The sequence below is a fragment of the Rhodopseudomonas palustris genome (assembly GCF_034479375.1).
Lineage (GTDB): Bacteria > Pseudomonadota > Alphaproteobacteria > Rhizobiales > Xanthobacteraceae > Rhodopseudomonas > Rhodopseudomonas palustris_M.
Genome location: NZ_CP140155.1, coordinates 285321 through 342991, shown reverse-complemented (window position 1 = coordinate 342991; position 57671 = coordinate 285321). Strand labels below are relative to the sequence as shown.

The following is a 57671-nucleotide window of genomic DNA, read 5'->3' as shown; positions in this document are numbered from 1 at the left end:
TCGAGATACAGCATCGCCGAGGTGGTGCGGGTTTCCAGCAGGCTCATCGCTTCACCAGATTCGGTTCGATCACGCCGTCCTCGCGCGCGGCACTTTCGGCCGCGGCGGCGGTTGCGCTGTCGCGCTGCGCCTTGTCTCTCTCCGCGCCCTCCTCCTTGCGGCTCTCCCACCAGGCATTGAAGGTGCCGATGATGCCCTTCGGCAGCAGCAGCGTCACCAGCACGAACAGCGCGCCGAGCATGAACAGCCAGTACGGCGCCAGCGGCCCGGAGGTGAACACGGTCTTGGCGTAGTTGACCACGATGGCGCCGAGCGCCGCGCCGACCAGCGTGCCGCGGCCGCCGACCGCGACCCAGATCACCGCCTCGATCGAATTGGCGGGGGCGAATTCGCCCGGATTGATGATGCCCACTTGCGGCACATACAGCGCGCCGGCGACGCCGGCCATGCAGGCCGACAGCGTGAACACGAACAGCTTGTAGGATTCGACGCGGTAGCCGAGGAACCGGGTGCGCGATTCCGCGTCGCGGATCGCGATCAGCACCTTGCCGAGCTTCGAGGTCACCACCGCGCGGCAGATCAGGAAGCCGATGCCGAGCGCGAGACAACTCAGCACGAACAGCGCGGCGCGGGTGCCGTCGGCCTGGACGTTGAAGCCGAGAATGTCCTTGAAGTCGGTGAGCCCGTTGTTGCCGCCGAAGCCGAAATCGTTGCGGAAGAAGGCGAGCAGCAGCGCGTAGGTCATCGCCTGCGTGATGATCGACAGATACACGCCGGTGACGCGCGAGCGGAACGCTAGCCAGCCGAAGCAGAACGCGAGCAGGCCCGGCACCACCAGCACCATCAGCGCGGCGAACCAGAACATGTCGAAGCCGTACCAGTACCACGGCAGTTCCTTGTAGTTCAGGAACACCATGAAATCCGGCAGCACCGGATTGGCATAGACGCCGCGGTCGCCGATCTGGCGCATCAGATACATCCCCATCGCGTAGCCGCCGAGCGCGAAGAACGCGCCGTGGCCGAGCGAGAGAATGCCGCAATAGCCCCAGATCAGGTCGATCGAGAGCGCGAGGATGGCGTAGCAGACGTATTTGCCGAACAGCGAGATCAGATAGGTCGGCACGTGCAGCGCCGAGCCTTCCGGCAGCAGCAGGTTCGACAGCGGCAGCAGCACGCCGACCGCGGCGAGCACCAGCAGGAAGATCGTCGCGCTGCGATTGAGCGAGCGGGTGAGGATGTGCGGGGTCATTGGCACCTCCCCCTCACCGCGACGCCGCGCGCGTCCCTCACCCATAAGGGCAAAGCGATCGCATCGGGAGTTTCGAAAGCCATTGCAACGGAGCTGCCTTCACCCTCCCCTGGAGGGGGAGGGTCGGCGGGTAGCGCGCGAAGCGCGGTGCACGCCGGGGTGGGGTGAGCCGCGGGCACGGCGGATGAACTCTTCGCCACCCCACCCCGCTCGCTGCGCGAGCGACCCTCCCCCTCCAGGGGAGGGTGATCCTCGGCCGCGGGCAGTGAGCGCGTGGCAAGTGCCCTCACCCCAGCCCTCTCCCGCCAGCGGGAGAGGGAGTCAGGCTGCGACTCGCGGAAGGGCGACGGCACAGAACTAACCATCCTCATGCCTCCACCGCCCTGCCCTTCAGCGCGAACAGGCCGCGGGGGCGTTTCTGGATGAACAGGATGATCAGCACCAGGATCGCGATCTTGGCCAGCACCGCGCCGGCGACCGGCTCGAGGAATTTGTTGGCGATGCCGAGCGTGAAGGCGCCGACCAGCGTGCCCCACAGATTGCCGACGCCGCCGAACACCACGACCATGAAAGAGTCGATGATGTAGCTCTGGCCGAGATTGGGCGACACATTGTCGATCTGCGACAGCGCCACGCCGGCGATGCCGGCGATGCCGGAGCCGAGGCCGAAGGTCAGCGCGTCGACCCGCGAGGTGGCGATGCCCATCGACGCCGCCATCCGGCGGTTCTGCGTCACCGCGCGCATCTCCAGGCCGAGCGCGGTGTAGCGCAGCATCGCCAGCAGGATCACGAACACGGCGAGCGTGAAGCACAGGATCCACAGCCGGTTGTAGGTGATGGTGATCTGGCCGAGTTCGAACGCGCCGCTCATCCAGCTCGGATTGCCGACCTCGCGGTTGGTCGGGCCGAAGATGGTGCGCACCGCCTGCTGCAGGATCAGCGACAGGCCCCAGGTCGCGAGCAGCGTCTCCAGCGGCCGGCCGTAAAGGAAGCGGATCACGCTGCGCTCGATCAGCACGCCGATCGCCCCCGCAACCAGGAAGGCCAGCGGCACCGCGATCAGCAGCGAATAGTCGAACAGCGCCGGATAGGAGGTGCGGATGGTCTCCTGCACCACGAAGGTGGTGTAGGCGCCGAGCATCACCATCTCGCCATGCGCCATGTTGATGACGCCCATCACCCCGAAGGTGATGGCGAGGCCGATCGCCGCCAGCAGCAGCACCGAGCCGAGCGACAGCCCGTACCAGGCGTTCTGCACCATCGACCACAGCGCCAGATTGCGCTCGATCGCGGCCTTGGCGGATGCGATGCCGCTCGCCACCGCGGCACTCTGCTCGCCCGGCACGCCGGTCAGGAGCGCCATCGCCTCCTGATCGCCGCGCGCCTTGAGGGTGGCGATGGCGTCGAGCTTGTCGACGTCGGAGGCATCGGTCTTGAACAGCAGGATCGACGCGCGGGCCTCGGCGAAGGCCTGCCGGGCGGCGGCGTTCTTCTCCGCCTTCAGCGCCGTCTCGACCGTCGCCAGCATGGTCTCGTCATGGGTCTTGAACACCGACTGCGCCGCCTGAATGCGCTTGCCGAGGTCCGGCGACATCAACGTCAGCCCGGCCATCGCGCCGGAAACGGCGCGGCGAAGCTTGTTGTTGAGGCGGACCGCCTCGGCCTTGTCCGGCAGCGCGGCGACGGCCTCGCCGGTCACCGCATTGCTGATCGCGCCGTCCTCGGCCTTGATGAAGACGGTCTTGGCGTCGGGATCGGCGAACAGCCGGCCGTCCTGCAACGCGACGATGATGGTGGCGGCGCGCGGATTGCCGCTGGCGACCAGTCTGCCGATCGCTTCCTCGGTGTCGGAGAACGAGCCCGCGGCAAACTGCGCGACGGCATCCTCGTAGGGACCGGCCAGCGCCGGCTGGGGCGCGACATGAAGAACAACGAGCGCGACGGCGGCGAATAACAGGCGCGACAGCAAGGGGCGCAGCAAATGAATCAGCGGCACTGAAATGTCCCGGCAAGGATGAAGGTGCGGAGCGTCGGACAGGATCGGGAGCGTCAGAGGTGAGAGGGCGGCGCGCAACCGGCGTCGCCGCCCTCTCTGTTGGTGAGTACGTCAGCGGATGATCGGGTGCCTGATCAAGTGCCTTCTCAGGTGCCTTGGCCGCCGCACTTCTTGGTCACGGTGTTGTAGTTGCCGCATTTCAGCGTCACCCAGTCGCCGATCAGGTCCTTGGAGCCGTCGAGCTCCTTCGACCAGGCGTCGCCGGGCACCAGGCCGGGGGTCTTCCAGACCACGTCGAACTGGCCGTCGCCCTTGATCTCGCCGATGAACACCGGCTTGGTGATGTGGTGGTTCGGCAGCATTTCCGAGGTGCCGCCGGTGAGGTTCGGCGCCTTGGTGCCGGGCAGCGTGTCGATCACCTTGTCGGCGTCGACGGTGCCGGCCTTCTCGACCGCCTTCACCCACATGTTGAAGCCGATCACGGTGGCTTCCATCGGGTCGTTGGTCACGCGCTTCGGGTTCTTGGTGTAGGCCTGCCAGGCCTTGATGAACTTCTCGTTCTCCGGGTCCTTGATCGACTGGAAGTAGTTCCAGGCGGCGAGATGGCCGAGCAGCGGCTTGGTGTCGATGCCCGCGAGCTCTTCTTCGCCGACCGAGAACGCCACCACCGGAATGTCGGTGGCCTTGATGCCCTGGTTGCCGAGCTCCTTGTAGAACGGCACGTTGGCGTCGCCGTTGATGGTCGAAACCACGGCGGTCTTCTTGCCGGCCGAGCCGAACTTCTTGATGTCGGCCACGATGGTCTGCCAGTCCGAATGACCGAACGGCGTGTAGTTGATCATGATGTCTTCCTGCTTGACGCCTTTCGACTTCAAGTAGGCTTCCAGAATCTTATTCGTGGTGCGCGGATAGACGTAGTCGGTGCCGGCCAGCACCCAGCGCTGCACCTTCTCTTCCTTGGCGAGATAGTCGACCGCCGGGATCGCCTGCTGGTTCGGCGCGGCGCCGGTGTAGAACACGTTGCGCTCGCTCTCCTCGCCTTCGTACTGCACCGGATAGAACAGGATCGAATTCAGCTCCTTGAACACCGGCAGCACCGATTTGCGCGACACCGAGGTCCAGCAGCCGAACACCACCGAGACCTTGTCCTTGGTGATCAGCTCGCGGGCCTTCTCGGCGAACAGCGGCCAGTTCGACGCCGGATCGACCACCACCGCTTCGAGCTTCTTGCCGAGCACGCCGCCCTTCTTGTTCTGCTCGTCGATCAGGAACAGCACGGTGTCCTTCAGCGTGGTTTCGCTGATCGCCATGGTGCCGGACAGAGAGTGCAATACGCCGACCTTGATGGTGTCGTCGGCAGCCTTCGCGGGCGCGAAGGTCGACAGGCCGACAGCCAGACCGGCGGCGGCCGCCAGCCAGGTGCGCCGGCTGATCGGCGTCGCCTGATGAAGCTTTGATCCAATACGCATGCGGTATTATCTCCCTGACGCAGAATGGTTGTGCCCCGGCCCCACGGCCGTCTGCAGCCAGAGAATCGCAAGAAGCGTGCCATGCCCCGGGGCGCTGTTAAGAAATTGATAAGACTTCTGAAAAGTGCCTTGGCCGAAAACTGCCCGGATCACATCGCCTATATATTAGGCTGAGAATCTGCCGGCGCATTGGACAATCAGCACATTTGGTGTGCACGCGAATCGGCGTGACTAAATTCTGCTCGGCAACTGCACGGCCCGCCATACGATTCGACCTTGAAAGCGCCGCTTTGATGTTCCATATGTTTTGCAAGACCTTGAGAATCATCAGGTCGCCGCGAGCCGCGTGTTCTGATCCCCGTGTTCTCGATATCGAACCGTTCGATATCGGATATCGGCTTCTGGCTCGTCTTTCAGCCGATTAGAGCCGACGCTCCAAACACGCGAGCGTCCCGGTTTGTGCGCGCACCCGACCAAAGCCGTCGGGCGCTTGCTTTCACCATGGAAAGAACCAATCTTTTGACCTCGTTTCAGGATTTCGGCCTCGCCGATCCCATCTCCCGTGCGCTTCAGGAAGAAAATTACACCGTCCCGACGCCGATCCAGGCGCAGACCATTCCTCTCGCACTCGCCGGCCGCGACGTCGTCGGCATCGCCCAGACCGGCACCGGCAAGACCGCCTCGTTCGCGCTGCCGATTTTGCACCGCATCCTCGCCGACCGCATCAAGCCGCAGCCGAAGAACTGCCGCGTCCTGGTGCTGAGCCCGACCCGCGAACTCTCCGGGCAGATCCTCGACAGCTTCAACGCCTATGGCCGCCACATCCGCCTCAGCGCGACGCTGGCGATCGGCGGCGTGCCGATGGGCCGCCAGGTCCGCTCCCTGATGCAGGGCGTGGAAGTGCTGGTCGCAACCCCGGGCCGCCTGCTCGACCTCGTGCAGAGCAACGCGCTGCGTCTCGGCCAGGTCGAATTCCTGGTGCTCGACGAAGCCGACCGCATGCTCGACATGGGCTTCATCAACGACATCCGGAAGATCGTCGCCAAGCTGCCGATCAAGCGCCAGACGCTGTTCTTCTCGGCCACCATGCCGAAGGACATCGCCGATCTCGCCGAGCAGATGCTGCGCGATCCGGCCCGCGTCGCGGTGACGCCGGTGGCCTCCACGGTCGAGCGCATCAACCAGCGCGTGATCCATCTCGATCATTCCGCCAAGCCGGCGATGCTCGCCACCATCCTGCAGCAGGACGGCGTCAACCAGGCGCTGGTGTTCACGCGCACCAAGCACGGCGCCGACAAGGTGGTGAAGGGCCTGCAGCGCGCCGGCATCGCCGCCGACGCGATCCACGGCAACAAATCGCAGAACTATCGTGAGCGCGTGCTCGCGGCGTTCCGCACCGGCGAACTGCGTACGCTGGTCGCCACCGATATCGCCGCCCGCGGCATCGACGTCGACGGCGTCAGCCACGTCGTCAATTTCGACCTGCCGAACATCCCCGAGACCTACGTGCATCGCATCGGCCGCACCGCGCGCGCCGGCGCCGAGGGCACCGCGATCTCGCTGTGCGCCGGCGGCGAAGAGACGGGCTATCTGCGCGACATCGAGAAGCTGATCCGGATCGCGCTGCCGAAGGAAGACCATCGCACCCCGGGCGCGAAGCCCGCCCCGTCCACCGCGCCGCAGCGCGGCGGACAGCGCAACGGCCAGCAGCGCAGCGGCGGCCAGCGCAACGGCGCGGCGCCGCATGGCGCCCGCGGCGGCGACGCTGCTCCCGGATCGAAGGATCCGCGCCGCCCGCGGCGCGCCAGCGGACCGAACGCCGGACGCCATCCGGACGCTTCCCGGCACGAACCGGCAGCTCGGCCCCAGCACGGCGGCGGACAGGCCGAAGGCCTGCAGGGCGTCGCGTTTTTGCAGCGCAAAAATGATCGCCCCGCGAAGACCACCAATCAACGCCCGCAACGCTGATCAAGACCGATCTGGAGATCACAATGGCTAAAGAAGAGCTGATCCAGTTCGAAGGACTGGTGACCGAAATCCTTCCCGACGCGCGGTATCGTGTCCAACTGGACGCCGGACACGAGATCGTTGCCTACACCGCAGGCAAAATGAAGAAGAACCGCATCAAGACGCTGGCCGGCGACCGGGTCACGATCGAGATGTCGCCCTACGATCTGGAGAAGGGCCGGCTGATCTTCCGCCACAAGGACGAGCGTCCGGGCGGCACCGGCGCGCCGCGCGGCGGCCCGCCGCGTGGTCAGTTCCGGCGCCGCTAGGTCGCGGCCCGCAGCTCCCACGACAGGCGCTTTGCCGGCTCCGGCAAAGCGCATCCACCGACGATGATAAACTGCCGCACCAAAAAATCGCGCATGTCAGGATTGTTTTGAGCGCAGGCTTCGCATAATATCCGTTAATCGATTTTCGGCCGGACGACATTAGCTACTACCGGTATAGCCGGTTCAGACGCTGACGACCCTTCCAAAATTCGATCTCACCAGCCCGCCTGGTCATCAGATGGGCTCCGACTGTCTATATTGAGAAGGGACTACCCCCGTGAGCATGGGAACCGTGAAGTGGTTCAACGCGACCAAGGGCTACGGCTTCATCCAGCCGGACGATGGCGGCAACGACGTGTTCGTACACATCAGCGCCGTCGAGCGCGCGGGCCTCGGCACGCTGCGTGAAGGCCAGAAGATCAGCTACGAAATCGTCGCCGATCGCCGTTCTGGCAAGTCGTCGGCCGACAATCTGCGCGCTGCGAGCTAAGCAGAACGTCCGGACGAGGATACCGAGGCCGCGCCACAGCGCGGCCTTTTCAATTGCAGCGACTTCAATTTGTGTGACGGCCGCACCCCAGTGCGGCCTTTTCAATTTGAGGGCCCGAATTTCAGGAGCCCGAATCTGAGTAGCTTGAATTTCAGTAGCGTCAATTTAAGCGTTTGATCGATTGATTGAATCGAACCAGCCCTCGCCAAATGCACCGATCCTCATCCTGAGGAGCCCGGCGAAGCCGGGCGTCTCGAAGGATGCGGCGACGCAGGGCCGGCGGCGCATGGTTCGAGACGGCGCTTCGCGCCTCCTCACCATGAGGTTGTGCGTGTGGCGGGCCTCTCGGAGCGCCCGTGCTGATTGCACCGGAAACAGAACTGCTCCGGTTCGATTCCGGCCGCTTCGAACGATCAGAACGTCGGGCAGCTCGAAGTGTCGTACAGCACGCAGGTCGATTGCCGCGGCCGCGTGTAGGACTCATCGTCGAGGTCGATCTTCGCGACGAAGTAACCGACGCCCGGCTCGTATTTGTAGGTGACCTCGCTCAGGATCAGATAAGTGTTCGGGACCTTGAGCCCGTTGCGGATGGTGATCGTGTCGCCTTTCTTGCGGCTCGACGCGGTGAGCGTCGCGGTGGCGGTGTTGCCGTCCTGCGCGACAGTCGCGGCCTTGCTCCACTGCACCTTGGCGACGCCGGCATTGTTGACGTAGATCTCGGAGATCGTCGCGGTCACGGTGTTGGTCGGGTACGGCGTCAGCACGCCGTAGCTCGCGGCGAACACATTCTCGAGGTCGCTGTCGGTCACCTTGGTGGCCTGCGACACCAGATCCGACAGCGTCCGCGACACCAGCGTCACCTTGCGGTCGATCGCGATCCCCGCGGATAGTTCGACGGTGGCGAAGAACATCAGCAGCATCAGCGGGACGATGAAGGCGAATTCGGTCGCTGCGAGTCCGCTGCGGTCCTTCGCCAGCCGCACGCTGCAGCGGCGCGCATCGACCCAGAATTTCACCAGCGCTTTCATCGGTCGATCCTAATTGCTGTACGGCTCGTTGCGGAACGCCGCGGTCGCGCTCAACAGCCGCTTGCTGCCGCTGAGATTGGCGCTGTTCCAGCCGAGCCCGGTGACGAACAGAGGCCACTCGTAGAATGCCCGTACCACCACGATGTCGCCGGCTTTGCCGGGATCGTACTGCATGTTGTCGACGAAGGCCTTGGTTTTGGGATCGATCGGCGTTGTGATCTTCACCGTCGAGAAGTCGCTGCCGTAGCTCTGCACGTCGACATGGATGCCGTCGCAGGTGAACAGCGCCTTGAGACGGTTGCAGACCTCGGTCTTGAATTTTCCCTGGGAATAGGACGCCGTCTGCGCCTGGCCGGTGAGGATCAAGCGCGCCGAGTCCTGCACCGCGGTCTCGAGCGACTGGCCCGCGAGGAACACGAAGGCGGTTTCGATGATCGCGAACAGCAGTCCGATGAAGATCGGCGCGACCATGGCGAATTCGATCGCCGCCGATCCACGGCGATTGCGACCGAACCGCCGCGCCCGCGCCATTGCGCGCGAAACCAATAACGACATCATCGACGGACTCTCGGCATCAGACGGATTGGACTGTACCGGAGGCTAGTCGAAACTGATTGTGGAAGTGTTTCGCCGGATCGGAACAAAATCGACCGCACCGTTAGGGCGGGATTAACCACGCGCGCAACGAGCAGCGCGGAACGAAGGCGGCCGGCGCAGTCGTGGCCGGCTGTCGACTCTCTATAGTGTCTCTATAGTGAGAGGCTCTCTATAGTGGGCGATCGCCGGGTCGACCGGGTCGCGCGAACGGCGGTGCGACCCGACTCGTCTGCTCCGCTCGCCTCAGTTGCCCTTGGGGCCCGTCGCTGCGCCGGTCGCCTGGGCGTTGAGATTGCCGGCCTGGTCGATGGTGGATTTGAAGTAGCCCTCGGAATCGCCGAGCGTGATCCGGCGCTGGCACACCGGCGTGCAGCTATAGGACTCGCGATCGACCCCGCGATACACCGTCACCACCTTGTCGGGACCCTCGACCTGGATCAGACGATCGGCGATCACCGTCCCCTTGCGGTCCATCGCGATCACATTGGTGGCGCCATAGCCTTTGCCGGTGACGACGACCATGCCGCCGGGCTGCATCGCGACGTCGGCGATGAGCGGATTGCCGACCACCAGCGTCGAGATGTTCTGCGGGAGCCTGATCAGCTTGGCCTGATCGACATTGACGGAAACGGTCTCTTCTGTGCCCGCCGACACGGCGGACAACGGCATCAGGCCGCATATGAAAGAAGACACCACGAGCGCTGCGCGCATCCGGCGCGAGGAGCTGGTCGACATACTGTACTCCGGGACATCAACAAGCCGGCTAAAGCAGATACGCAGCGGGCCGGCGCCCGACATGGCGAAGGTGCCGTTAATTGATGAACGAACCGCAAACGCGATGCATCGAATTCGCGACACTCTGTCCGAATACGACGCAACGGCTGCGCGAATGCAATCAGGATGGGTAGTCCGTTGCCGCATTCGATCGACTTTTCACCAGTTTAATCCGGCATTTACCGTACCCGAGAAGTGGCCGTAAAACGCATGTTTCTGCAATCGAATTAACTGCGCTGCAATTTCCAGATCCTAGGTTGACGTCATGGTCGCGGTGCTGAGAACGCCGGAAAGACCAAAGTTAGTTCGACAGCCACGTTGTACATGGAGCTCCACGATGAAGACCATTCTCGCTCGTTTCGTTAAGGACGAATCCGGCGCCACCGCGATCGAATACGGCCTGATCGCCGCCGGCATCGCGCTGGCCATCATCGCCGTGATCAACGGCATGGGCACCAAGCTGAACACCGCCTTCACGAGCATCAACACCGCGCTCAAGTAAGCGGCCGCCGGCCACTTCAAGAAAGGCTCCGGTGCGCCGGAGCCTTTTTTGTTTCCCGATTTTTCCGCCGGTCTCCGGCGATCGAGTTCGCGTGACATGAATCGGTTCGATCCGGCCGCAGCCGACCAGGCCCGCCCCGCGATCCGCGACATCGCGGCCCGACAGACGGTGTGCGCGGCGCTCGCGCTCGGCATCCTCGCGATCGCGGTGCGGATCGCCGCGGTCTGGTGAGCCGCGCCGCCGTTTTCCGATCGTTCACTTCTGCGCGCTAGGCTGACCCGCGCGTTTCGCGGCGGTTGCGGCCGCCTTTGCCCCGGCCTTTCGGCGAGACCCGATCATGATCGCTGACCTTCTCCGCCTGTTGCTGTTCCCCGCGCTGATGGCGTTCGCTGCGGCCAGCGACCTGTTCACGATGACGATCTCCAATCGCGTCTCGCTGCTGCTGGTGGCGGGCTTCCTCGTGCTCGCGCCGATGTCGGGCATGAGCCTCGCTGCGTTCGGCCTGCATCTCGGCGCCGGCATGACCGTGCTGGCGGTCGCGTTCGGATGCTTCGCGATGGGCTGGATCGGCGGCGGCGACGCCAAGGTCGCGGCGGCGGCGGCGCTGTGGTTCGGCTTCGGCCATCTGATGGATTTTCTGCTCTACGCCTCGCTGTTCGGCGGCGCGCTGACGCTGCTGCTGCTGAGCTTCCGGCAGTGGCCGCTACCCTATCCGCTCGCCGGCCAGAGCTGGCTGCTGCGACTCCACGCCAAGGAGACCGGCATCCCCTACGGCATCGCGCTCGCGATCGGCGCCCTCGCGGTGTATCCGCAGACCGACTGGATCCGGGCGGTGGATCTCACCCGGTTCGCGCTGCCCTGACGACGCAGGAAGTTCTCGTTAACGCGATTTAGATACGCCTCATTAACCATGCCTTGACGATTAGCTGGTCAACTCCCGGTACTGCGGCGTGGTCCGTCGCCGAGTTACCCCGGGAAGTAAAGCGTATGAATACCGCGCGCATCGTCGTTCTTGTCATCGCTGTCGGCGCCGGCGCCGTCGCCGCCTATCTGGCGAGCGGCATCGGCGGACAGGAGACCGCCGGCCCGGCCGCGCCCGTCGCGCAACTGGCGACGGTCGACGTACTTGTCGCCAAGTCCGACATTCCGCTCGGCCAGCCGGTCGGGCCCGCGGACGTGCAGTGGCAGACCTGGCCGGCCGCCACCGCCAGCTCCAATTTCATCCTCCGCAGCGAGCGCCCCGACGCCAGCACGCAGCTCGCCGGCTCGATCGCGCGCTCGCCCTTCATCGCCGGCGAACCGATCCGCGAACAGAAGCTGGTGAAAGCCAACGGCTCCGGATTCATGGCCGCGATCCTGCCGACCGGGATGCGCGCGATCTCGACGGAAATCTCGCCGGAGACCGGCGCCGGCGGCTTCATCCTGCCGAACGATCGGGTCGACGTCATCCTGTCGAAGCGCGACCAGAATCCCGATCGGGGCCAGAGCGGCGACGTCGTCAACTCCGAGATCATCCTCAGCAACGTGCGGATTCTCGCGATCGACCAGACCGTCGAGGAAAAGAACGGCCAGAAGGTCGTGGTCGGCAAGACCGCGACGCTCGAACTGAAGCCCGATCAGGCGGAATTCCTGGCGCGCGCGCGGCAGAGCGGCACGCTGTCGCTGGCGCTGCGCAGCCTCGCCGACGCCAACGCCCCGGCCCGGACCGAAGAGATCGGCGGCAAGCGGGACAGCATCAACGTCGTGCGGTTCGGCGTCTCCACGCCGACGACGACGCCGAAGTGATCAGGGGACGGATATGAGCTGCGGCACCAATCACCGATTCATCCGGACGCTGAAAGGCACGGCGATGGCGTTCACCGCCGTCGTCGCGCTGACGCTGCTGCCGACCTGGACGCCGGTGAAGGCCAGCGACTATCGGGCGACCGCGGCGCAGACGGGCGGCGGGATGAACGCACAGCCGCTCGCGCTCGGCATCGGCAAATCGGTGGTGATCGACCTGCCGCGCGACATCAAGGACGTTCTGGTCGCCGATCCGAAGATCGCCAACGCCGTGGTGCGGTCGGCGCAGCGCGCCTACATCATCGGCGCCGCCGTCGGCCAGACCAACATCGTGTTCTTCGACTCGACCGGCCAGCAGATCGCCGCCTACGACATCGCGGTGACCCGCGATCTCAACGGCATCCGCACCGCGCTGCGGCAGTCGATCCCGAACGGCGACATCCATGTCGAGGGTCTCGGCGACGGCGTGATTCTCATGGGCTCGGTGGCGACGCCGATCGAGTCGCAACAGGCGGCCGATCTCGCCGCGCGGCTGGCCGGCGACGCCAGCAAGGTGGTCAACAACATCGCGATCCGCGGCCGCGACCAGGTGATGCTGAAGATCACCGTGGCCGAAGTGCAGCGCGACGTCATCAAGCAACTCGGCGTCGATCTGACCGCCAATTTGAGCTACGGCACCTCGGTGGTGAAATTCACCAACACCAACCCGTTCACCCAGTCCGGCGCCGCGCTGGTTTCGGGCAACGCGCTGACGACGTCGTTCGGCAACGGGCCGTCGATCACGGCGACGCTGAAGGCGATGGAGAGCGCCGGCGTGGTGCGGACGCTGGCCGAGCCGAACCTGACCGCGATTTCCGGCGAACCGGCGAGCTTCCTCGCCGGCGGCGAATTTCCGGTGCCGAGCGGCGTGACCTGTACCAACAGCCTCTGCACGCCCTCGGTGACCTTCAAGAAGTTCGGCGTGCTGCTCAACTTCACACCCGTGGTGCTGACCGAAGGCCGGATCAGCCTGAAAGTCGCGACCGAGGTCTCCGAGGTCTCGAGCGACAATTCGATCACCATCAGCGGCCTGTCGGTGCCCTCGATCAAGACCCGCCGGGTCGACAGCACGGTGGAAATTCCCTCCGGCGGCTCGCTGGCGATGGCCGGCCTGATCCAGGAACAGACCAAGCAGGCGATCAACGGCCTGCCCGGCATGACCCAACTGCCGATCCTCGGCACGCTGTTCCGCAGCCGCGACTACATCAACCGCCAGACCGAACTGATGGTTCTGGTGACGCCCTATGTGGTGCGCGCGGTGGCGCCGAAGGATCTGTCGCGGCCCGACGACGGCTTCGCCGACGCCTCCGATCCGCAGTCGGATCTGCTCGGCAGCATCAACAGGATCTACGGCGTCCCCGGCCGCACCGGCCAGAGCCGGACCTACCGGGGCCGGTTCGGCTTCATCACCGACTGAGCGGGACGAGGACAGGACGATGACATCCAGGACACCCGCCCGTGCCATTCGCGGCCTCACCTGTGGGGCCGCTCTGATCGCCGTATCGCTGTCGATGGGCGCATGCACCCACACCAGCGCCAACGACGAGGTCACCGCGAGCATTCCCAACGACTACCGGCAGCGCCACCCGATCGCGATCCAGGAAGCGGATCGCAGCGTCGTGGTGTTCGTCGGCAACGGCCGCGGCGGCCTGACCGCGACGCAGCGCGCCGACGTCGTCGCGTTCGGCCGCGACTGGCTGCGCGAAGGCACCGGCTCGATCATCGCCGAAGTGCCCTCCGGCACGCCGAACGCCCGCGCCGCGGGCGAGACGATGCGCGAGATCCAGTCGCTGCTGGTCGCCGGCGGCGTGCCGGCGCGCGGCGTCGTCGTGAAGCCCTACCACCCCGCCGATCAGCGCGCCTTCGCGGCGATCCGCATGCTCTATCCGAAGGTCGCCGCGGTCGCCGGCCCGTGCGGGCTGTGGCCCGAGGACATCGGCCCGTCGATCAAGAACAAGGGCTATCTGGACAACAAGCCGTACTGGAATTTCGGCTGCGCCAACCAGCGCAACCTCGCCGCCATGGTGGATAATCCGTCGGATCTGGTGCAGCCGCGGCCGGAGACGCCGGCCTACACGGCGCGCCGCGGCGTCACCTTCGAGACCTACCGGACCACCAAGCCCGAAGCCACCGCGAAGGCCCAAGTGAGCAACGTCGGACCATGATCAGCTACGGACGCCAGAACCAGGACGAGCCCGCGGACGGCGCGCCGACGGGCGCCGCGACGCCGGACGAGCACATCGCGCCGGCGCCGCGCGTATCGGTCCAGGCCTTCTGCGAGTCGGTCGACACCGCCGCGGCGGTGCAGGCCGCCGGCGAAGACCGCCGCCTCGCCAAAGCGCATCTCAAGATCCAGATGGGCGGCATGGCCGCGGCGATCGAGGCCTATCGCTCGGCGCCGACGCCCAACGTCATCATCCTGGAGACCGACCCGCGCAGCGACGTGCTCGCCGGCCTCGATCAGCTCGCCACCGTGTGCGATCCCGGCACCCGCGTCATCGTGATCGGCAAGGTCAATGACGTCACGCTGTATCGCGAACTGGTCCGCCGCGGCGTCAGCGACTACGCCATCACGCCGCTGGAGCCGATCGACGTCGTGCGTTCGATCTGCAACCTGTTCTCCGCGCCGGAAGCCAAGGCGGTCGGCCGCATCATCGCGGTGGTCGGCGCCAAGGGCGGCGTCGGCGCCTCGACCATCGCGCACAACGTCGCCTGGGCGATCGCGCGCGACCTGGCGCTGGATGCCGTGGTCGCGGATCTCGATCTGGCGTTCGGCACCGCCGGCCTCGACTACAACCAGGACCCGCCGCAGGGCATCGCCGAGGCGGTGTTCTCGCCGGACCGCGTCGACACCGCCTTCGTCGACCGCCTGCTGTCGAAATGCACCGACCATCTCAGCCTGCTGGCCGCGCCGGCGACGCTGGACCGGGTCTACGATTTCGGCACCGAAGCGTTCGACACGATCTTCGATACGCTGCGCTCGACGATGCCCTGCATCGTGCTCGACGTGCCGCATCAATGGACCGGCTGGACCAAGCGGGCGCTGATCAACGCCGACGACATCCTGATCGTCGCGACGCCGGACCTCGCCAATCTGCGCAACACCAAGAACCTCTACGACCTGCTGAAGGCGTCGCGCCCGAACGACCGGCCGCCGCTGTACTGCCTCAACCAGGTCGGCGTGCCGAAGCGGCCGGAGATCAATTCCGGCGAATTCGCCAAGGCGATCGAAAGCTCGCCGATCGTCAGCATCCCGTTCGACCCGCAGATGTTCGGCGCCGCCGCCAACAACGGCCAGATGATCGCCGAGATCGCGGCGAGCCACAAGACCACGGATATGTTCCTGCAGATCGCCCAGCGGCTGACCGGACGCGGCGAAGCCAAGAAGCCGAAGGGCGGATTCCTGTCGCCGATCCTGGAGAAGCTGCGGGCCAAATAAGTCGCCCATCGGAGTATCGTCGTGTTCGGTAAGCGTAGCGGTGCAGATCAAGAGGTTCGTGCTTCGAAGCCGGTGAGCCCGGCTCCGGAGCCGATGTCGCGCGCGTCCGACGCGCCCGCAGCGATCGCCTCGCCGCCGCTGGCGCCGGCCCGCAGCGCGCCGCCGCCGCAGGTCGAGAGCCGCCGCTCCGACACCTACTACCAGGTCAAGGCGACGATCTTCGGCGCGCTGATCGAGGCGATCGACCTGGCGCAGCTCGCCAAGCTCGACGCCGAATCCGCGCGCGAGGAAATCCGCGACATCGTCAACGAGATCATCGCGATCAAGAACATCGTGATGTCGATCGCCGAGCAGGAAGAGCTGCTCGACGACATCTGCAACGACGTGCTCGGCTACGGTCCGCTGGAGCCGCTGCTGTCGCGCGACGACATCTCCGACATCATGGTCAACGGCGCCGGCACGGTGTTCATCGAAGTCGCCGGGCGGATCCAGCGCACCGGCATCCGATTCCGCGACAACCAGCAGCTCCTGAACATCTGCCAGCGCATCGTCAGCCAGGTCGGCCGGCGCGTCGACGAATCCTCGCCGATCTGCGACGCCCGCCTCGCCGACGGCAGCCGCGTCAACGCCATCGTGCCGCCGCTGGCGATCGACGGCCCCGCGCTCACTATCCGCAAATTCAAGAAGGACAAGCTGACGCTCGACCAGCTCGTCAAATTCGGCGCGATCACGCCGGAGGGCGCGCAGATCCTGCAGATCATCGGCCGCACCCGCTGCAACGTGCTGATCTCCGGCGGCACCGGCTCCGGCAAGACCACGCTGCTGAACTGCCTGACTAACTACATCGACGACGACGAGCGCATCATCACCTGCGAAGACGCCGCCGAACTGCAATTGCAGCAGCCGCACGTGGTGCGCCTCGAAACCAGGCCGCCGAACATCGAGGGCGAAGGCCAGGTGACGATGCGCGAACTGGTGCGCAACTGCCTGCGTATGCGGCCGGAGCGGATCATCGTCGGCGAAGTCCGCGGACCCGAGGCGTTCGACCTGTTGCAGGCGATGAACACCGGCCACGACGGCTCGATGGGCACGCTGCACGCCAACAACCCGCGCGAGGCGCTGTCGCGCTGCGAATCGATGATCACCATGGGCGGTTTCTCGCTGCCGTCGCGCACCATCCGCGAGATGATCTGCGCCTCGATCGACGTCATCATCCAGGCCGCGCGGCTGCGCGACGGCTCGCGCCGGATCACCCACATCACCGAGGTGATGGGGATGGAAGGCGACACCATCATCACCCAGGATCTGTTCATCTACGACATCATCGGCGAGGACGCCAACGGCCACATCGTCGGCCGGCATCGCTCGACCGGGATCGGCCGACCGCGTTTCTGGGAACGCGCGCGCTATTACGGCGAGGAGAAGCGGCTCGCCGCGGCGCTCGACGCCGCCGAAGTCGCAGTCGTCACCTGAGGGGAAGCGATCCATGCAGATGCAATCGCTCGCCCTCGGTTTCCTCGCCGCCGTCTCCGTCGGCGGGCTGGCCTGGGTCTTCATCTATCCGCTGCTGTCCGGCGAGAAGCAGGCCGAGCAACGCCGCACATCGGTCGCGCGCACGACGCCGGCGGTGCGCCAGATCGAGAAATCGCAGCGCTCGCGCCGCGAGCAGGTCGAAGGATCGCTGCGCGAGATCGAGGCGCGCAACCAGAAGCGGAAGAACGTCGCGCTCGGCACCAAACTGACCCAGGCAGGGCTCGACTGGACACCGAACAAGTTCATCGGCGTATCGGCGGGGCTGGCGGCGGTGGTCTTCGCGGTCGCATTCTTCGCGACGCTCGGCCCCAGCGGCGGCAGAGATCCCGCGACCGCGCCGGTGCTGAGCGACCCGCAATCGAAAACCCGCACCATCGATCTCGGCCCCGACCGTTCGATCGTCGTCGATCTCCAGCGCGAGGTCAGGGGCGTGCGGGTCTCGAATTCGGCGGTTGCGAATGCGATCGTGCGCTCGAACCAGCAAATCTTCATCGCGGCCGCCACCGTCGGCCGGACGAGTGTGACGGTGATCGGCGTCGATGGGCAGCCCATCGCCACATACGACGTTTCCGTCGAGCGCGACGGCTATGGCGGGTTGATCGCAGCCGTCGGACTGGCTTTCGCCGCCGGTTTCGGTCTGCCGCGCTGGATGCTGGGCTTCCTCAAGAAGCGCCGCGAACGGAAATTCCTGAACGCGCTGCCGGACGCCGTCGACGTGATCGTGCGCGGCATCAAGGCCGGCCTGCCGCTGTTCGACTCGCTCAAGGTGGTCGCGGCGGATTCGCCGGAGCCGCTGAAGAGCGAGTTCAACGCCATCATCGAGACCCAGGCGATCGGCATGCCGCTCGGCGACGCCTGCGCCCGGCTGTACGACCGGATGCCGGTGCCGGAAGCCAATTTCTTCGGCATCGTGATCTCGATCCAGCAGAAGTCCGGCGGCAATCTGTCTGAAGCGCTCGGCAACCTGTCCAAGGTGCTGCGCGACCGCAAGAAGATGGCCGAGAAGATCCAGGCGATGTCGATGGAGGCCAAGGCCTCGGCGGCGATCATCGGCTCGCTGCCGCCGATCGTGATGCTGCTGGTCTATCTGTCGACGCCGGACTACATCGCGCTGCTGTGGACCCACCCGACCGGCCGGCTGATGCTGGCCGGCTGCGTGCTGTGGATGTCCGCGGGCATCCTGGTGATGAAGAAGATGATCAACTTCGATTTCTGAAGGCGGCCGCGATGATCGAGTTCCTGATCGAGAAGATTCACGACGCCCGCTTCATGACGATGCTGCTGGCGTCGATCGCCGTCAGCGCCACGGTCTACACGCTGGTGATGCCGCTGTTCGTCGGCGAGACGCTGACCAAGCGGATGAAGGCGGTCGGCAGCGAGCGCGAACGCATCCGCCAGCGCGAGCGCGACCGGCTCGCCAAGGCCGAGCGGGTGTCGCTGCGGCAGGCGCCCAAGCAGGTCGTCGCCAAGATCGTCGACGACCTCAATCTCGGCAAATGGGTCGCTCAGGAGAGCGCGCGCGAAAAGCTGGTGATGGCGGGCTATCGCGGCCAGGCGCCCTACATCACCTTCCTGTTCTTCCGCATGGTGATGCCGATCGCGTTCGGCCTCGCGGCGGCGGTCTACGTATTCGTGCTGTCGAACATGGAGCAGTCGACGCCGATCAAGGTCGGCCTCTGCATCGCCGCCGTGTTTCTCGGCATGCAGGCGCCGATGCTGTTCCTGAAGAACGCCATCACCAAGCGCCAGCTCTCGATCCGGCGCGCGTTTCCCGACGCGCTCGACCTGCTGCTGATCTGCATCGAATCCGGCATGTCGATCGAGGCGGCGTTCCGCAAGGTGGCGGTCGAGATCGGCACCCAGTCGATCCCGCTGGCGGAAGAATTCACGCTGACGACGGCGGAGCTTTCCTATCTGCCCGACCGCAAGCAGGCCTATGAAAACCTCGCGACCCGCACCGGGCTGGACGGCGTCAAGTCGGTCTGCCTCGCCCTGCAGCAGTCGGAACGCTACGGCACGCCGCTCAGCCAGAGCCTGCGGGTGATGGCGCAGGAAAATCGCGACATGCGGATGAACGACGCCGAGAAGAAGGCGGCCGCCCTGCCGCCGAAGCTGACGGTGCCGATGATCCTGTTCTTCCTGCCGGTGCTGTTCGTGGTGATCCTCGGGCCGACCGGGATCAGGGTCGCGGCGATGCAGTGAGCGGCCGCGTCGCGCGACGGGCGACGGGCGGCGGGCGGCGGGCGATCGCATATCATTGAACATTCAGCCGCAATGCTCCGCCGCTGCGCCGACAACGAGTCGTCCCCCGCGCAGGCGGGGACGACATGCGGATAGGCACACTGCGAACCGCTTATCGACACCAGCAGGAGCGCATTTCGCCCTGCGGCGCGCGCGACGACATGAGCGCGATGGTCGTGCCGGCGCGGATCGCTGGTGGGCGTGATCAGTCGCCGGACGCCAGCACGCCGCGACCGCGGCCGCGCGGATCGGCCTTGCCGTCCAGCATCTGCTTGAGATAGGCGACGTTGGCGGCGGCTTCCTCGGGCGGCAGATCGGCCTGCACGATGGTTTCGGCTTCGGCGAAGCGGCCCTGCAATCCGACGACGAGCGCCAGATTCTGCCGCACCCGCGCATCGGCCCGGCCGCTGGCATAGGCCTGGCGCAGCGTCGTCTCGGCCTTCGGCAGGTCCTTGGTCAGCACGTAGGACAGGCCGAGATTGGACAGCACCGACGGCTCGCCCGGCGACAGTCTGAGCGCGCTCGCGTAGTAGCGCCGCGCCTCGTCGCTGCGCCCCATCTGGTCGAGCACGGTCCCCTGCACCGACAGAATCCGCCAGTCCGGATTGTCCGCACTGTGGGCGTTCGACAGCGCCTCGAACGCCGCACTCAGATTGCCGTTGTCGGCGAGCGCGCGGCCGTAGCCGGCGAGCACGGCCTTGTTGCCGGGATTGGCGAGCGACGCCTTCTCCAGCACCGCGACCGCCTGGGAGCGCTGGCCGATCGCGCGCAACGCCTGGCCATAGGCCAGCGCGGCGGCGGCATCCTTCGGACGGGATCGATAACGCTCGCCCGCGACCTCGGCGGCGCGGTTGGGATCGGCCGGGGCCTCCGCGCGCGCGCCGAGCGCGCCGGTGATCCCGGACATGCCTGCGGTCTGGCAGCCGGCGAGCGCCGTCGCCATGGCCGTGGTCAAGGCCGCGGATGCGAGAAACCGGGCGAGACAAGACAGCTTGCGCATGGCAACTTTACTCACGAAGCCGACTGGACAATTCGGACACGAGCCCAGCAATAGAGCGTTAACCCTAATGTCCGGTTAATCACGCCAGCCTCGTCCCCTCGCCTCGATTCGAAAGCCCCTGCATGTCCTCGCTGTTCGCCACCGCTCCGGAACCGACCGCCATTCCGATTTCCTTCGTCACCCGATCCGGCTGGGAGGCGCTGGCCGCTACGTTGCCGGAGGCGGCGCAGCGTTTCGCGCGCGCGCATGGCTATCGCGGCAAGCCGGGGCAGTTGCTGGCGCTGCCGACGCCGGAGGGCGACATCGGCCACGTCCTGTTCGGGCTCGACGAGGCGGACGCGCGTGCGCCCGACCCATTCCGCGCCGGACAATTGCCGGGCCTGCTGCCGGCCGGCACCTATCGCTTCGCCAACGCGCCGCACGACACCAGGCTCGCGGTGCTGGCGTTCGCGCTCGGCGCCTACAAATTCGGCCGCTATCGCAACGCAGAGCCGCCGGCCGTCCGGCTGGTGCCGCCCGACGGCATCGACGTCGCCGCGATCGAGCGCGCGGTCGAGGCTGCGACGCTGGCGCGCGACCTGATCAACACGCCGTCGAACGACATGGGGCCGGCGGAGCTCGCCGACGCCGCGCAGGCGCTGGCGCAACGCTTCGGCGCGGATTTCACCTGCGTGGTCGGCGACGATTTGGTGACGCACAACTTCCCGCTGATCCACGCGGTCGGCATGGCGGCGACACGCGCGCCGCGGCTGATCGATTTCACCTGGGGCGATCCTGCGCATCCGAAGGTGACGCTGGTCGGCAAGGGCGTCTGCTTCGACACCGGCGGCCTCGACCTGAAGCCGTCGAGCGCGATGCTGATCATGAAGAAGGACATGGGCGGCGCCGCCAACGTGCTGGCGCTGGCCTCGATGGTCATGGCTGTGAAGCTGAAACTGCGGTTGCGCGTGCTGATCCCGGCGGTCGAGAACGCGGTCGCCGGCAATGCGATGCGGCCGCTCGACATCTTCCCGTCGCGCAAGGGCCCGACGGTCGAGATCGGCAACACCGACGCCGAGGGCCGGCTGGTGCTCGCCGACGCGCTGGCGCTGGCCGACGAGGAGGCGCCCGATCTGCTGATCGATCTCGGCACGCTGACCGGCGCCGCGCGCGTGGCGCTCGGGCCGGATCTGCCGCCCTACTACACGGATGACGAGACGCTGGCGCTCGACCTGGCGCGCTGCGCCAAAGCCGAGAACGATCCGCTGTGGCGGCTGCCGCTGTGGGGGCCGTACGATTCCTGGCTCGACTCCAAGGTCGCCGACATCAACAACGCGCCGTCGGGCGGCTTCGCCGGCTCGATCACCTGCGCACTATTCCTGCAGCGCTTCGTCGAGACGGCGAAGAGCTGGCTGCATGTCGACATCTACGGCTGGACGCCGAAGGCCAAGCCGGCACGGCCCGAAGGCGGCGAATGCCAGGCCGCGCGCGCGATCTTCGCGCTGCTGAGCGAACGCTATGGCTGAGACAACGACCGATCCACGGCTGACGCCGGCGCGGCCGGACCTAGCGGCGAAACATCTCGAAGGCCGGGTGAGCGCGGACCGTTTCGTCGACGGCGAAATCTTCGAGATCAGTTACGGCGTGGCGCCGGTGCGGTGCGAGCCGTTTTCCGGCGCGACGCTGCAGACCGAGGCGCTGAAGGGCGAGCGCGTCACGATCTACGACCGCACCGAAGAAGGCTGGGCCTGGGGCCAACTCATGACCGACAGCTATGTCGGCTGGCTGCCGGACCTTGCTTTGTACCGGCCCGGCGCGGAGCCGACCCACAAGGTGACGGCGCTGCGCACTTTCGCATTCCACGGCCCGTCGATCAAACTGCCGCCGGCGGAGACGCTGCCGCTCGGCGCGCGGCTCGCGGTGGTGCGCGAGGACGCGACCTTCGCGGTGACGCAGGAGGGCTGGTACGTGCCGCGCCGGCATGTCGCGGCGCTCGATGTCGTGGAGACCGATTACGTCGCGGTCGCCGAGCGCTTCGTCGGCACGCCGTATCTGTGGGGCGGCCGCACCAGCCTCGGCATCGACTGCTCCGGCCTGGTGCAGACCGCACTCGCGGCCTGCGGGATCGAAGCGCCGCGCGACAGCGACATGCAGGAGGCGGCGCTCGGCGAGCCGCTGCCGCTGTCGGAGCAGACCAGGCTGCGGCGCGGCGATCTGTTGTTCTGGAAGGGCCACGTCGCGATCGTGCGCGACGAAGACAGCATCGTCCACGCCAATGCGTATGCCATGGCGACCGCGATCGAGCCCGCGCGGGAAGCGATCGCGCGGATCGCGGCGAGCGGCAGCGAACTGAGCGCGATCAGGCGGCTCGGCCGAACAGATCCCGCAGCCGGCTGCGATTGAGCGCCAACCATTGCAGCGCGCTGACCAGCAGCGCGTTGGCGACCTGCCCGCGCTCGAGCGCCGCCAGCGCCTCGTCGATCGAGACCACGAAGGGCTGGGTGTCCTCGTCCTCGTCGGCGACGCCACCGCGCTCCAGCACCGCCGTGGAATCCACCAGCCCGGCGAAATACACGATCTGCTCATCGGTGAAGCCCGGGGTCGCCAGCACGCTGTACAGCTCCAGCAGCCGGTCCGGCGCGACGCCGATTTCCTCGATGCATTCGCGCCGCGCGGCGGCGGCCGGCGCCTCACCGGATTCCACACGCCCTGCGACGATCTCCACCATATTGCCGCGGCCGGTGGCGAAATGGGCGGGCAGCCTGAACTGCCGGATCAGCACCAGCGCGTCGCGCGCGAGATCGATCGGCACCACCGCGGCGACGCGGCTGGCGCGCAGCACGTCGCGCCGTTGCAGCAGCGGCGGTTCGCCGTCGCGCCGCAGCGAGATCTCGTAGCGTTCGTAGCTCATGAAGCCGCGGCCGATCAGCTCGGCCTCGGACACGGTGACATCGGCCTCGCGATCGGCGAGTTCATCGGCAAGGTCGATTTCCGTCATCAGACACCTATGGCGCGGCGGCGCCGCCCGGAGCGGCTTCAAGCCGGAACGCGGCGGCAAACAGCGCACGCGTATAGTCGGTCTTGGGGTGTTTGAACAGCTCCGCCGCAGGGCCTTCCTCGACCACCTTGCCCTGCTTCATGACGATCAGATGACTGGCGAGTGACGCCACCACGCGCAGATCGTGCGAGATGAACATGTAGGTGAGATCGCGCTTGCGCTGCAGCTCGCGCAACAGATCGACCATCTGCGCCTGAAACAACATATCGAGCGCGCTGGTCGGCTCGTCGAGCACGACGAAATTCGGCTCCAGCACCACCGCGCGGGCGATCGAGATGCGCTGGCGCTGGCCGCCGGAGAATTCGTGCGGATAGCGGAAGCGCGTCGCCGGATCGAGGCCGACGTCGGTCAGCGCCTTGACCACGCGCGCTTCGCGCTCGCCCTCCGACAGATGCGGCTGATGCACGCTGAGGCCCTCGGCGATGATATCGCCGACCGCCATGCGCGGGCTGAGCGCGCCGAACGGATCCTGAAACACGATCTGCATGTCGCGGCGGAACGGCAGCATCTCCTTGAATTTCAGGCCCTGGATGTCGCTGCTGAGAAACACGATCGGGCCTTCGGACGAGATCAGCCGCAGCAGCGCCAGACCGAGGGTGGTCTTGCCGGAGCCGGACTCACCGACCACGCCGAGCGTCTCGCCCTTGCGCACTTCGAGCGTGACGCCGTCGACCGCCTTGATGTGACCGACGGTCTTGCGCATCAGGCCGCGCTTGATCGGAAACCAGACCTTGAGATCATCGGTGGAGATCACCACCGGCGCGTCGGGCCGCGGCGGGGCCGGGTCCGGCTTCGGTTCGGCTGCGAGCAGCGCCTTGGTGTAAGCGTGGGTCGGCGCGGTGAATACCTGCTCGACCGGCCCCTGCTCGACGATCTTGCCGTTGTTCATGACGCAGACGACGTCGGCGATGCGCCGCACGATGCCGAGATCGTGGGTGATGAACAACAGGCTCATGCCGAGCCGGGCGCGGATGTCGGCGAGCAGCGCGAGGATCTGCGCCTGCACGGTGACATCGAGCGCGGTGGTCGGCTCGTCGGCGATCAGCAAATCAGGCTCGTTGGCGAGCGCCATCGCGATCATCACCCGCTGACGCTGGCCGCCGGAGAGCTGATGCGGATAGCTGGCGAGCCGGGTCTCCGGCTCGGGGATGCCGACCTGGGTGAGCAACTCCAGCGTGCGCGCCCTTGCCTTGGCGCCGCGCGGGCCGCCGTGCAGTTGCAGGATCTCGCCGATCTGCGCCTCGATCGTGTGCAGCGGATTGAGCGAGGTCATCGGCTCCTGGAAGATGATCGAAATCTCGTTGCCGCGGATGGCGCGGATGTCGTTCTCCGACATGCCGAGCAGCTCGCGGCCCTTGAACCGGATCTGACCGGTCGGATGCGACGCGGTCGGATACGGCAGCAGCTTCAGGATCGACAGCGCGCTGACCGATTTGCCCGACCCGGACTCGCCGACAAGCGCGACGCACTCGCCGCGCCTGATCTGATACGAGATGCGATCGACCGCGATCGTCGTGCCGCTCTGCTGATGGAAGGCGACGGAGAGGTCGTCGACGGCAAGCAAGGGCTGGTTGAGGGCGTCCATCAGGCGAGCTCCTCGATCAGGCGGGAGACATTCTCTCGAGTCGAGTCGAGCATTCGCAAACCTTCCGGCGGCCTCAATCGTCGATCCGCTGAAAGCATGGTACCGCACGAGCTATGAACAGCCGTCATCACATGAATTGCGTCGGCGAGTTTGGCCATTCCGAATGCCTGCCGGTAACTTGCGGTTGCGATCAGAATGCCGCGGGTCACCGTGCAAAGATCAAACAGGTCGCTTTCGACGATGAGATCGATGTAGTCGCGTTGTTGAGTCGGAGTCGCCTTTGCCAAGACTTCCGCGATCGTCAGCTCACTGGTCACAGCGAATCCCGGCCGGCGCTGGAACGCGTTGAACAGACCACGAAGCGGTTCAGAGATCTCCGTCCGCCCCTCGACCGCATAGATGAAAACATTCGAGTCGAGATATACGCGCGAACGATGCGGACCAGCGATCATTCCCACTCGTCTCTCTGCCGCCGCCACTCGGCATCGATTTCTTCTTTGCTCCGAAACGGTGGCCTGCGACGTGCGAAGATTTCGTCCAACGTGGGGCGCTGCTGCGGCGGCTGGTCGTCTTCTTCGATTGTGACGGTAACGACGGGACCAGCCAAACCTTCGCGCAGATCGGCAGGCAACGCCGACACAGGATAATTTTCTTTAACGATTCTGTTCATAGCGCTCACTCCTGGCGAACCCTACCACACCCTCACCTGAACGTCTTGCGCGGGTCGAAGGCGTCACGGACGGCTTCGCCGACGAAGATCAGCAGCGACAGCATGATCGCGACCGCGAAGAAGCCGGTGAAGCCGAGCCACGGCGCCTGGACGTTGGCCTTGCCCTGCGCCAGCAATTCGCCGAGCGAGGGCGAGCCGGGCGGCAGGCCGAAGCCGAGGAAGTCCAAAGCGGTCAGCGTCATCACCGAGGACGAGACGATGAACGGCAGGAACGTCATGGTGGCGACCATCGCGTTCGGCAGCAGATGCCGGACCATGATCTTCGCGTTGGAGACGCCGAGCGCGCGCGCCGCCATGATGTACTCGAAATTGCGGCCGCGCAGAAACTCGGCGCGCACCAGCCCGACCAGCGACACCCAAGAGAACAGCAGCAATATCCCGAGCAGCACGAAGAAGCCGGGCACCAGCACCGAGGACAGGATCAGCAAGAGATACAGCGACGGGATCGCGGTCCAGACCTCGATGAAGCGCTGGAAGCCGAGATCGACCCAGCCGCCGAAATAGCCCTGAATGCCGCCGGCGGCGACGCCGATCACCGAGGAGATGATCGTCAGGCTGAGGCCGAACAGCACCGAGATGCGGAAGCCGTAGATCAGCCTCGCGACGACGTCGCGGCCCTGATCGTCGGTACCGAGCCAGTTGTATTCGAGGTCGCTGCAGCCCCGCACACCCTTCTTCTCGACAACCGTCCTGCATTCCGCCTCGGTCAGCAACCAGGTCGGTTTCGACGGCGCGGGCGTCGGCAGATCGAGATTGTGGGTGTCGTAGGAATAGCGGATCGGCGCCCAGATCACGGTGCCGTTCTTGTCGGCGATCAGCTTCTGCAAGTAGGGATCGCGATAGTCGGCGGCGGTTTCGAAATCGCCGCCGAACGTGGTCTCGGCGTAGCTCACCGCCGCCGGGAAATAATAATGGCCGTCGAACTTGATCAGCAGCGGCCGGTCGTTGGCGATCAGTTCGGCGAACAGCGACACGCCGAACAGCACCAGGAAGATCCAGAACGACCAGTAGCCGCGCCGGTTGGCCTTGAAATTCTGCCAGCGCCGCTTGTTCAGCGGCGAGAAGCTGAGGCGGTGGCGGGCGGGCGGCACCGCTTCGCCGAGCGGCGCCTGCGTGGTGCTTTCGATCGGCTCGCGTGCGATCAGCGTCATCAGACTTCCCGCGCCTCGAAATCGATCCGCGGATCGATCCACATATAGGCCAGGTCGGACACCAGATTCACCACCAGCCCGACCAGCGAAAAAATGAACAGCGTGCCGAACACCACCGGATAGTCGCGGTTCAGCACGCTCTCGAAGCCGAGCAGGCCGAGCCCGTCCAGCGAGAAGATGGTCTCGATCAACAGCGAGCCGGAGAAGAACGCGCCGATGAAGGCGCCGGGGAAGCCGGCGATCACGATCAGCATCGCGTTGCGGAAGATGTGGCCGTACAGCACCTGGGTCTGGCTGCAGCCCTTGGCGCGCGCGGTCATGACGTATTGCTTGCGGATCTCGTCGAGGAACGAGTTCTTGGTCAGCAGCGTCATGGTGGCGAAGGCACCGAGCACCATCGAGATCAGCGGCAGCGTCAGGTGCCAGAAATAATCCAGGATCTTCCAGTACCAGGGAAACTCGCTCCAGCCGTCGGAGGTCAGGCCGCGCAGCGGGAACCAGCTGAAGAACGAGCCGCCGGCGAACAGGATGATCAGCAGGATCGCGAACAGGAAGCCCGGGATCGCAAAGCCGATGATGATCACCGCCGAGGTCCAGGTGTCGAATTTCGAGCCGTCCTTGACCGCCTTGCGGATGCCGAGCGGGATCGAGATCAGATAGGTCAGCAGCGTCATCCAGATGCCCAGCGACATCGAGACCGGCAGCTTCTCCTTGATCAGTTGCAGCACGCTGACGTCGCGGAAGTAACTCTTGCCGAAATCGAACCGGGCGAAATTCCACAGCATGATGGCGAAGCGTTCCGGCGCCGGCTTGTCGAAGCCGAACTGCTTCTCCAGGCTCTTGACGAAATCCGGATCGAGCCCCTGCGCGCCGCGATATTTCGAATTGACCGCGTCCGACGAGGCGCCGGCCTGCGGGCGGCCGCCGAAATCGCCGCCGGACGAGCCGGAGACGCGCGAGGCGGCACCGGTGTCGGCGCCGGAGAGCTGCGCGATCACACGCTCGACCGGGCCGCCGGGGGCGAACTGCACCACGACGAACGACACGAACAGAATGCCGAGCAGCGTCGGAATCATCAGCAGGATGCGGCGGAGAATATAGGCGGACATCTACTTCCCCTCGCCCTTCGGGTCGCTTCGCTCGGCGGCGGGATTGCTTTTCGCCCACCACAGGTCCGGCGCGTTGACGCCGGTGTATTTCGGCAGGTTCGGCGGATGACCGAACACGTCCCAATAGGCCAGCCGGTGCGAGGACGAGTACCATTGCGGCACCCAATAGCGGCCGGCGCGGACCAGCCGGTCGAGCGCGCGCGCGGCGACGACCAGCTTGGCGCGGGTGTCGGCGGCGATCACCTGATCCATCAGCGCGTCGATCGCCGGATCGGCGATGCCGGCGAGATTGTTCGAGCCCTTGGTGGCGGCGGCCTGCGACGAGAAGAAGTTGCGCAGCGCCTCGCCCGGCACGGTCGAGAAGCTGAAACGCTCGATCGCCATGTCGAAATCGAAATCGTCGCGGCGGGCGCGCGACTGCACCGGATCCACCAGCCGCACCGTCGCCTCGATGCCGAGCGTGGCGAGGTTCTTGACGAACGGCATGTGGTGGGCCTGGAACGCCGGCTCGTCGAGCAGAAACTCGACGCGCATCTGTTCGCCACTGGGCATCAGGCGCTTGCGATCCTTGACCAGGAAGCCGGCGTCGGCGAGGAGTTGGCCGCCCCGGCGCAGCAACGCCCGGTCCTGCCCCGAGCCGTCCGACGTCGGCGGCGCGAACGGCGCGCCGAACACTTCGTCCGGCACCTTGCCGCGGAACGGCTCGAGCAGCGCTAGCTCATCCGGCGACGGCGGCCCGACCGCCATCATGTCGGAGTTCTGGAACGGCGACACCGTGCGCTGATAGGCGCCGTACATGATGGTCTTGTTGGTCCATTCGAAGTCGAACGCGCAGCCGATCGCCTCGCGCACCCGCGGGTCCCTGAACTTGTCGCGCCGCGTGTTGATGAACCAGCCCTGCGCGCCGGACGGCGTCTCGTCGGGCAGCGTCTCGCGCTTGACCCGGCCGTCCTGGATCGCCGGGAAATCGTAGCGCGTATTCCAGATCCGCGAGGTGAACTCCTCGCGATACAGATAGCTGCGCCCCGAAAAGCCTTCGAAGGCGACGTCGCGGTCGCGATAGAATTCGTAACGCACGGTGTCGAAATTGTTGGCGCCGATGCTGACCGGCAGCTTCGCGCCCCACCAATCCTTGACGCGGTCGAAACTGATGAAGCGTCCGGATTCGAGTTGCCCGACCTTGTAGGGCCCGCTGCCGAGCGGGATCTCCATCGTCGACTCGTCGAACGCGTGCTTGGCGTAGTAGGCCTCCGAGAAGATCGGCAGGCCGGCGACGAACAGCGGAACGTCGCGGCCGCGCTTCGGCGCGAACGTCACCACCAGCGTCGCATCGTCGGTCGCTTTCGCGGCGATGAAATCGCGCATCTGCTGGGTGATGATCGGGTGGCCCTTGGCCTTGAGGATGTTCAGCGAGAACGCCGCGTCGCGGGCGGTCAGCTTGCTGCCGTCGTGAAAGCGCGCTTCGGGACGCAGCGTGAAGCGATAGGTCAGGCCGTCGGCCGAGATCGCGACCGACGAGGCCGCGAGGCCGTACATTGCGTCAGGCTCGTCGCCGGCCCGCGCCATCAAGGACGCAAAGGTCAGGCCCATGCCCTGCGCGCCGTCGCCCTTCAGAATGTAGGCGTTGAGCGAGTTGAAGGTCAGGAACGACTGGTTGAAGGCGCGGACCGACGGGATGGTCGAGAACAGGCCGCCCTTGGGCGCCTGCGGATTGACGTAGTCGAAATGCGGGAAATCCGCCTTGTACTTCAGGTCGCCGAACGCCGACATGCCGTGGGCGATGGTCTCACCTTCGGCCGCGGCCGCGGGGCGAAGATGCGCCGCCGCCAGCGCGCCGATTCCGAGGACGAGCACATTGCGACGATCGAGCTTCGCCATCAGCGGGCGTTCCCTCAAGAACGTCGGCCGATCTTGGCGGCCTTGGCTTCGTCGTACCACCACAGCGCCGGCAGGCCGGAACGCGCGTATTGCGGCAGCTCGGCACGGCTGAAACGGTCCCAGCGCGCGTAGCGCGAGAAGCCGTAGGTGAACTGCGGCACGACGTAGAAATTCCACAGCAGCACGCGGTCGAGCGCGCGGGTCGCGGCCACCAGCGTCGGCCGGTCCTTGGCGAAGATCACCTTGTCGATCAGCGCGTCGACCGCCGGGTTCTTGATGCCGATGGTGTTGCGCGAGCCCTGCTGGTCGGCCGCCTGCGAGCCCCAAAAGTCGCGCTGCTCGTTGCCGGGCGACAGCGACTGGCCCCACAGATCGGTGATGACGTCGAAATCGAAGGCGCGGATCCGGTTCTGATATTGCGCGTCGTCGACCACGCGGATCGACACGGTGACGCCGAGCCGCTCCAGCGATGGCCTGTAGAACAGCGAGATCCGCTCCGACGAAGGATCCTGCACCAGAATCTCGACCGTGACCGGCTTGCCGGAGCCATCGACCAGCTTGCGATCCTTGAAGTCGAAGCCGGCTTCCTTCACCAGCTTCATCGCCTCGCGCAGATTGGCGCGAACCGCTTCCGGATTGCCGCCGACCGGATTGGTGTAGGCCTGGGTGAACAATTCGGCCGGCACCTTGTCGCGCACGGTGTCGAGGATCGCCAGTTCCTCGCCCTGCGGCAGGCCGCTGGAGGCGAGCTCGGTGCCCTCGAAGTAGCTGTTGATCCGCTTGTACTGGCCGTAGAACAGTTGCTTGTTCATCTCCTCGAAATCGAACGCGTAGTTGAAGGCGCGCCGGATCCGCGCGTCCTTGAACATGTCGCGGCGCAGATTGAGCACGAAGCCCTGCATCCGGCCGGAATCGTTGATCGGGAATTCTTCCTTCACCACGCGCTTGTCGGTGACGGCGGGGAAGTCGTAGGCCGTCGCCCATTGCTTGGCGGAATTTTCGGCGATCCAGTCGGCCTGGTCGGCCTTGAAGGCTTCCAGCGCCACGGTGTTGTCGCGGAAGAACTCGAAGCGCAACTCGTCGAAATTGTACTGGCCGACGCGGACCGGCAGCTTCTCGCCCCAATAGTCCTTGACGCGCTCCAGCACGATCGAGCGGCCGGCGACGAAGTCCTTGATCCGGTACGGGCCGGAGCCGAGCGGCTTCTCCAGCGTGGTGGCGGAGATGTCGCGCTTGCGGCCCTGGTCGTCGGTGCCTTCCCACCAGTGCTTCGGCAGGATCATCAGTTCGCCGACGATGGTCGGCAGTTCGCGGTTGCCGGGCCCGTCGAAGCTGAAGCGGATGTCGCGTTCGCCGGTCTTTTCGGCCTTGGTGACGTGGCGATAATACGAGGCGTAGCGCGGGCTGAATTTCTTCAGCGAGTCGAACGAGAACACCACGTCGTCGGCGGTCACCGGCTTGCCGTCGTGCCAGCGCGCATCGGCGCGCAGCCGGTACACCACCCAGGAGAAATCGTCGGGATGCGCCGCGCTCTCCGCGAGCAGGCCGTATTCGGTGCCGACCTCGTCCTGCGACTGGGTCATCAGCGTCTCGTAGAGATAGCCCACCGCCGGGGCGATGTTGCCCTTCACGCCCGCCACCGCGAGATTGAAATTATCGAACGTGCCGAGCGAGATCTGCCGCGCCGCGCCGCCCTTCGGCGCGTCCGGATTGACGTAATCGAACCGCTTGAACCCGGGCGGATATTTGAGCTCGCCGAACAGCGACAGGCCGTGCCGCCAGGTCAGTCCGGAAGTCAGCTTGTCCGCCGCGTCCTCGGCCATCGCGGGCCCGCCGGCCAGCAGGCCGGAGCCGAGACCGAGTGCCGGGGTGGCGGCCGCCGCTACGCCGGCTTGCAGAAGATGTCGTCGGGTCAAATTCACGGTCTGGAATTCCTGTTGGCGTCGGACTGGCAGTTCGGACCTGATGTCAGGGCATGATCTCAGCACATGATCTCGGGATCTGGTTCTTAAGATTTGGACATCAAGACAGCACTCAAGCCGCAATATGCGGCGAGGATTCGGCCGATTATGCCGGATTTCCGGCAAGATAGCACCCCGCGGCAGGGAGCGTTGCGGCGAAACGTCCCGATCAGGACAGCGTGAAGGCTTGTGGCGCGCACGCGAAAACGGCCGGGAAAGACCCGGCCGTTGGAGATCGTCGATCGCGCTGGGGATGGACCGCTATTTGGCGGCGGTCGGAATCGCCTCGGGCGTGTCGGAATTCTTGTTCAGATAGGCGATCAGATCCGCCCGTTCCTTCTCGTTCGAGATCCCGGCGAAGCTCATCGCGGTGCCCGGGATATAGCCCTTCGGACTGGCGAGGAACTTGTTGAGTTCCTCGAACGTCCATTCGCCGCCCTTGGCCTTCATCGCGGCCGAGAAGTTGAAATTGCGACCTTCGCCAAGCTTCTCGCCGACGATGCCGTAGAGATTGGGGCCGACGCGGTTCGGGCCGTCCTTCTCGAAGGTGTGGCAGGCGGCGCATTTCTTGGCGGCGGAAATGCCCTTCTCGATCGATGCGGTCTGCAGCAAATTTTCGATCGGCTCGGAGGCGACGGGCGCAGCGTCCTTGCTCGGGGCGGGCTCGGCTTCCTTCACCGCAATGGCGTAGCCCTGCTTCTCGACCTTGTCCGGTGCAAAAATCGCCTGCGCGGCGAAATTCGACAGCAGCAGAACGAGACAGGTGGCGAGAACTGCGCCGAGAATTTTGTTGAGCTCGAATGAATCCATGGTGCGCTCGCGTTTCCCGTCAGACCGAGTCTGGATTGTTTATCGTTGGCATTCGCAAATAGACTTTAGTTGTGATGAGATAACGGTTTGCCCCTGCTCTTGCAACCCGTATAAGTGCTTTACACCCCGACGTACCAACAGCCTGATACCGTCCTGATTGAGGCACGGTGGGCCCATTTTCCACCGCACGGGCCCTATCCCGCATCCTGATGACAGCACACCCCACGCTCGTCCTGATCCCCGCGCGGATGGCCGCGACCAGGCTCCCCGGCAAGCCGCTGCTGGACATCGGCGGCGTGCCGATGATCGTGCATGTGCTGCGCCGCGCGCTGGCGGCGAACATCGGCCGGGTCGCGGTCGCGACCGATACGCCGGCGATCGCCGACGCCGTCAGAGCCCATGGCGGCGAGGTAGTGATGACGCGGGCGGACCATCCGTCCGGCTCCGACCGCATCCACGAGGCGCTGCAAAATCTCGACCCCGAGCGCACGATCCAGACGGTGATCAATCTGCAGGGCGACTTCCCGACCATCCGGCCGGAGCAGATCGGCGCCGTGCTGCCGCCGCTCGACGATCCGGCGGTGGATATCGCGACGCTGGCCGCCGAAATTCACACCGAGGAAGAGAGCACCAACCCCAACGTGGTGAAGGTGGTCGGCTCCCCGATCGGCGACGCCCGGCTGCGCGCGCTGTATTTCACCCGCGCCACCGCGCCGTGGGGCGACGGGCCGCGCTACCACCATATCGGGCTCTACGCCTATCGCCGCGCCGCGCTGGAGCGGTTCGTGGCGCTGCCGCCCTCGCCGCTCGAACAGCGCGAGAAACTCGAACAGCTCCGCGCGCTGGAGGCCGGGATGCGGATCGACGTCGGCATCGTCGACAGCGTGCCGCGCGGCGTCGACACCCCGGCCGATCTGGAAACCGCCCGGCGGGTGCTGGCCGGGTGAGCCTGCCCACTGGCGAAAACTGCTGCGGCTGCTAGAACGCGCCGCAACACGCAGGATCCCATGACCAAGACCATGAAAATCGCATTCCAGGGCGAGCCGGGCGCAAATTCCCATATCGCGATCGGCGACGCCTATCCCACCGCCGAGGCGCTGCCCTGCGCCACCTTCGAGGACGCGCTCGCCGCCATCACCTCGGGCGAGGCCGATCTCGGCATGATCCCGATCGAGAATTCGGTCGCCGGCCGCGTCGCCGACATCCACCATCTGCTGCCGCAGTCCGGCCTGTTCATCGTCGGCGAATGGTTTCTGCCGATCCGGCATCAGCTCGTCGCGGTGCCCGGCGCCAAGCTGGAAGACATCAAGACCGTCGAGAGCCACGTCCACGCGCTCGGCCAGTGCCGGCGCATCATCCGCAAATTCGGCATCCGGCCGATCGTCGCCGGCGACACCGCGGGCTCGGCGCGGATCGTCGCCGAGCGCGGCGACAAGAGCAGTGCTGCGATCTCGTCGCGGCTCGCGGCGAAGATCTACGGCCTCGACATCCTCGCCGAGGACATCGAGGACGAGACCCACAACACCACGCGGTTCGTGATGCTGGCGCGTGAGCCGCGCTGGGCGGCGCAGGGCTCGGGCCCGCTGGTGACGACGTTCGTGTTTCGGGTGCGCAATCTGCCGGCCGCTCTGTACAAGGCGATGGGCGGCTTCGCCACCAACGGCGTCAACATGACCAAGCTGGAAAGCTACATGGTCGACGGCAATTTCTTCGCCACGCAGTTCTACGCCGACGTCGACGGCCACCCCGAAGACCGCAACCTCGCCTTCGCGCTCGACGAACTGAAATTCTTCTCGCGCGAATTTCGCATCGTCGGAGTCTATCCGGGGCACCCGTTCCGGGCGACGTTTACGGAGCGGTGAAGTCTAACTGACCTCCGTCGCCGATTCATCCACGCGTGGTCATTCCGGGGCGCTTGCGCAGCAAGCGAACCCGGAATCCCGAGATGATGAACTCCTCTAGATTCCGGGCTCGCGAGCTGACGCTCGCGCCCCGGAATGACGGACTCGAACCGAACTACGCCGCCGCCCTCTGTGCCTCGAACGCTTCCGCCAACAGCGTGTAGCTGCGCTTGCGGGCGTCGTGGTCGTAGGTGGCGGTGATCACCATCAGTTCGTCGGCCTGGCTGGCGCTGATCAGCGGCTGCAGCGCCTGCATCACCGTCGCCGGGCTACCGACGAACAGCCGCGAGCGGTTGCGCGTGATCGAAGCGCGGTCGGCATCGGTCAAGGGATAGGCCTGCGCCTCCTCGACGCTCGGCAGCGGCACGTACTGGCCGCGGTCGCGGCGCAGCCGGTTGATGTCCATCGAGATCGCCAGCCGCTCGGCCTCCTCGTCGGTCTCGGCGATCACCGCCGCCACCGCGAGAATAGCGTGCGGCTTGCTGCGCCAGCGGGTCGGCCGGAAAGCGGCGCGGTAATGCGTCAGCGCCTCGACGGCGTCGTAGGACGCGAAGTGATGCGCGAAGGCGAAGCCCATGCCGACCTGCGCCGACAGCTCCGAGCTGTAATCGCTGGAGCCGAGCAGCCAGACCGGCGGCAGCGGCGCGTCGTTCGGCATGGCGACGACATTGTTGTAGGGATGGCCGGCGGGCCAGCCGCGCGTCTCCCACAGCATCAACTCCTGCAGCCGCTCGAGAAAATCGTCGCCCTCGCGGATGTCGAGCCGGCGGCGCAGCGCGTGCATCGTCGCCTGATCGGTGCCGGGCGCGCGGCCGATGCCGAGATCGATCCGGCCGGGGAACAGCGCCTCCAGCATCTTGAAGCGCTCGGCGACCATCAGCGGCGCGTGGTTGGGCAGCATCACGCCGCCGGAGCCGACGCGGATGCGCTCGGTCACCGCCGCGATCTGCCCGATCATGATTTCCGGCGCCGGACTCGCCACCGACGGCAGATTGTGATGTTCGGCCAGCCAGTAGCGGACATAGCCGAGCTTGTCGGCATGCCGGGCGAGGTCGATCGAGTTGCGCAACGCCGCCGCCGGCGGGGTGCCGGTGGTGACGACGGACAGGTCGAGGATGGAGAGTGGTAACATCCGGCTAAGGTAATGCTCAACCACGAGTGGCGCAAAGGTAAGCGGCTAGGAAATTCGCCGTAAGGAGGATCGGAACCTCTTAGTGGGCAGTCCTGGGACTTTTGCGAGGAGATCTCGTCTGGTTTTTCATCCCGGCGCCGCAACCGTGCTGATATTCCTTGTTTTTCGGGCGAAACCCTACAGAAGCAGCCGGAATCTCGGCCAATCTTGCCCACTTTCAAGGACTTGAATGCCAGATTTTCAGTCTAATTAACATCTGTTGGGCAAATTCCCACCCGATTTCGCCGATGGGTGGGCTGGATCGCCCCGCGGGTTCGGCTTAATTTCGAAAGCGTCGGCCGATGCGGCGGTGCACGCACGACCGGCTACGACGTCGTAACGACTCCGCTTTGCGATGCAGCGGTCGACGTGAGTTTCGACTTTCACTCTGGATGACCCGACATGAGCGACGTGCTGCAGCACATTCCGGCGATCTCGTTCGAGTTCTTTCCGCCGAAGACCGACGAGATGGAACGCAATCTGTGGCAGGCCATCAGCCGGCTGGCGCCGCTGCATCCGCGTTTCGTCTCGGTGACCTACGGCGCCGGCGGCTCGACCCGCGAGCGCACCCATTCGACCATCGCCCGCATCCTGCGCGAAACCAGCCTGACGCCGGCCGCCCACCTCACCTGCGTCGACGCGCCCTGCGCCGATGTCGACGAGGTGGTCGAGCGCTACTACGAGATCGGCGTCCGCCACATCGTCGCGCTGCGCGGCGATCCGTCGAGCGGGCTCGGCGGCGCCTACACGCCGCATCCGCAGGGCTATCGCAGCTCGGCCGATCTGGTCGCGTCGATCAAGCGCAAGCATCCGGACATCGACGTCACGGTGTCGGCCTATCCGGAGAAGCATCCGGAGAGCAGCGGCTTCGACGCCGACCTCGACATGCTGCAGGCGAAGGTCGATGCCGGGGCGACCCGCGCCATCACGCAGTTCTTTTTCGACAACGATCTGTACTTCCGCTACCTCGACCGCGTCCGCGCCCGCGGCATCGACATTCCGATCGTGCCCGGCATCCTGCCGGTGCAGAACTTCAAGCAGGCTTCCAGCTTCGCCACGCGCGCCGGCGCCAGCGTGCCGGACTGGCTGGCGAAGCAGTTCGAAGGTCTCGACGACGATCCCGACACCCGCAAGCTGGTGGCCGCGACGATGGCGGCCGGCCAGGTCCACAAGCTCGCCAAGCACGGCGTCGACACCTTCCATTTCTACACCATGAACCGCGCCGACCTGGTGTTCGCGATCAGCCATCTGCTCGGCCTTCGGCCCAATGCCGCAAGGAAAGCAGCGTGAACTTGCAACTGAACTCTCCGCGCGGATGGCGCGCTCCCTCTCCCCTGTCGAACATCGACGGCGTGCTCGAGACGATTGCCCGAACGATCAGGCCGCATGCGTTCGATCCCCCTCACCCCAGCCCTCTCCCCGACGGGGAGAGGGAGTCGCGCTGAGTACTCCGCAAATGTCGCCCCCCAAAAATCCGACTGCCATTCGTCTTCGCGCACTCGCCGCCGAGCGCATCCTCGTGCTCGACGGCGCGATGGGGACGATGATCCAGCAACTGCAATTCGACGAGGCTGCGTTCCGCGGCGAGCGCTTCAAGGATTTCCATCGCGACCTGCGCGGCAACAACGACCTGTTGATCCTGACCCAACCGCAGGCGATCGAGGATATCCACGCGCAATATCTGCGCGCCGGCGCCGACATCGTCGCCACCAACACCTTCTCCTCCACCTCGATCGCGCAGGCCGATTACGACCTGTCCGAGATCGCCTATGAAATGAGCCGCGACGGCGCCCGCCTCGCCCGCAACGCCGCCGACAAGGTGCAGGCCGAGGACGGCAAGCCGCGCTTCGTCGCCGGCGCCATCGGCCCGACCAACCGCACCGCCTCGATCTCGCCCGACGTCGCCAATCCCGGCTATCGCGCGGTGACGTTCGACGATCTGCGCATCGCCTATGGCGAGCAGATCAACGGCCTCTTGGACGGCGGCGCCGATCTGCTGCTGGTCGAGACCATCTTCGACACGCTCAACGCCAAGGCGGCGCTGTACGCAATCGCCGAGATCGCCGAGGCGCGCGGCATCGACGTGCCGGTGATGATCTCCGGCACGATCACCGACAAGTCCGGACGGCTGCTGTCCGGGCAATTGCCGGAAGCGTTCTGGAATTCGGTGCGGCACGCCGGGCCGATCACGATCGGCTTCAACTGCGCGCTCGGCGCCAAGGATCTGCGCGCGCATATCGCCGATATCGGCCGCGTCGCCGATACGCTGGTCTGCGCCTATCCCAACGCCGGCCTGCCCAATGAATTCGGCCAATACGACGAGAGCCCGGACTACATGGCCTCGCTGGTCGGCGAATTCGCCGAGGCCGGCCTCGTCAACATCGTCGGCGGCTGCTGCGGCACCACGCCGGACCATATCGCGGCGATCGCCAAGGCCGTCGCGCCGCACAAGCCGCGCGTGGTGCCCACGATCGAGCCGCGGCTGCGATTGAGCGGGCTGGAGCCGTTCGAACTCACCGCCGCAATTCCCTTCGTCAATGTCGGCGAGCGCACCAACGTCACGGGCTCGGCGAAATTCCGCAAGCTGATCACCGCCGGCGACTACGCCGCGGCCTTGCAGGTCGCCCGCGACCAGGTCGAGAACGGCGCGCAGATCATCGACGTCAACATGGACGAAGGGCTGCTGGATTCCGAAGCCGCGATGGTGACCTTCCTCAACCTGGTCGCCGCCGAGCCGGACATCGCCAAGGTGCCGGTGATGGTGGATAGTTCGAAGTTCGCCGTGATCGAGGCCGGGCTGAAATGCGTTCAGGGCAAGCCGGTGGTGAACTCGATCTCGCTGAAGGAAGGCGAGGACAAGTTCCTGCACGAGGCCAGGATCGCGCGCCGCCACGGCGCCGCGGTCGTCGTCATGGCGTTCGACGAACAGGGCCAAGCCGACACCTACGCGCGCAAGACCGAGATCTGCAAGCGCGCCTACGACATCCTGGTCGACCGGATCGGCTTCCCGCCGGAAGACATCATCTTCGACCCGAATATCTTCGCGATCGCGACCGGGCTGGAAGAACACAATAATTACGGCGTCGACTTCATCGAGGCGACGCGCTGGATCCGCGCCAACCTGCCGCACGCGCACATCTCCGGCGGCGTCTCGAATCTGTCGTTCTCGTTCCGCGGCAACGAGCCGGTGCGCGAGGCGATGCACTCGGTGTTCCTGTATCACGCGATCCACGCCGGCATGGACATGGGCATCGTCAATGCCGGGCAGATGATCGTCTATGACGACATCGACGCGGAGCTGCGCCAGGTCTGCGAGGACGTCATCCTCAACCGCGATCCCGGCGCCTCCGAGCGGCTGCTGGCGCTGGCCGAAAAGTATCGCGGCCAGGGCAAGGCGGTGAAGGAGCAGGACCTCGCCTGGCGGAGCTGGCCGGTCGAGCAGCGGCTGAGCCACGCGCTGGTGCACGGCATCACCGAATATATCGAGGCCGACACCGAGGAAGCGCGAGCGAAAGCAGAACGCCCGCTGCACGTGATCGAAGGCCCGCTGATGGCCGGCATGAACGTGGTCGGCGACCTGTTCGGCGACGGCAAGATGTTCCTGCCGCAGGTGGTGAAATCCGCTCGCGTGATGAAGCAGGCGGTCGCCTATCTGATGCCTTATATGGAAGCCGAGAAGGCCGCGCAGCTCGCCGCCGGCACCCACACCGGCGAGCGCGCCACCGCCGGCAAGATCGTGCTCGCCACCGTCAAGGGCGACGTCCACGACATCGGCAAGAATATCGTCGGCATCGTGCTCCAGTGCAACAATTTCGAGGTGATCGACCTCGGCGTGATGGTGCCCGCGGCGAAGATCATCGAGACCGCGATCGCCGAGCAGGCCGACATCATCGGCCTGTCCGGCCTGATCACGCCGTCGCTCGACGAGATGAGCTTCCTCGCCTCCGAGATGCAACGCAACGGCCTCGACATGCCGCTCTTGATCGGCGGCGCCACCACCAGCCGCGTGCACACCGCGGTGAAGATCGACCCATCATATCCGGCCGGCAGCGTCGTCCACGTCAACGACGCCAGCCGCGCGGTCGGCGTCGCCTCGTCGCTGCTGTCGCGCGAGCGCGGCCCCGCTTATGCGGCCGAGATCCGCGCCGACTACGCGAGAATCACCGCGGCGCATCTGCGCGCGCAGGCCGACAAGAAGCGCCTGCCGCTCGCCGCCGCCCGCGCCAATGCGACCAAGATCGACTGGTCGGCAGCGCAGCCGGTGAAGCCGTCGTTCCTCGGCGTCCGCAGCTTCAGCAACTATCCGCTCGCCGAACTGGCCGACTATATCGACTGGACGCCGTTCTTCCAGAGCTGGGAGCTCGCCGGGCGCTTCCCCGCGATCCTCGACGACAAGGTGGTCGGCGAAACCGCGCGGTCGCTCTATGCCGACGCGCGCAAAATGCTGGAGCGCATCGTCGCCGAGAACTGGTTCACCGCCAAGGCGGCGATCGGGTTCTGGCCGGCGAATGCGGTCGGCGACGACATCATCCTGTATGCCGACGACAGCCGCGACGCCTCGATCGGCGCGCTGCACACGCTGCGCCAGCAGCTCGTCAAGCGCGAGGGCCGCGCCAATGCGGCGCTGTCGGACTTCATCGCGCCACGCGGCGTGCCGGACTATATCGGCGCCTTCGTCGTCACCGCCGGGATCGGCGAGGATGTGATCGCGGACAAGTTCAAGACCGACAATGACGACTACTCGTCGATCCTGGTCAAGGCGCTGGCCGATCGGCTGGCCGAGGCCTTCGCCGAGCGGATGCACGCCCGAATCCGCCGCGAATTCTGGGGCTACGCGCCGGACGAAACGCTGTCGGTCGACGACCTGATCCTCGAGAAGTATCAGGGCATCCGCCCGGCGCCCGGCTATCCGGCGCAGCCCGATCACACCGAGAAGGCGACGCTGTTCAAGCTGCTCGACGCCGAGGTCAATGCCGGCGTGACGCTGACCGAATCCTACGCGATGTGGCCGGGTTCGTCGGTGTCGGGGCTGTATTTCAGCCATCCGCAGAGCGCCTATTTCGGCGTCGGCAAGATCGAGCGCGACCAGGTCGAGGACTACGCGCTGCGCAAGGGCTGGAGCGTGGCCGAGGCCGAGCGCTGGCTCGCCCCGGTGCTGAACTACATCCCCGAGCCGCAGCCGGCCGGCGCACCGCAAGAGCCGATGCCGCCGCTGGCGCCGTCGGGCGACCTGCTGCCGACCGAGCCGCCCGCCGATGCGGCGTTCGCCGCGAACGACGCCGCCCTCGCCTCGCACCCCGCCGGCTGCAACTGCGCGGTGCACCTGATGTGGCGGAAGAAAGCGGTCGGGGCGAAGTAAGCACCACCTCTCGGTGCACGCCCCAGTCCGTTCACGCGGACGCACCCTGAGGCTCGCCGACCTGCGGACCGACCTGAAGGCTACCTCGGTCGGCATTCACTGCTATCACTGCGGTGATCCGCCCAACGACCGTCATCACCCGCGAAGGCGGGTGATGCAGTATCGCATAGCGTATATGGCAAAAGCGGTGCCGACCTGCGGGCGCACTGGAATCCTGGATCGCCCGCTTTCGCGGGCGATGACGTGAGGAGGTGTGGCGGCGCCGGTGCCACACGTCGATCGGCTGTCACGCAACGGCCGCGTGGGCACGGCGCTACGCGCCTCTGCTCACCCTACGGGTGATCATTCGATGATCGGAACGTGCCCGGCTGCGCTGCGTGGGATGAAGCCGTCGAGCCGAGGATCATCGGCGATCTCGATCTGGCGGCGGAACGCGATGAAGCCGGTGCGTTCGTAGAACGCCAGCGCCTTCGGATGGTCGAAGGTGCAGGTGTGGAGCCAGAGCCGATCGACCGGGCGCGACCACGCCGCTTCCAGCGCACGATTCATCAGCCAGCGACCGGCTCCGCTTCCAATCAGACGAGCGGTCACGCCGAAAAACGCCAGCTCGCATTCGCGCGCGGTGCGGAAATCGAGTTCGAGCAGGCCTTCATCACGGCCGTCGTAGGACAGGGCATGGATTTCGACGAGCGGTGCATGAATGGCGGCGCGGAGTTCATCGTCGGACATCCGCAGCCGCGAGAACCAGAGCCAGTGATGGCCGACGCGATAAAACAGATCGCGAAACCAGTCGACATCGGGGTCGGCGACGCGGCGCAGCGTCCATGGCCCGGCCCGCTCTGCAAGCAAAGACGGGCGCGCCGTCATCTGCAGATGCGTGACGACCGCCGCAATCTTGCCGGCAGGCACATCGGAATAGCCGTCGGGAAGCATCATCTGCGGGCCCACTCCGATCCCTATTCCCCCTCGTCCGTCGCCAGCAACCCCTTCACCGCTCGCGCCCATCCCGCCAGCTTGCGCTCGCGCGTCGCTTGGCTCATGGCGGGGCGGAAGCGGTGATCCAACCGCCAGTTGTCGGCGAATTTCTGCGGCTCGGGATAGACGCCGGCGGACAGGCCGGCGAGATAGGCGGCGCCGAGCGCGGTGGTTTCCTGAATCACCGGGCGGTCGACCGGGGCGTCCAGGAGGTCGGCGAGGCGCTGCATGGTCCAGTCCGAGGCCGCCATGCCGCCGTCGACGCGCAGCACCGGCGGCGCGGCGTCGGCGCCCGACCAGTCGGCGCGCATCGCCGCCCATAGATCATAGGTCTGATAGCAGACGCTCTCCAGCGCGGCGTGCGCCAGTTCGGCCGGGCCGGTGTTGCGCGTCATGCCGAACAGCGCGCCGCGCACCCGCGGATTCCAGTACGGCGCGCCGAGGCCGACGAAGGCCGGCACCAGATACACGCTCTGAAGCGAATCGGATTTGTCGGCGAGCGGGCCGGTCTCGCTGGCGTGCTTAATGATGCCGAGGCCGTCGCGCAGCCATTGCACCGCCGAGCCTGCGACGAAGATCGAGCCTTCGAGCGCATAGGTGCGCTTGCCGCCGAGCTGATAGGCGATGGTGGTGAGCAGCTTGTTGCTGGAGCGCACCGGCACGGCGCCGGTGTTGAGCAGCGCGAAGCAGCCGGTGCCGTAGGTCGATTTGATCATGCCGGGCGAAAAGCAGGCCTGGCCGATGGTGGCGGCCTGCTGGTCGCCGGCGATGCCGCGAATCGCGATGCTGCCGCCGAACAGCTCGTAGACGCTGTCGCCGAAATGCGCCGAGGAATCCCTCACCTCCGGCAGCATCGACCGCGGCACCCGTAACAGCGCCAGCAACTCGTCGTCCCAGTCGCCGGTGTGGATGTTGAACAGCAGCGTGCGCGAAGCGTTGGTGGCGTCGGTGGCGTGGACGCGGCCGCCGGTCAGCCGCCACAGCAAATAGCAGTCGATGGTGCCGAATTTGAGCTCGCCGCGTTCGGCGCGGGCGCGGGCGCCGGGCACATTGTCGAGCAGCCAGCCGACCTTGGTGCCGGAGAAATACGGGTCGACGATGAGCCCGGTCTTATCGGTGATCATCGGCTCGAGGCCGTCGGCCTTGAGCCTCGTGCAGACCTCCGCGGTGCGGCGGTCCTGCCAGACGATGGCGCGGTGGATCGCCTTGCCGGAGGCGGCGTCCCACACCACCACGGTCTCGCGCTGGTTGGTGATGCCGATCGCGGCGATATCGCTGGCCGCGGCGCCGGCCTTCTCCATCGCGGCGCGGCAGGTCGCCAGCGTCGAGGCCCAGATGTCCTCGGGCTCGTGTTCGACCCAGCCGGAGGCCGGGAAATGCTGCGGGAATTCCTGCTGCGCGGAGGCCGCGATCGAAATGTCGTCGCGGAACAGGATCGCGCGCGACGAGGTGGTGCCCTGATCGATGGCCATCACGAAAGGCATGAGCGTTCGTCCCGGATTGTCGAATGTCGGAAGCGTTTGACCGCACCCCACCCGATCGCGCTTGCGGCGTCAATATCGGCACGCCGGCCGGCGCGCTGCCCAGCGAATCTCCTTCATTTGGCCGCCGGACTGTGGTTTGTCGCACTGGTCCGCCCCGATCGAGACACCGCCGCCCGATGGACCCGCTGCTGAAAATCGTGATCGTCGACGAGAATCCGGTGCGCGCCGGGATTCTCACCGAGGGGCTGCGCGAAGCCGGCATGACGCAGATCACCTATCTGGCCGCGACCACCAATCTGCTGGCGCGGATCTACGAGATCGACCCCGACGTCATCCTGATCGACCTGGAGAACCCGAGCCGCGACATGCTGGAGCAGATGTTCCAGGTCTCCAGGATCGTGAAGCGGCCGATCGCGATGTTCGTCGACCAGAGCGACACCGCCTCGATCCAGGCCTCGGTCGACGCCGGCGTCTCGGCCTATATCGTGGACGGGCTGAAGAAGGAGCGGATGAAGCACATCCTCGATCTGTGCATCTCGCGCTTCAACGCCTTCGCCCATCTCGAGACAGAGCTGCATCGCGCCCGCAGCGCGCTGGACGACCGCAAGGTGATCGACCGCGCCAAGGGCATTTTGATGAAGGCCAAGGGCCTGACCGAAGAGCAGGCCTACGTCCTGCTGCGGACCGCGGCCATGAACGAGAAGAAGAAAATCGCCGAGATCGCCCAGTCGGTGGTCACCGCGTCGGAGATGCTGAAATGATGCGTAGCGCCATTGCCACCATCCTCTCCACGCGTCATGGCCGGGCTCGTCCCGCCTGCGCGGCCGAAGCCGCTCCGGCGCGGCGAAGGCCCGGCCATCCACGCCTTTCTCGCGTTTCCGTCAGCAAGGCGTGGATGCCCGGCACAAGGCCGGGCATGACGAGCGGAAAGCTGGAGCGTCCAGCATGAGCGAGCGCCTGCGCATCGGATTCATCCCGCTGGCCGACGCGGCGGCGCTGATCGTCGCCGTCGACAAGGGGTTCTGCGCCGCCGAAGGGCTCGACGTCGAGCTGGTGCGCGAAATCTCCTGGGCCAATGTCCGCGACAAGTTCAACATCGGCCTGTTCGACGCGGCCCATCTGCTGGCGCCGATGGCGGTCGCCTCGAGCCTCGGCATCGGCCACATCAAGGTGCCGGTGATCTCGGGCTTCGGGCTCGGCGTCAACGGCAACGCCATCACCGTGTCGCCGGATCTGCAGGCAGCGATCGCGGCGATGGCCGAGGGCGACGTCGCCGATCCGCTGGTCTCGGCACGGGCGCTGGCGCGCGTCGTCGCCGAGCGCAAGGCGCTGGGGCTGGAGCCGCTGATCTTCGGCATGACCTTCCCGTTCTCCAGCCACAATTACGATTTGCGGTTCTGGATGGCGACCGGCGGGGTTGATCCCGACGAGGACGTGCGCCTCGTGGTACTGCCGCCGCCCTATATGGTCGAAAGCCTCGCCAACAAGCATCTCGACGGCTTCTGCGTCGGCGCGCCGTGGAATTCGGTGGCGATCGATCTCGGCATCGGCCACATCCTGCACTTCGCCTGCGAGCTGTTCCAGCGCGCGGCGGAGAAGATGCTGGCGGTGCGCGCCTCCTGGGCCGAGGGCCATCCCGACACGCTGGCGCGGCTGATCCGGGCGCACGACCGCGCCGCGCAGTTCATCGAGCACGAACCCAATCGCGACGAGGTCTGCTCCATCCTCACCGCGCCGGGCCGCATCGAAGTCACGCCGGAGCTGATCCGCCGCACCCTCGACGGCCGGCTCAAAGTGTCGCCCGACGGCCGCATCCGCGAGACCGACCGCTATCTGCTGGTCGGGCGCGAAGCCGCGGCGCGGCCCGATCCGGTGCAGGGCGCTTGGAACTACGCACAGATGGTGCGCTGGGGCCAGGCGCCGCTGTCGGCCGAACTGCTGGCCGCGGCCAAGGCGGTGTTCCGGCCCGACCTCTACGACGCCGCCGTCGGCACGCCGCCGATCCTGCCGATCGCCCCCGCCGACGGCATCGGCGAATGCACCGGCACGCATTTCGATCCGGACGACATCGCGGGCTATCTGTCGGCGCTCAGCATCCGGCGCTGAGGCCGCGGTCACCTCTCTCTCACCCTCCCCTGGAGGGGGAGGGTCGGCACGCAACCCGCGTAGCGGGATGCGGGACGGGGTGGGGTGAGCCGCAAGCTCGGCGGATGAACTCTTCGCCACCCCACCCCGCTCGCTGCGCGAGCGACCCTTCCCCTCCAGGGGAGGGTGACTTGAGGCGCCCCCTCATCCCAGCCTTCTCCCCGCGCGCGGGGAGAAGGAGCTGGTCGTGCTCGCGGCGCCTCCCTGCCCTGCTGCGCTGCACATTTCGTCGCCACTCTGCACAAGCCCGCTGCGCTGAGCGCGGTCGCGGGTGACCTCGAACAATTCACGGCGCGAACGTCAACTAATTGCAAATGCTATCGGATCACCTGACTCGATCAGTTGGCACGGTTTTCGCTATGCTTAGTACGGGTCACCGATGGGTGTCCCGGCGTCCATCGATAACTCCGACAGCAATGCCGCTGTCCTGGCTCGTGCAAGCGAGGCCAGGCGGCGGCTTTTTTTTGCCGATTTTTCGAAGGCGCCCGCATCACAAGCAAACAGGGTCGCGCGACCCCAGCAGGGAACATGGCAACGATGATCAGCAAGGACCGCACCGGAAGCAGAGTGAGCCGCCGCCAACTCCTGAAGGCCGGCGGCAGCGCAGCCGCATTGCTCGCTGCAGCGAAGCTGAACTTGCCCGGCGGCGCCTTCGCGCAGGAGGGCGGCCCCGAGGTGAAGGGCGCCAAGCTCGGCTTCATCGCGCTGACCGACGCCTCGCCGCTGTTCGTCGCCAAGGAGAAGGGCATCTTCGCGAAATACGGCATGCCGGACGTCGAAGTGCTGAAGCAGGCGTCGTGGGGCACCACGCGCGACAACCTGGTGCTCGGCTCCGAAGGCAACGGCATCGACGGCGCGCATATTCTCACGCCGATGCCTTATCTGATCAGCGCCGGCAAAGTGACGCAGAACAACGTGCCGACGCCGATGTACATTTTGGCGCGGCTCAATCTGAACGGGCAGTGCATCTCGGTCGGCAAGGAATATGCCGACATCAAGGTCGGCCTCGACAGCGCGCCGTTCAAGACGGCTCTGGAGAAGAAGAAGGCCGCCGGCAAATCTGTGAAGGCGGCGATGACCTTCCCGGGCGGCACCCACGATCTGTGGATCCGCTACTGGCTCGCCGCCGGCGGCATCGATCCGGACAAGGACATCGAAACCATCGTGGTGCCGCCGCCGCAGATGGTGGCCAACATGAAGGTCGGCACGATGGACTGCTTCTGCGTCTGCGAGCCGTGGAATCTGCAGCTGATCCACCAGAACATCGGCTACACCGCGCTGACCACCGGCGAGCTCTGGAACAAGCATCCGGAGAAATCCTTCGGCATGCGCGCCGCCTGGGTCGACAAGTACCCGAAAGCCGCCAAGGCGCTGCTGATGGCGGTGCTCGAAGCGCAGCAATGGTGCGAGAAGCCGGAGAACCGCGACGAGGTCGCGGCGATCTGCGCCAAGCGGCAGTGGATCAACTGCCCGGTCGACGACGTCACCGACCGCGTCAAGGGCAAGTTCGACTACGGCACCGGCCGTGTGGTCGAGAACTCGCCGCACATCATGAAATTCTGGGAGGATTTCGCGTCCTACCCGTATCAGAGCCACGATCTGTGGTTCATGACCGAGGACATCCGCTGGGGCAAGTACGAAGCCGGCTTCGACAGCAAAGCGCTGATCGCCAAGGTCAACCGCGAAGACCTGTGGAAGGATGCCGCCAAGGCGCTCGGCGTCACCGCGATGCCGGCCTCGACCTCGCGCGGCAAGGAGACGTTCTTCGACGGCAAGGTGTTCGATCCGGAAGATCCCGCCGCCTACCTGAAGTCGCTGTCGATCAAGCGCGTCGAAGCGTAACCGCCACACCGGGCCGCGCACACGCGCGGCCCGCCCCTACTGACGACGGAGAGCCACGCCGATGTCGATGACCGCCCTCAAATCCGGGACCGAAACCGAAACCGTCACCGTGCTCGCGCCGCCGCCTTCCGCGGTGGTGGCGATGCGGCCGAAGCTGCAGCCGCGCGCCGACAAATACATCAAGGCCGCGCGCGAAACCGCGGCCCGGGTGATCCCGCCGCTGATCGTGTTCACGCTGCTGATGGTGTTCTGGGAATTGGTCTGCCGACAGCCGGGTTCGGCGTTGCCGCCGCCGTCCAAGGTCTACACCGACACCAAGGAGCTGATCTTCGATCCGTTCTTCGATCGCGGCGGCCTCGACAAGGGGCTGTTCTGGCATCTGAGCGCCAGCCTGCAGCGTGTCGCGTTGGGCTACTCGCTGGCGGCGATCGTCGGCATCGCGCTCGGCGTGCTGGTCGGGCAGTCGGTGTGGGCGATGCGCGGACTCGATCCGATCTTCCAGGTATTGCGCACGATTCCGCCGCTGGCCTGGCTGCCGCTGGCGCTCGCCGCCTTCCGCGACGGCCAGCCCTCGGCGATCTTCGTGATCTTCATCACCTCGATCTGGCCGATCATCATCAACACCGCGGTCGGCATCCGCAACATTCCGCAGGACTATCGCAACGTCGCCGCGGTGGTGCAGCTCAATCCGCTGGAGTTCTTCTGGAAGGTGATGCTGCCCTCGGCTGCGCCCTACATCTTCACCGGCCTGCGTATCGGCATCGGCCTGTCGTGGCTGGCGATCATCGCGGCCGAGATGCTGATCGGCGGCGTCGGCATCGGTTTCTTCATCTGGGACGCCTGGAATTCTTCGCATATCAGCGAGATCATTCTGGCGCTGTTCTATGTCGGCATCATCGGCTTCGTGCTCGACCGCATGATCGCGGGGCTCGGCCGGATCGTCACCCACGGCACCTCGGCCGGTTGAGGACAAACAGCATGACCGCTTATCTGAAGCTCGATCACATCGACAAGACCTTCACCCGCGGCTCCGCCACCACCGAGGTGCTGAAGGACATCAACCTGACGATCGAACGCGGCGAATACGTCTCGATCATCGGCCATTCCGGCTGCGGCAAGTCGACCCTGCTCAACATCGTCGCCGGGCTGACGCGGGCGACGACCGGCGGCGTGCTGCTGGAAGACCGCGAGGTCAACTCGCCGGGGCCGGACCGCGCCGTCGTGTTCCAGAACCACAGCCTGCTGCCGTGGCTCACCGTGTACCAAAACGTCCGGCTCGGCGTCGACAAGGTGTTCGCCAAGAGCAAGTCGCGCGCCGAGCGCCACGACTGGACGATGCACAACCTCAATTTGGTGCAGATGGGCCACGCCGCCGACAAGCGGCCGTCGGAAATCTCCGGCGGCATGAAACAGCGCGTCGGCATCGCCCGGGCGCTGGCGATGGAGCCGAAGGTGCTGCTGCTCGACGAGCCGTTCGGCGCGCTTGATGCCTTGACCCGCGCTCACTTGCAGGACTCGGTGATGGCGCTGCACCAGAAGCTGAACAACACCATCCTGATGATCACCCACGACGTCGACGAGGCGGTGCTGCTCAGCGACCGCATCGTGATGATGACCAACGGCCCGTCGGCGCGTATCGGCGAAGTGCTCGACGTGCCGCTGCCGCATCCGCGCAAGCGGCTCGAGCTCGCCACCAACGCGACCTACCTGAAATGTCGCCAGCGCGTGCTCGAATTCCTCTACGAACGCCACCGCTACATCGAGGCGGCGTGAGCACATGCACAGCGTCATTGCGAGCGAAGCGAAGCAATCCAGAGCGTTTTGCACGGAAGATGGATTGCTTCGTCGCTTCGCTCCTCGCAATGACGAGGACATTGGAACAGGAGGACCGACTATGACCCCCGACCAGATCGCCCTCGTGCAGCGAAGCTTCTCCAAGGTGGCGCCGATCTCCGAGCAGGCAGCCCGCCTGTTCTACGGCCGGCTGTTCGAGATCGCGCCGGAGGTGAAGCCGCTATTCGCCAAGGCGGACATCCGCGAACAGGGCAAGAAGCTGATGGGCACGCTCGCGGTCGTGGTCGGCGGGCTGACCGACCTGCCGGCGATCCTGCCGGCGGCGAGCCGGCTCGCCAAGCTGCATGTCGGCTACGGCGTCGCGCCCGCGCACTACGCCCCGGTCGGCGCCGCGCTGCTGTGGACACTCGAACAGGGGCTGGGCCAGGACTGGACGCCGGACCTCGCCGAGGCTTGGACCACGGCCTACACAACGCTGTCGAGCTACATGATCGCCGAAGCGAATAGCGTGGCGGCATGATGATGAAGTCAGCGCGCGATACGGTACGCACCCCTTCCCTCTCCCCTTGTGGGAGAGGGTGCCTGAGACGCGCAGCGTCGAAGGCGGGTGAGGAGTCGCGCGGACGCCGGCGCAGCGCTCGTGGCACCCCTCATCCGGCGCGGACGATGTCCGCGCCACCTTCTCCCACAAGGGGAGAAGGAAGGATCGGTGAGGCGCTTCGATGAGCGAACCCCTCGTCATCATCGGCAATGGCATGGCGGCGGTGCGGCTAGTGGAGGAACTCGGCAAGAATGCGCTGGGCCGCTACGCCATCGCGGTGATCGGCGACGAGCCGCGGCTGGCCTATAATCGCGTGCTGCTGTCGTCGGTGCTGGCGCGCGAAGTCTCCAAGGCCGAGATCGAGCTGCGGCCGGCGCAATGGTGGCGCGACCGCGGCGTCACGCTGCTGTACGGCGAGAGTGCCGCGGCGAAAGCGATCGATCCTGCGATCAGGCGGGTGCGGCTCGCCACCGGCGCGACGCTGCCGTTTTCCAAACTGGTGATCGCCACCGGCTCGAAGCCGATCCGGCTGAACGTGCCCGGGATGGAGCTGCCCGGCGTGCTGACCTTCCGCGATCTCGCCGACGTCGCGGCGATCGAGGACGCAGCCTCCGGTGGCCGCAGCGCCGTGGTGATCGGCGGCGGCCTGCTCGGGCTGGAGGCCGCCTACGGCCTCGCCAAGGCCGGCGCGCGCGTCACCGTGGTGCATCTGATGGACCGGCTGATGGAACGCCAGCTCGATCCGACCGCCTCGGCGATGCTGAAGAACGCGGTCGAGAGCAAGGGCATCGCGGTGCGGCTCGAAGCCGACACCGCGGCGATCACCGGCGACGGCCGGGTCGAGACCGTGCATTTGAAAGACGGCAGCGCCGTAGCCGCCGATCTGGTCGTGGTCGCCGCCGGCATCCGCCCCAACGTTGATCTCGCGCGCGCCGCCGGCCTCGACATCGGTCGCGGCATCCTGGTCGACGATCATCTGCAGACCAGCAAACACGGCATCTACGCGATCGGCGAATGCGCTGAGCATCGCGGCGCCTGCTACGGCCTGGTCGAGCCGGCCTATGAGCAGGCCCGCGCGCTGGCGTCGCATCTGTCCGGCGGCGACGGCGCCTATCGCGGCAGCGTGCTCGCCACCAATCTCAAAGTCTCAGGCGTGAATCTGTTTTCCGCCGGGGACTTCCTCGGCAGCCCGGGCACCGAGCAGATCGTATTCACCGATCCGGGCCTCGGCAGCTACAAAAAGCTGGTGATCAAGGGCGAGAAGCTGACCGGCTGCGTGCTGTTCGGCGATACCCATGACGGGCTCTGGTATCTCGACCTGATCCGCTCCGGCCAATCGATCGAAACCATCCGCAACGACATGATGTTCGGCCGCGCGCTCGCTGCGCGCGCCGGCAAATCCGTTGCCGCATGAGGGACTGATGGGAAGCGAATTCACGATCGACCAGAAGCGCTACCTCGAAGGCTTCGCCACCGGCGTCACCGCCGCGCGCGCGGCCCGCGGCGCCCTGCCCGCGTCGAGCGAGGCCGCTCCGAGCGGGCCCGATGCGATTCACATCGCCGCTCAGGACCGTGCTACGGCCTCCGGCAAGAAGCTGCCCGATCAGGAGAAGTGGAAGCGCGAGGAACATCCGTTCGACGCCTATGCGCGGCTGAAGCAGCAAGCCAAGACGAATACGCCGCCGAAGCCGGCGGACAATTTCCGCTGGCGCTATTACGGGCTGTTCTACGTCGCGCCGGCGCAGACCTCCTATATGTGCCGCTTGCGGATTCCCAACGGCGTGCTGACCTCGTGGCAGATGGCCGGCCTCGCCGATCTCGCGGATTCGTGCGGCGGCGGCTATTCGCATGTGACGACGCGCGCCAATCTGCAACTACGCGAGATCGCGCCGAAGAACGCCGTGACGCTGATCGAGGGCATCGAGAGCCTCGGCCTGTGGGCGCGCGGCGCCGGCGCGGACAACATCCGCAACGTCACGGGATCAGCCACCGCCGGCATCGACCCGCAGGAACTGATCGACACGCGGCCCTATGCGCGCGAATGGCACTTCCACATCCTGAACGAACGCGCCCTGTATGGGCTCCCGCGAAAATTCAACGTCGCGTTCGACGGCGGCGGGCTGATCCCGACGCTGGAGGACACCAACGACATCGCGTTCCAGGCGGTGACGATTGCCGAAGGTCACGGCGTCGCGCCCGGCGTCTGGTTCCGGCTCGCGCTCGGCGGCATCACCGGCCACAAGGATTTTGCCCGCGACACTGGCGTGATCGTGCCGCCGGATGAAGCAACCGAGGTCGCGGACGCGATCGTGCGGGTGTTCATCGAGCACGGCGACCGCACCGACCGCAACAGATCGCGGCTGAAATACGTGCTCGACGCTTTCGGCTTCGACAAGTTTCTCGGGCTGGTCGAGGACAGACTCGGCCGCAAACTGCTGCGCGTGCCGACCGAGGCCGCGCAGCCGCGCCCGGCCGCCGATCGCGCCGCGCATATCGGCGTTCATCCGCAGAAGCAGCCGGGCCTGAACTACATCGGCGTCCGGCTGTCGCTCGGCCGGCTCACGTCGGCGCAGATGCGCGGCCTCGCCGAGATCGCGCGCGGCTTCGGCGACGGCGACATCCGCCTCACCGTCTGGCAGAATCTGCTGATCTCCGGCGTCGCCGATGCCCGCGTTGCCGATGCGACCGCCGCGATCGAGGCGCTCGGCCTTGCGACCCACGCCAGCCCGATCCGCGCCGGCCTGATCGCCTGCACCGGCGCCACCGGCTGCCGCTTCGCCGCCGCGCATACCAAGGAGAGCGCGGAGGCGATCGCCGAGTATTGCGAGCCACGCGTGGCGCTCGACACGCCGGTCAACATCCACCTCACCGGCTGTCATCATTCCTGCGCGCAGCATTTCATCAGCGACATCGGCCTGATCGGCGCCAAGGTGCCGGTCTCGGACGAAGACACCGTCGAGGGCTATCACATCCATGTCGGCGGCGCGTTCGGGCCCGACGCCGCGATCGGCGCCGAGATCCTCCGCGACGTGAAGTCCGAGGATGCGCCGCGCGTGATCGAGCAGATGCTGCGCATCTATCTCGCGCAGCGCGCCTCGCCCGACGAGAGCTTCCTCGCCTTCACCCGCCGCCACGACGCGGCAGCGTTGAGGCAGATCTTCGCCATCGATACGACTTCGGAGCCCGGCGCATGAGCCAGAATATGCCGCCGCCGATCCCGACCCTGATCCCCGACACCGCGCCGTTCTCCGAGGAGCAGCGCGCCTGGCTCAACGGTTTCTTCGCCGGCCTCGTCTCGCTCGACGGCTCCGGCGTCACCGCACTGTCGAGCGAACAGGCCGCGGCGCTGCTCGGCAACGGCCCTGCCCCCGGGGCCGCCGCCGACGACGGCGGCGCGCCGTGGCACGACCAGACGCTGCCGATCGCCGAGCGGATGCAACTCGCCGAGAGCAAGCCGCTACGCTGGAAGCTGATGGCGGCTATGGCGCAGCAGGATTGCGGCCAGTGCGGCTACGACTGCAAGAACTACTCGGCAGCGATCTTCGAAGGCAAGGAACCGCGACTCAATCTGTGCGCGCCCGGCGGCAAGGACACCGCCCGGATGGTGAAGACGCTGGCCGAGCAGATCGGCAGCGCGCCGAAGCTCGACAGCGCGCCGCCGCTCGCGGTCGACGCTGCCGCCGCCGCGGCGCTGCCGCCGCGCGGCACCTCGCGCGACAATCCGGCGACCGCAAAGGTTCTCTCGCGCCGCAAGCTGAACAAGGACGGCTCCGAAAAGGAGACCTGGCACATCGAATTCGAGCTCGAGGAGGGACTGAGTTACGAGGCCGGCGATTCCTTCGGGCTGTTTCCGGGCAACGATCCGGCGCTGGTCGATCTGGTGCTTCAAGCGCTCCGGGCGCCCGCTGAATTCCCGATCGGCGAGCGCAGCCTGCGCGCGGTGCTAACCGACAGCGTGTCGCTGTCGCCGGCGCCCGACATGCTGTTCCAGCTGATCAGCTACATCACCGGCGGCGACAAGCGGAAGAAGGCCCGCGCGCTCGCCAATGGCGAGGACCCGGACGGCGACGCCGCAACGCTCGACGTGCTGGCGGCGCTGGAGAAATTCCCCGGCATCCGTCCGGATCCCGAAGCCTTCGTCGAGGCGCTCGATCCGCTGCAGCCGCGGCTGTATTCGATCTCGTCGTCGCCGAAGACCATCCCCGGCCGGCTGTCACTGACGGTGGATTGCGTGCGCTACACCATCGGCAAGCGGCAGCGGCTCGGCGTCTGTTCGACCGGCCTCGCCGAACGCGTGACGCCCGGCGACAGCGTGCGCGTCTATGTGCAGAAGGCGCATAATTTCGCGCTACCGGCCGATCCCGCTCAGCCGATCATCATGATCGGTCCCGGCACCGGCGTCGCACCCTTCCGCGCCTTTCTGCACGAGCGGCAGGCGATCGCGGCGCCCGGCAAGAACTGGCTGTTCTTCGGGCATCAACGCTCCGCCTGCGACTTCTTCTACGACGACGAACTGAACGCGATGAAGCGCAGCGGCCTGCTGACGCGGCTGTCGCTGGCATGGTCGCGCGACTCGGGCGAGAAGATCTACGTGCAGGACCGGATGCGCGAGGTCGGCCGCGATCTGTGGAGCTGGCTCACCGAGGGCGCCACCATCTATGTCTGCGGCGACGCCCAACGGATGGCCAAGGACGTCGAACTGGCGCTGGTCGACATCGTCGCGCAGCACGGCGCGCGCAGCGCGGCGGAGGCCACCGCCTTCGTCTCCGAGCTGAAGAAGCAGGGCCGCTATCAGCAGGACGTCTATTGATGAACGCGCTGACGCAGCACCCGCCGGCGGTGCGCACCACCTGCGCCTATTGCGGCGTCGGCTGCGGCGTGCTCGCCAGGCCCGACGGCATCGGCGGCGCGACGATCAGCGGCGATCCCGAGCATCCGGCGAATTTCGGCCGGCTGTGCTCGAAGGGCTCGGCGCTCGGCGAAACGCTGGCGCTCGGCACAAGGTTGCTGCACCCGATGCTGCGCGGACCGGACGGCGCGATGGCGCAGGCGTCCTGGGACACCGCGCTGGACAACGTCGCGAACGGCTTTGCGGAGATCGTCGCAAAGCACGGGCCGGACTCGGTTGCGTTCTATCTCTCGGGCCAGTTGCTGACCGAGGACTACTACGTCGCCAACAAGCTGATGAAAGGTTTTGTCGGCTCGGCCAATGTCGACACAAATTCGCGGCTGTGCATGGCCTCCTCGGTCGCCGGCCATCGCCGCGCCTTCGGCAGCGACACCGTGCCGGGGACCTATGCCGATCTCGATCAGGCCGATCTGATCGTGCTGGTCGGCTCCAACGCCGCGTGGTGCCACCCGGTATTGTATCAACGCATCATCGCCAACAAGCGCGCGCGCGGCGCCAGGATCGTGGTGATCGACCCGCGCCGCACCGCCAGCGTCGAGAACGACGACCTGCATCTGGCGGTCGCGCCCGGCATGGACACCGCTTTGTTCAGCGGCCTGCTGGTGCATCTCGCCGACACTTTGTCCTTCGACTTCGACTATCTCGACAAGCACACCACGGGATTGACCGACGCGCTGGTGCGCGCCCGCGAGATCGCGCCGGACATCGCCGCGACGGCGGCAGCAACCGGACTGAGCGAAACCGATGTGGCGCAGTTCTTCGCGTTGTTCCGTGACACGCCGAAGGTGGTCACCTGCTATTCCCAAGGCGTCAATCAGTCGGCGCAGGGCACCGACAAGGTCGGCGCGATCATCAACTGCCATCTCGCCACCGGCCGGATCGGCCGGCCCGGCATGGGGCCGTTCTCGCTGACCGGTCAGCCCAATGCGATGGGTGGCCGCGAGGTCGGCGGCCTCGCCAATCAGCTCGCCGCTCATATGGACTTCACGCCGGAGGCGATTGATCGCGTCGGCCGGTTCTGGCGCGCGCCGAACATGGCGCAACGCGAGGGGCACAAGGCGGTCGCGATGTTCGACGCGATCGGCCGCGGCGAGATCAAGGCGCTGTGGGTGATGGCGACCAACCCGGCGGTGTCGCTGCCGCGTGCCGGCTTCGTCGCCGAGGCCTTGAAGAAGCTCGACCTGCTGGTGATCTCGGAAAACGTGATCAGCAACGACACCGTCGCCTGCGGCGCGCACGTGCTGCTGCCGGCCGCCGCCTGGGGCGAGAAAGACGGAACAGTCACCAATTCGGAACGGCGGATCTCGCGCCAGCGAGCGTTCCTGCCGCTGCCGGGCGAGGCCAGGCCGGACTGGTGGATCGTGGCGCAGGTGGCGCAGCGGATGGGTTTTGCGGAGGCGTTCAACTATCAGTCCCCGGCCGATATCTTCCGCGAGCACGCCGCGCTGTCGGCGTTCGAGAATGACGGCAGCCGCGACTTCGACATCGGCGCGCTGGGTTCGCTGAGCGACGACGCCTTCAACGCGCTCGATCCGGTGCAATGGCCGGCCCGCGTGGGCGAGGCGCAAGGCGAGACTCGGTTCTTCGCCGAAGGACATTTCTTCACCCCCGACCGCCGCGCGCGGCTGATCGCGCCGGAACGGCCGGCGCCGCGCAACGCTGTGTCCGAAACATTCCCGCTGGTGCTGAACACCGGCCGGATCCGCGATCAGTGGCACACCATGACCCGCAGCGGCCTCAGCCCGCGGCTCGGCGCGCATCGGCCGGAGCCGTTCGTCGAGGTGCATCCGGACGACGCCGCGGCGGCCGGCCTCCGCGACGGCGGCTTCGCCCGCATCACCACGGCGCACGGCGCCTGCGTGCTCGCGGTGATGGTCAGCGCCGGCCAGCGCCAGGGTTCGCTGTTCGCACCGATCCACTGGAGCGGCGAGACCGCGGCGACCGCGCGGGTCGGCGCGCTGGTGGCGCCGGCCACCGATCCGTTCTCCGGCCAGCCCGAAGCCAAAGCGACGCCGGCGGCAATCGCGCCGGTCGACTACGCGCGGCGCGGCTTCGCGCTGTCGCGGCAGCCGCTGGCGCTGCCGGAGGGCAATTGGTGGACGCGGGTCGCGGTCCGCAACGGCGCGGGCCTGTTGTTCGCGAGCGATGAGCCCGCATCGGCGTGGCGCGGTCGCGCCAAGGCGCTGTTCGGCGACGGCGTCGAGCTCGCCGAATATCTCGACGCGCCGCGGCAGAGTTTTCGCGCGGCGGCGTTCCAAGACGGAAAGCTGGTCGGCTGCCTGTTCGTCGGACCGGCCGAGGCCACGCCGCAATGGGACGCGGTGAAGGCGCTGTTCGAGGCCGAAGTGCTCCCCGATCAGCAGCGCCGCGCCGTGCTCTCGGGCCGCTCCACCGACGGCCTTGCCGATTCCGGTCCGATCGTCTGCGCCTGTTTCGGCGTCGGCCTCACCACCATCCGCGACGCGATCGAAAGCGGCACCGCCGTCAGCGTCGAAGCGATCGGCAAGTCTCTCCGCGCCGGCACCAATTGCGGCTCGTGCCTGCCGGAGCTCCGCAAGATCGTGGCGGGGGCGAAGATGGTGATGACGGCGTGACGTGCATCGCGCGAACGACCTCGTAGGGTGGCGCTGAGCGAAGCGAAGCCCACGCAGGCGTCACGCGTGGGCACGGCGCTTGTGCGCCTTTGCCCACCCTACGAACCATCCATCTGTCATTCCGGGACGCGCGCAGCGCGAACCCGGAATCCATAACCCCTGACCTCACGTTGATAACAACACACGACCGCCCTGCGCGAACGCGAAGGCTGCGGCGTATGGATTCCGGGTTCTCCGCTTCGCGGCGCCCCGGAATGACGAACGAGGGGCGAGCGTCGTT

The 57671-nt window shown here is 66.3% G+C and carries 49 protein-coding genes (1 of these 49 only partly in view); 29 read left to right on the top strand and 20 right to left on the bottom strand.

Annotated elements, in window-relative coordinates:
• The 4 genes from urtD to urtA form a co-directional block, all read right to left on the bottom strand.
• On the bottom strand, nt 1-47 hold the beginning of the coding sequence (gene urtD / locus SR870_RS01535) for an urea ABC transporter ATP-binding protein UrtD (RefSeq protein ID WP_322516293.1). It extends 718 nt beyond the left edge of the window; only the first 47 of its 765 coding nucleotides appear in the window; it begins with the start codon at nt 45-47; its stop codon lies beyond the left edge, outside the window.
• Entirely contained in the window at nt 44-1249 is a 1206-nt protein-coding gene (gene urtC / locus SR870_RS01530) for an urea ABC transporter permease subunit UrtC (protein WP_322516292.1), read from the bottom strand. Before urtC ends, urtD begins: the two co-directional genes overlap by 4 nt.
• A gap of 367 nt (nt 1250-1616) precedes the next feature.
• The gene (gene urtB, locus SR870_RS01525) at nt 1617-3218 is read right to left on the bottom strand and encodes an urea ABC transporter permease subunit UrtB (protein WP_322518379.1); all 1602 of its coding nucleotides are present in this window, start codon (nt 3216-3218) and stop codon (nt 1617-1619) included.
• 173 nt (nt 3219-3391) lie between these two features.
• The gene (gene urtA / locus SR870_RS01520) at nt 3392-4714 is read right to left on the bottom strand and encodes an urea ABC transporter substrate-binding protein (protein WP_322516291.1); all 1323 of its coding nucleotides are present in this window, start codon (nt 4712-4714) and stop codon (nt 3392-3394) included.
• 501 nt (nt 4715-5215) lie between these two features.
• Between urtA and SR870_RS01515 the strand changes: the two genes are divergently transcribed.
• The 3 genes from SR870_RS01515 (at nt 5216) to SR870_RS01505 (ending at nt 7480) form a co-directional block, all read left to right on the top strand.
• Nucleotides 5216-6682: a DEAD/DEAH box helicase gene (locus tag SR870_RS01515; protein WP_322518378.1), complete on the top strand. Its 1467-nt coding sequence runs from the start codon at nt 5216-5218 to the stop codon at nt 6680-6682.
• Between the two features lie 23 nt (nt 6683-6705).
• Nucleotides 6706-6990 carry a translation initiation factor IF-1 gene (gene infA, locus SR870_RS01510; RefSeq protein ID WP_119856567.1) on the top strand — a complete coding sequence of 95 codons (285 nt, stop codon included), beginning with the start codon at nt 6706-6708 and terminating at the stop codon, nt 6988-6990.
• A gap of 277 nt (nt 6991-7267) precedes the next feature.
• Nucleotides 7268-7480 (top strand): cold-shock protein, encoded by a 213-nt coding sequence (locus SR870_RS01505; protein WP_011440687.1) that lies wholly within the window; start codon nt 7268-7270, stop codon nt 7478-7480.
• Between the two features lie 413 nt (nt 7481-7893).
• Here SR870_RS01505 and SR870_RS01500 read toward each other — a convergent pair whose 3' ends face one another.
• The 3 genes from SR870_RS01500 to SR870_RS01490 all read right to left on the bottom strand — a co-directional run bounded on the left by SR870_RS01500 (nt 7894) and on the right by SR870_RS01490 (nt 9840).
• Nucleotides 7894-8508, bottom strand: coding sequence for a TadE/TadG family type IV pilus assembly protein (locus SR870_RS01500; RefSeq protein WP_322516290.1), 615 nt, complete (start codon nt 8506-8508; stop codon nt 7894-7896).
• A gap of 9 nt (nt 8509-8517) precedes the next feature.
• On the bottom strand, nt 8518-9066 hold the full coding sequence (locus tag SR870_RS01495; RefSeq protein ID WP_322516289.1) for a TadE/TadG family type IV pilus assembly protein: 549 nt from the start codon (nt 9064-9066) through the stop codon (nt 8518-8520).
• Between the two features lie 282 nt (nt 9067-9348).
• Nucleotides 9349-9840 (bottom strand): pilus assembly protein N-terminal domain-containing protein, encoded by a 492-nt coding sequence (locus tag SR870_RS01490; RefSeq protein WP_322516288.1) that lies wholly within the window; start codon nt 9838-9840, stop codon nt 9349-9351.
• Between the two features lie 376 nt (nt 9841-10216).
• Here SR870_RS01490 and SR870_RS01485 point away from each other — a divergent pair, with 376 nt between their 5' ends.
• From SR870_RS01485 to SR870_RS01440, 10 genes are all read left to right on the top strand, one after another.
• The gene (locus SR870_RS01485; RefSeq protein ID WP_322516287.1) at nt 10217-10381 is read left to right on the top strand and encodes a Flp family type IVb pilin; all 165 of its coding nucleotides are present in this window, start codon (nt 10217-10219) and stop codon (nt 10379-10381) included.
• Between the two features lie 96 nt (nt 10382-10477).
• Nucleotides 10478-10612, top strand: coding sequence for a hypothetical protein (locus SR870_RS01480; protein ID WP_322516286.1), 135 nt, complete (start codon nt 10478-10480; stop codon nt 10610-10612).
• Between the two features lie 106 nt (nt 10613-10718).
• Nucleotides 10719-11243 (top strand): prepilin peptidase, encoded by a 525-nt coding sequence (locus tag SR870_RS01475; protein WP_322516285.1) that lies wholly within the window; start codon nt 10719-10721, stop codon nt 11241-11243.
• 125 nt (nt 11244-11368) lie between these two features.
• Nucleotides 11369-12166: a Flp pilus assembly protein CpaB gene (gene cpaB / locus SR870_RS01470; RefSeq protein ID WP_322516284.1), complete on the top strand. Its 798-nt coding sequence runs from the start codon at nt 11369-11371 to the stop codon at nt 12164-12166.
• 13 nt (nt 12167-12179) lie between these two features.
• Complete coding sequence (locus tag SR870_RS01465) at nt 12180-13619, top strand: type II and III secretion system protein family protein (RefSeq protein WP_322516283.1); 1440 nt, start codon at nt 12180-12182, stop codon at nt 13617-13619.
• Nucleotides 13620-13638: 19 nt separating this feature from the next.
• A complete protein-coding gene (locus SR870_RS01460) occupies nt 13639-14367 on the top strand; it encodes a CpaD family pilus assembly protein (protein ID WP_322516282.1) in 729 nt (242 codons plus the stop codon).
• Entirely contained in the window at nt 14364-15641 is a 1278-nt protein-coding gene (locus SR870_RS01455) for an AAA family ATPase (protein WP_322516281.1), read from the top strand. The genes SR870_RS01460 and SR870_RS01455 overlap by 4 nt, the downstream gene beginning before the upstream one ends.
• Nucleotides 15642-15662: 21 nt before the next feature.
• A complete protein-coding gene (locus tag SR870_RS01450) occupies nt 15663-17114 on the top strand; it encodes a CpaF family protein (protein ID WP_322516280.1) in 1452 nt (483 codons plus the stop codon).
• A 13-nt stretch (nt 17115-17127) separates the two neighbouring features.
• Nucleotides 17128-18390 (top strand): type II secretion system F family protein, encoded by a 1263-nt coding sequence (locus SR870_RS01445; RefSeq protein WP_322516279.1) that lies wholly within the window; start codon nt 17128-17130, stop codon nt 18388-18390.
• An 11-nt stretch (nt 18391-18401) separates the two neighbouring features.
• Nucleotides 18402-19376 carry a type II secretion system F family protein gene (locus SR870_RS01440; protein ID WP_322516278.1) on the top strand — a complete coding sequence of 325 codons (975 nt, stop codon included), beginning with the start codon at nt 18402-18404 and terminating at the stop codon, nt 19374-19376.
• Nucleotides 19377-19620: 244 nt separating this feature from the next.
• On the opposite strand, the gene SR870_RS01435 is transcribed toward SR870_RS01440, so the two are convergent.
• A complete protein-coding gene (locus tag SR870_RS01435; RefSeq protein ID WP_322516277.1) occupies nt 19621-20415 on the bottom strand; it encodes a tetratricopeptide repeat protein in 795 nt (264 codons plus the stop codon).
• Between the two features lie 122 nt (nt 20416-20537).
• Between SR870_RS01435 and SR870_RS01430 the strand changes: the two genes are divergently transcribed.
• Both SR870_RS01430 and SR870_RS01425 read left to right on the top strand, forming a co-directional pair.
• A complete protein-coding gene (locus SR870_RS01430; protein WP_322516276.1) occupies nt 20538-21920 on the top strand; it encodes a leucyl aminopeptidase family protein in 1383 nt (460 codons plus the stop codon).
• Nucleotides 21913-22797 carry a C40 family peptidase gene (locus tag SR870_RS01425; protein ID WP_322516275.1) on the top strand — a complete coding sequence of 295 codons (885 nt, stop codon included), beginning with the start codon at nt 21913-21915 and terminating at the stop codon, nt 22795-22797. The genes SR870_RS01430 and SR870_RS01425 overlap by 8 nt, the downstream gene beginning before the upstream one ends.
• Here SR870_RS01425 and SR870_RS01420 read toward each other — a convergent pair.
• From SR870_RS01420 to SR870_RS01380, 9 genes are all read right to left on the bottom strand, one after another.
• Nucleotides 22754-23392: an NUDIX domain-containing protein gene (locus SR870_RS01420; RefSeq protein ID WP_322516274.1), complete on the bottom strand. Its 639-nt coding sequence runs from the start codon at nt 23390-23392 to the stop codon at nt 22754-22756. The genes SR870_RS01425 and SR870_RS01420 overlap by 44 nt on opposite strands.
• Before the next feature lie 7 nt (nt 23393-23399).
• Nucleotides 23400-25037, bottom strand: a complete 1638-nt coding sequence (locus SR870_RS01415; protein ID WP_322516273.1) for an ABC transporter ATP-binding protein — start codon at nt 25035-25037, stop codon at nt 23400-23402.
• Nucleotides 25037-25489, bottom strand: a complete 453-nt coding sequence (locus SR870_RS01410) for a type II toxin-antitoxin system VapC family toxin (protein WP_322516272.1) — start codon at nt 25487-25489, stop codon at nt 25037-25039. Before SR870_RS01410 ends, SR870_RS01415 begins: the two co-directional genes overlap by 1 nt.
• On the bottom strand, nt 25486-25707 hold the full coding sequence (locus SR870_RS01405) for a hypothetical protein (protein WP_322516271.1): 222 nt from the start codon (nt 25705-25707) through the stop codon (nt 25486-25488). Before SR870_RS01405 ends, SR870_RS01410 begins: the two co-directional genes overlap by 4 nt.
• Nucleotides 25708-25739: 32 nt before the next feature.
• Nucleotides 25740-26918, bottom strand: a complete 1179-nt coding sequence (locus tag SR870_RS01400) for an ABC transporter permease (RefSeq protein WP_322516270.1) — start codon at nt 26916-26918, stop codon at nt 25740-25742.
• Nucleotides 26918-28027 carry a microcin C ABC transporter permease YejB gene (locus SR870_RS01395; protein ID WP_322516269.1) on the bottom strand — a complete coding sequence of 370 codons (1110 nt, stop codon included), beginning with the start codon at nt 28025-28027 and terminating at the stop codon, nt 26918-26920. Before SR870_RS01395 ends, SR870_RS01400 begins: the two co-directional genes overlap by 1 nt.
• The gene (locus tag SR870_RS01390; RefSeq protein WP_322516268.1) at nt 28028-29905 is read right to left on the bottom strand and encodes an extracellular solute-binding protein; all 1878 of its coding nucleotides are present in this window, start codon (nt 29903-29905) and stop codon (nt 28028-28030) included. It abuts the gene before it with no gap.
• 14 nt (nt 29906-29919) lie between these two features.
• Nucleotides 29920-31827, bottom strand: coding sequence for an extracellular solute-binding protein (locus SR870_RS01385; protein ID WP_322516267.1), 1908 nt, complete (start codon nt 31825-31827; stop codon nt 29920-29922).
• A 300-nt stretch (nt 31828-32127) separates the two neighbouring features.
• The gene (locus SR870_RS01380; protein WP_322516266.1) at nt 32128-32676 is read right to left on the bottom strand and encodes a cytochrome c family protein; all 549 of its coding nucleotides are present in this window, start codon (nt 32674-32676) and stop codon (nt 32128-32130) included.
• A gap of 209 nt (nt 32677-32885) precedes the next feature.
• Between SR870_RS01380 and SR870_RS01375 the strand changes: the two genes are divergently transcribed.
• Both SR870_RS01375 and SR870_RS01370 read left to right on the top strand, forming a co-directional pair.
• Nucleotides 32886-33623, top strand: a complete 738-nt coding sequence (locus tag SR870_RS01375; RefSeq protein ID WP_322516265.1) for a 3-deoxy-manno-octulosonate cytidylyltransferase — start codon at nt 32886-32888, stop codon at nt 33621-33623.
• A 60-nt stretch (nt 33624-33683) separates the two neighbouring features.
• Nucleotides 33684-34538 carry a prephenate dehydratase gene (locus SR870_RS01370; RefSeq protein WP_322516264.1) on the top strand — a complete coding sequence of 285 codons (855 nt, stop codon included), beginning with the start codon at nt 33684-33686 and terminating at the stop codon, nt 34536-34538.
• 154 nt (nt 34539-34692) lie between these two features.
• On the opposite strand, the gene SR870_RS01365 is transcribed toward SR870_RS01370, so the two are convergent.
• Nucleotides 34693-35709, bottom strand: a complete 1017-nt coding sequence (locus SR870_RS01365; RefSeq protein ID WP_322516263.1) for an LLM class flavin-dependent oxidoreductase — start codon at nt 35707-35709, stop codon at nt 34693-34695.
• A 441-nt stretch (nt 35710-36150) separates the two neighbouring features.
• Between SR870_RS01365 and metF the strand changes: the two genes are divergently transcribed.
• Both metF and metH read left to right on the top strand, forming a co-directional pair.
• Nucleotides 36151-37038 carry a methylenetetrahydrofolate reductase [NAD(P)H] gene (gene metF / locus SR870_RS01360; protein ID WP_322516262.1) on the top strand — a complete coding sequence of 296 codons (888 nt, stop codon included), beginning with the start codon at nt 36151-36153 and terminating at the stop codon, nt 37036-37038.
• Nucleotides 37039-37204: 166 nt separating this feature from the next.
• On the top strand, nt 37205-41107 hold the full coding sequence (gene metH, locus SR870_RS01355; protein ID WP_322516261.1) for a methionine synthase: 3903 nt from the start codon (nt 37205-37207) through the stop codon (nt 41105-41107).
• Nucleotides 41108-41449: 342 nt separating this feature from the next.
• On the opposite strand, the gene SR870_RS01350 is transcribed toward metH, so the two are convergent.
• Nucleotides 41450-42043 (bottom strand): GNAT family N-acetyltransferase, encoded by a 594-nt coding sequence (locus tag SR870_RS01350; protein ID WP_322518377.1) that lies wholly within the window; start codon nt 42041-42043, stop codon nt 41450-41452.
• Between the two features lie 20 nt (nt 42044-42063).
• Nucleotides 42064-43566: a glycerol kinase GlpK gene (gene glpK, locus SR870_RS01345; RefSeq protein ID WP_322516260.1), complete on the bottom strand. Its 1503-nt coding sequence runs from the start codon at nt 43564-43566 to the stop codon at nt 42064-42066.
• 176 nt (nt 43567-43742) lie between these two features.
• On the opposite strand from glpK, the gene SR870_RS01340 reads away from it, so the two are divergent.
• The 10 genes from SR870_RS01340 (at nt 43743) to SR870_RS01295 (ending at nt 57391) form a co-directional block, all read left to right on the top strand.
• Nucleotides 43743-44327 (top strand): ANTAR domain-containing response regulator, encoded by a 585-nt coding sequence (locus SR870_RS01340; protein WP_322516259.1) that lies wholly within the window; start codon nt 43743-43745, stop codon nt 44325-44327.
• Nucleotides 44328-44511: 184 nt separating this feature from the next.
• Nucleotides 44512-45672 (top strand): CmpA/NrtA family ABC transporter substrate-binding protein, encoded by a 1161-nt coding sequence (locus SR870_RS01335; protein WP_322516258.1) that lies wholly within the window; start codon nt 44512-44514, stop codon nt 45670-45672.
• 576 nt (nt 45673-46248) lie between these two features.
• A complete protein-coding gene (locus tag SR870_RS01330) occupies nt 46249-47553 on the top strand; it encodes a CmpA/NrtA family ABC transporter substrate-binding protein (RefSeq protein WP_322518376.1) in 1305 nt (434 codons plus the stop codon).
• Nucleotides 47554-47614: 61 nt separating this feature from the next.
• A complete protein-coding gene (ntrB, locus tag SR870_RS01325; RefSeq protein WP_322516257.1) occupies nt 47615-48520 on the top strand; it encodes a nitrate ABC transporter permease in 906 nt (301 codons plus the stop codon).
• Nucleotides 48521-48531: 11 nt separating this feature from the next.
• Nucleotides 48532-49326: an ABC transporter ATP-binding protein gene (locus SR870_RS01320; protein WP_322516256.1), complete on the top strand. Its 795-nt coding sequence runs from the start codon at nt 48532-48534 to the stop codon at nt 49324-49326.
• A gap of 121 nt (nt 49327-49447) precedes the next feature.
• The gene (locus tag SR870_RS01315; protein ID WP_322516255.1) at nt 49448-49867 is read left to right on the top strand and encodes a globin family protein; all 420 of its coding nucleotides are present in this window, start codon (nt 49448-49450) and stop codon (nt 49865-49867) included.
• Nucleotides 49868-50069: 202 nt separating this feature from the next.
• Entirely contained in the window at nt 50070-51302 is a 1233-nt protein-coding gene (locus SR870_RS01310; protein WP_322516254.1) for an NAD(P)/FAD-dependent oxidoreductase, read from the top strand.
• A gap of 7 nt (nt 51303-51309) precedes the next feature.
• Complete coding sequence (locus tag SR870_RS01305) at nt 51310-53082, top strand: NirA family protein (RefSeq protein ID WP_322516253.1); 1773 nt, start codon at nt 51310-51312, stop codon at nt 53080-53082.
• Entirely contained in the window at nt 53079-54698 is a 1620-nt protein-coding gene (locus tag SR870_RS01300; protein ID WP_322516252.1) for a sulfite reductase subunit alpha, read from the top strand. Before SR870_RS01305 ends, SR870_RS01300 begins: the two co-directional genes overlap by 4 nt.
• Nucleotides 54698-57391, top strand: coding sequence for a molybdopterin-dependent oxidoreductase (locus SR870_RS01295; RefSeq protein ID WP_322516251.1), 2694 nt, complete (start codon nt 54698-54700; stop codon nt 57389-57391). Before SR870_RS01300 ends, SR870_RS01295 begins: the two co-directional genes overlap by 1 nt.
• Nucleotides 57392-57671: the final 280 nt, after the last annotated feature.

What these genes read in the sequence shown, in the direction of transcription:
- urtC (WP_322516292.1), bottom strand. Translation starts at nt 1,249, where the DNA reads ATGACCCCGCACATCCTCACCCGCTCGCTCAATCGCAGCGCGACGATC.
- urtA (WP_322516291.1), bottom strand. Translation starts at nt 4,714, where the DNA reads ATGCGTATTGGATCAAAGCTTCATCAGGCGACGCCGATCAGCCGGCGC.
- SR870_RS01515 (WP_322518378.1), top strand. Translation starts at nt 5,216, where the DNA reads ATGGAAAGAACCAATCTTTTGACCTCGTTTCAGGATTTCGGCCTCGCC.
- infA (WP_119856567.1), top strand. Translation starts at nt 6,706, where the DNA reads ATGGCTAAAGAAGAGCTGATCCAGTTCGAAGGACTGGTGACCGAAATC.
- SR870_RS01500 (WP_322516290.1), bottom strand. Translation starts at nt 8,508, where the DNA reads ATGAAAGCGCTGGTGAAATTCTGGGTCGATGCGCGCCGCTGCAGCGTG.
- SR870_RS01495 (WP_322516289.1), bottom strand. Translation starts at nt 9,066, where the DNA reads ATGATGTCGTTATTGGTTTCGCGCGCAATGGCGCGGGCGCGGCGGTTC.
- SR870_RS01490 (WP_322516288.1), bottom strand. Translation starts at nt 9,840, where the DNA reads ATGTCGACCAGCTCCTCGCGCCGGATGCGCGCAGCGCTCGTGGTGTCT.
- SR870_RS01485 (WP_322516287.1), top strand. Translation starts at nt 10,217, where the DNA reads ATGAAGACCATTCTCGCTCGTTTCGTTAAGGACGAATCCGGCGCCACC.
- SR870_RS01480 (WP_322516286.1), top strand. Translation starts at nt 10,478, where the DNA reads ATGAATCGGTTCGATCCGGCCGCAGCCGACCAGGCCCGCCCCGCGATC.
- SR870_RS01475 (WP_322516285.1), top strand. Translation starts at nt 10,719, where the DNA reads ATGATCGCTGACCTTCTCCGCCTGTTGCTGTTCCCCGCGCTGATGGCG.
- cpaB (WP_322516284.1), top strand. Translation starts at nt 11,369, where the DNA reads ATGAATACCGCGCGCATCGTCGTTCTTGTCATCGCTGTCGGCGCCGGC.
- SR870_RS01465 (WP_322516283.1), top strand. Translation starts at nt 12,180, where the DNA reads ATGAGCTGCGGCACCAATCACCGATTCATCCGGACGCTGAAAGGCACG.
- SR870_RS01460 (WP_322516282.1), top strand. Translation starts at nt 13,639, where the DNA reads ATGACATCCAGGACACCCGCCCGTGCCATTCGCGGCCTCACCTGTGGG.
- SR870_RS01455 (WP_322516281.1), top strand. Translation starts at nt 14,364, where the DNA reads ATGATCAGCTACGGACGCCAGAACCAGGACGAGCCCGCGGACGGCGCG.
- SR870_RS01445 (WP_322516279.1), top strand. Translation starts at nt 17,128, where the DNA reads ATGCAGATGCAATCGCTCGCCCTCGGTTTCCTCGCCGCCGTCTCCGTC.
- SR870_RS01440 (WP_322516278.1), top strand. Translation starts at nt 18,402, where the DNA reads ATGATCGAGTTCCTGATCGAGAAGATTCACGACGCCCGCTTCATGACG.
- SR870_RS01435 (WP_322516277.1), bottom strand. Translation starts at nt 20,415, where the DNA reads ATGCGCAAGCTGTCTTGTCTCGCCCGGTTTCTCGCATCCGCGGCCTTG.
- SR870_RS01430 (WP_322516276.1), top strand. Translation starts at nt 20,538, where the DNA reads ATGTCCTCGCTGTTCGCCACCGCTCCGGAACCGACCGCCATTCCGATT.
- SR870_RS01425 (WP_322516275.1), top strand. Translation starts at nt 21,913, where the DNA reads ATGGCTGAGACAACGACCGATCCACGGCTGACGCCGGCGCGGCCGGAC.
- SR870_RS01420 (WP_322516274.1), bottom strand. Translation starts at nt 23,392, where the DNA reads ATGACGGAAATCGACCTTGCCGATGAACTCGCCGATCGCGAGGCCGAT.
- SR870_RS01415 (WP_322516273.1), bottom strand. Translation starts at nt 25,037, where the DNA reads ATGGACGCCCTCAACCAGCCCTTGCTTGCCGTCGACGACCTCTCCGTC.
- SR870_RS01410 (WP_322516272.1), bottom strand. Translation starts at nt 25,489, where the DNA reads ATGATCGCTGGTCCGCATCGTTCGCGCGTATATCTCGACTCGAATGTT.
- SR870_RS01405 (WP_322516271.1), bottom strand. Translation starts at nt 25,707, where the DNA reads ATGAACAGAATCGTTAAAGAAAATTATCCTGTGTCGGCGTTGCCTGCC.
- SR870_RS01400 (WP_322516270.1), bottom strand. Translation starts at nt 26,918, where the DNA reads ATGACGCTGATCGCACGCGAGCCGATCGAAAGCACCACGCAGGCGCCG.
- SR870_RS01395 (WP_322516269.1), bottom strand. Translation starts at nt 28,027, where the DNA reads ATGTCCGCCTATATTCTCCGCCGCATCCTGCTGATGATTCCGACGCTG.
- SR870_RS01390 (WP_322516268.1), bottom strand. Translation starts at nt 29,905, where the DNA reads ATGGCGAAGCTCGATCGTCGCAATGTGCTCGTCCTCGGAATCGGCGCG.
- SR870_RS01380 (WP_322516266.1), bottom strand. Translation starts at nt 32,676, where the DNA reads ATGGATTCATTCGAGCTCAACAAAATTCTCGGCGCAGTTCTCGCCACC.
- SR870_RS01375 (WP_322516265.1), top strand. Translation starts at nt 32,886, where the DNA reads ATGACAGCACACCCCACGCTCGTCCTGATCCCCGCGCGGATGGCCGCG.
- SR870_RS01370 (WP_322516264.1), top strand. Translation starts at nt 33,684, where the DNA reads ATGACCAAGACCATGAAAATCGCATTCCAGGGCGAGCCGGGCGCAAAT.
- SR870_RS01365 (WP_322516263.1), bottom strand. Translation starts at nt 35,709, where the DNA reads ATGTTACCACTCTCCATCCTCGACCTGTCCGTCGTCACCACCGGCACC.
- metF (WP_322516262.1), top strand. Translation starts at nt 36,151, where the DNA reads ATGAGCGACGTGCTGCAGCACATTCCGGCGATCTCGTTCGAGTTCTTT.
- metH (WP_322516261.1), top strand. Translation starts at nt 37,205, where the DNA reads ATGTCGCCCCCCAAAAATCCGACTGCCATTCGTCTTCGCGCACTCGCC.
- SR870_RS01350 (WP_322518377.1), bottom strand. Translation starts at nt 42,043, where the DNA reads ATGATGCTTCCCGACGGCTATTCCGATGTGCCTGCCGGCAAGATTGCG.
- glpK (WP_322516260.1), bottom strand. Translation starts at nt 43,566, where the DNA reads ATGCCTTTCGTGATGGCCATCGATCAGGGCACCACCTCGTCGCGCGCG.
- SR870_RS01340 (WP_322516259.1), top strand. Translation starts at nt 43,743, where the DNA reads ATGGACCCGCTGCTGAAAATCGTGATCGTCGACGAGAATCCGGTGCGC.
- SR870_RS01335 (WP_322516258.1), top strand. Translation starts at nt 44,512, where the DNA reads ATGAGCGAGCGCCTGCGCATCGGATTCATCCCGCTGGCCGACGCGGCG.
- SR870_RS01330 (WP_322518376.1), top strand. Translation starts at nt 46,249, where the DNA reads ATGATCAGCAAGGACCGCACCGGAAGCAGAGTGAGCCGCCGCCAACTC.
- ntrB (WP_322516257.1), top strand. Translation starts at nt 47,615, where the DNA reads ATGTCGATGACCGCCCTCAAATCCGGGACCGAAACCGAAACCGTCACC.
- SR870_RS01320 (WP_322516256.1), top strand. Translation starts at nt 48,532, where the DNA reads ATGACCGCTTATCTGAAGCTCGATCACATCGACAAGACCTTCACCCGC.
- SR870_RS01315 (WP_322516255.1), top strand. Translation starts at nt 49,448, where the DNA reads ATGACCCCCGACCAGATCGCCCTCGTGCAGCGAAGCTTCTCCAAGGTG.
- SR870_RS01310 (WP_322516254.1), top strand. Translation starts at nt 50,070, where the DNA reads ATGAGCGAACCCCTCGTCATCATCGGCAATGGCATGGCGGCGGTGCGG.
- SR870_RS01305 (WP_322516253.1), top strand. Translation starts at nt 51,310, where the DNA reads ATGGGAAGCGAATTCACGATCGACCAGAAGCGCTACCTCGAAGGCTTC.
- SR870_RS01300 (WP_322516252.1), top strand. Translation starts at nt 53,079, where the DNA reads ATGAGCCAGAATATGCCGCCGCCGATCCCGACCCTGATCCCCGACACC.
- SR870_RS01295 (WP_322516251.1), top strand. Translation starts at nt 54,698, where the DNA reads ATGAACGCGCTGACGCAGCACCCGCCGGCGGTGCGCACCACCTGCGCC.